At 43.0% G+C, this 40,723-nt stretch carries 37 protein-coding genes, 1 pseudogene and 2 riboswitches (1 of these 40 cut by a window edge); of the genes and pseudogenes, 25 read left to right on the top strand and 13 right to left on the bottom strand.

Going from position 1 to position 40,723, the window contains the following annotated elements:
• The 11 genes from carB to G587_RS0117450 all read left to right on the top strand — a co-directional run.
• On the top strand, positions 1 to 1,642 hold the 3' portion of the coding sequence (carB, locus tag G587_RS0117400; protein WP_026493278.1) for a carbamoyl-phosphate synthase large subunit. The gene continues 1,598 nt to the left of window position 1, outside the view; only the last 1,642 of its 3,240 coding nucleotides appear in the window; its start codon lies beyond the left edge, outside the window; its stop codon occupies positions 1,640 to 1,642.
• A 342-nt stretch (positions 1,643 to 1,984) separates the two neighbouring features.
• Positions 1,985 to 2,608, top strand: a complete 624-nt coding sequence (locus G587_RS0117405; RefSeq protein ID WP_026493279.1) for a GDSL-type esterase/lipase family protein — start codon at positions 1,985 to 1,987, stop codon at positions 2,606 to 2,608.
• Positions 2,609 to 2,779: 171 nt separating this feature from the next.
• Positions 2,780 to 3,853, top strand: a complete 1,074-nt coding sequence (locus G587_RS0117410) for an ABC transporter ATP-binding protein (protein ID WP_026493280.1) — start codon at positions 2,780 to 2,782, stop codon at positions 3,851 to 3,853.
• Complete coding sequence (locus G587_RS0117415; protein WP_026493281.1) at positions 3,846 to 4,658, top strand: ABC transporter permease; 813 nt, start codon at positions 3,846 to 3,848, stop codon at positions 4,656 to 4,658. Before G587_RS0117410 ends, G587_RS0117415 begins: the two co-directional genes overlap by 8 nt.
• On the top strand, positions 4,655 to 5,491 hold the full coding sequence (locus G587_RS26900; RefSeq protein ID WP_026493282.1) for an ABC transporter permease: 837 nt from the start codon (positions 4,655 to 4,657) through the stop codon (positions 5,489 to 5,491). The genes G587_RS0117415 and G587_RS26900 overlap by 4 nt, the downstream gene beginning before the upstream one ends.
• The gene (locus G587_RS26905; protein ID WP_026493283.1) at positions 5,488 to 6,546 is read left to right on the top strand and encodes an ABC transporter substrate-binding protein; all 1,059 of its coding nucleotides are present in this window, start codon (positions 5,488 to 5,490) and stop codon (positions 6,544 to 6,546) included. Before G587_RS26900 ends, G587_RS26905 begins: the two co-directional genes overlap by 4 nt.
• A 125-nt stretch (positions 6,547 to 6,671) precedes the next feature.
• Complete coding sequence (locus G587_RS25645; protein WP_155829604.1) at positions 6,672 to 6,848, top strand: hypothetical protein; 177 nt, start codon at positions 6,672 to 6,674, stop codon at positions 6,846 to 6,848.
• A gap of 115 nt (positions 6,849 to 6,963) precedes the next feature.
• Positions 6,964 to 7,136, top strand: a riboswitch (Lysine riboswitch).
• A gap of 91 nt (positions 7,137 to 7,227) precedes the next feature.
• Positions 7,228 to 8,112, top strand: a complete 885-nt coding sequence (dapA, locus tag G587_RS0117435; RefSeq protein ID WP_026493284.1) for a 4-hydroxy-tetrahydrodipicolinate synthase — start codon at positions 7,228 to 7,230, stop codon at positions 8,110 to 8,112.
• A gap of 100 nt (positions 8,113 to 8,212) precedes the next feature.
• Positions 8,213 to 8,968, top strand: a complete 756-nt coding sequence (gene dapB, locus G587_RS0117440; RefSeq protein ID WP_026493285.1) for a 4-hydroxy-tetrahydrodipicolinate reductase — start codon at positions 8,213 to 8,215, stop codon at positions 8,966 to 8,968.
• 59 nt (positions 8,969 to 9,027) lie between these two features.
• Positions 9,028 to 9,846 (top strand): phosphoribosylformimino-5-aminoimidazole carboxamide ribotide isomerase, encoded by an 819-nt coding sequence (gene hisA, locus G587_RS0117445; protein WP_026493286.1) that lies wholly within the window; start codon positions 9,028 to 9,030, stop codon positions 9,844 to 9,846.
• A gap of 147 nt (positions 9,847 to 9,993) precedes the next feature.
• On the top strand, positions 9,994 to 10,188 hold the full coding sequence (locus G587_RS0117450; RefSeq protein ID WP_026493287.1) for a hypothetical protein: 195 nt from the start codon (positions 9,994 to 9,996) through the stop codon (positions 10,186 to 10,188).
• Positions 10,189 to 10,276: 88 nt separating this feature from the next.
• Here G587_RS0117450 and G587_RS0117455 read toward each other — a convergent pair whose 3' ends face one another.
• On the bottom strand, positions 10,277 to 12,082 hold the full coding sequence (locus tag G587_RS0117455) for a methyl-accepting chemotaxis protein (RefSeq protein ID WP_081673605.1): 1,806 nt from the start codon (positions 12,080 to 12,082) through the stop codon (positions 10,277 to 10,279).
• A gap of 253 nt (positions 12,083 to 12,335) precedes the next feature.
• Entirely contained in the window at positions 12,336 to 12,536 is a 201-nt protein-coding gene (locus G587_RS0117460; protein ID WP_022761586.1) for a cold-shock protein, read from the bottom strand.
• 316 nt (positions 12,537 to 12,852) lie between these two features.
• Here G587_RS0117460 and G587_RS0117465 point away from each other — a divergent pair, with 316 nt between their 5' ends.
• Entirely contained in the window at positions 12,853 to 13,149 is a 297-nt protein-coding gene (locus G587_RS0117465) for a YerC/YecD family TrpR-related protein (protein ID WP_026493289.1), read from the top strand.
• A gap of 166 nt (positions 13,150 to 13,315) precedes the next feature.
• On the opposite strand, the gene G587_RS23405 is transcribed toward G587_RS0117465, so the two are convergent.
• Positions 13,316 to 13,732 (bottom strand): bactofilin family protein, encoded by a 417-nt coding sequence (locus G587_RS23405; RefSeq protein ID WP_051201125.1) that lies wholly within the window; start codon positions 13,730 to 13,732, stop codon positions 13,316 to 13,318.
• Positions 13,733 to 13,791: 59 nt separating this feature from the next.
• Complete coding sequence (locus G587_RS0117475; RefSeq protein WP_026493290.1) at positions 13,792 to 14,646, bottom strand: murein hydrolase activator EnvC family protein; 855 nt, start codon at positions 14,644 to 14,646, stop codon at positions 13,792 to 13,794.
• Positions 14,647 to 14,797: 151 nt separating this feature from the next.
• Between G587_RS0117475 and G587_RS0117485 the strand changes: the two genes are divergently transcribed.
• From G587_RS0117485 to G587_RS0117515, 7 genes are all read left to right on the top strand, one after another.
• Positions 14,798 to 15,787, top strand: coding sequence for a PD40 domain-containing protein (locus G587_RS0117485; RefSeq protein ID WP_026493291.1), 990 nt, complete (start codon positions 14,798 to 14,800; stop codon positions 15,785 to 15,787).
• 106 nt (positions 15,788 to 15,893) lie between these two features.
• The gene (locus G587_RS23410) at positions 15,894 to 17,594 is read left to right on the top strand and encodes a M3 family oligoendopeptidase (RefSeq protein WP_026666112.1); all 1,701 of its coding nucleotides are present in this window, start codon (positions 15,894 to 15,896) and stop codon (positions 17,592 to 17,594) included.
• Positions 17,595 to 17,710: 116 nt separating this feature from the next.
• Entirely contained in the window at positions 17,711 to 18,220 is a 510-nt protein-coding gene (locus tag G587_RS0117495; RefSeq protein WP_026493292.1) for an SEC-C metal-binding domain-containing protein, read from the top strand.
• A gap of 101 nt (positions 18,221 to 18,321) precedes the next feature.
• Complete coding sequence (locus tag G587_RS0117500) at positions 18,322 to 20,199, top strand: threonine--tRNA ligase (protein ID WP_026493293.1); 1,878 nt, start codon at positions 18,322 to 18,324, stop codon at positions 20,197 to 20,199.
• Positions 20,200 to 20,262: 63 nt separating this feature from the next.
• Positions 20,263 to 21,939: a glycosyltransferase family 39 protein gene (locus G587_RS0117505; protein ID WP_026493294.1), complete on the top strand. Its 1,677-nt coding sequence runs from the start codon at positions 20,263 to 20,265 to the stop codon at positions 21,937 to 21,939.
• Between the two features lie 19 nt (positions 21,940 to 21,958).
• Positions 21,959 to 22,678 carry a hypothetical protein gene (locus G587_RS0117510; RefSeq protein WP_155829605.1) on the top strand — a complete coding sequence of 240 codons (720 nt, stop codon included), beginning with the start codon at positions 21,959 to 21,961 and terminating at the stop codon, positions 22,676 to 22,678.
• Between the two features lie 478 nt (positions 22,679 to 23,156).
• Complete coding sequence (locus G587_RS0117515; protein WP_026493296.1) at positions 23,157 to 24,320, top strand: hypothetical protein; 1,164 nt, start codon at positions 23,157 to 23,159, stop codon at positions 24,318 to 24,320.
• Positions 24,321 to 24,998: 678 nt separating this feature from the next.
• On the opposite strand, the gene G587_RS0117520 is transcribed toward G587_RS0117515, so the two are convergent.
• The 3 genes from G587_RS0117520 to G587_RS0117530 all read right to left on the bottom strand — a co-directional run bounded on the left by G587_RS0117520 (position 24,999) and on the right by G587_RS0117530 (position 26,317).
• A complete protein-coding gene (locus tag G587_RS0117520) occupies positions 24,999 to 25,193 on the bottom strand; it encodes a FeoB-associated Cys-rich membrane protein (RefSeq protein ID WP_026493297.1) in 195 nt (64 codons plus the stop codon).
• 149 nt (positions 25,194 to 25,342) lie between these two features.
• A complete protein-coding gene (locus G587_RS23415) occupies positions 25,343 to 25,894 on the bottom strand; it encodes a flavodoxin family protein (protein WP_051201126.1) in 552 nt (183 codons plus the stop codon).
• A gap of 18 nt (positions 25,895 to 25,912) precedes the next feature.
• Positions 25,913 to 26,317: a hypothetical protein gene (locus G587_RS0117530; protein ID WP_026493298.1), complete on the bottom strand. Its 405-nt coding sequence runs from the start codon at positions 26,315 to 26,317 to the stop codon at positions 25,913 to 25,915.
• 236 nt (positions 26,318 to 26,553) lie between these two features.
• On the opposite strand from G587_RS0117530, the gene trkA reads away from it, so the two are divergent.
• Together trkA and G587_RS0117540 are read left to right on the top strand one after the other, a co-directional pair.
• Positions 26,554 to 27,915, top strand: coding sequence for a Trk system potassium transporter TrkA (trkA, locus tag G587_RS0117535; protein WP_026493299.1), 1,362 nt, complete (start codon positions 26,554 to 26,556; stop codon positions 27,913 to 27,915).
• A 27-nt stretch (positions 27,916 to 27,942) separates the two neighbouring features.
• Complete coding sequence (locus G587_RS0117540; protein ID WP_026493300.1) at positions 27,943 to 29,388, top strand: TrkH family potassium uptake protein; 1,446 nt, start codon at positions 27,943 to 27,945, stop codon at positions 29,386 to 29,388.
• A gap of 127 nt (positions 29,389 to 29,515) precedes the next feature.
• Here the strand turns inward: G587_RS0117540 and G587_RS0117545 are convergent, their stop codons facing one another.
• Complete coding sequence (locus tag G587_RS0117545; protein WP_026493301.1) at positions 29,516 to 31,084, bottom strand: alpha-amylase family glycosyl hydrolase; 1,569 nt, start codon at positions 31,082 to 31,084, stop codon at positions 29,516 to 29,518.
• A 124-nt stretch (positions 31,085 to 31,208) separates the two neighbouring features.
• Here G587_RS0117545 and G587_RS0117550 point away from each other — a divergent pair, with 124 nt between their 5' ends.
• The gene (locus G587_RS0117550; protein ID WP_207637483.1) at positions 31,209 to 32,069 is read left to right on the top strand and encodes a TraX family protein; all 861 of its coding nucleotides are present in this window, start codon (positions 31,209 to 31,211) and stop codon (positions 32,067 to 32,069) included.
• Between the two features lie 35 nt (positions 32,070 to 32,104).
• Here the strand turns inward: G587_RS0117550 and G587_RS0117555 are convergent, their stop codons facing one another.
• On the bottom strand, positions 32,105 to 32,344 hold the full coding sequence (locus G587_RS0117555; protein WP_196812610.1) for a hypothetical protein: 240 nt from the start codon (positions 32,342 to 32,344) through the stop codon (positions 32,105 to 32,107).
• Between the two features lie 195 nt (positions 32,345 to 32,539).
• On the opposite strand from G587_RS0117555, the gene G587_RS23420 reads away from it, so the two are divergent.
• On the top strand, positions 32,540 to 35,449 hold the full coding sequence (locus tag G587_RS23420; protein ID WP_051201127.1) for a hybrid sensor histidine kinase/response regulator: 2,910 nt from the start codon (positions 32,540 to 32,542) through the stop codon (positions 35,447 to 35,449).
• 130 nt (positions 35,450 to 35,579) lie between these two features.
• The gene (locus tag G587_RS0117565; RefSeq protein ID WP_026493304.1) at positions 35,580 to 36,911 is read left to right on the top strand and encodes a hypothetical protein; all 1,332 of its coding nucleotides are present in this window, start codon (positions 35,580 to 35,582) and stop codon (positions 36,909 to 36,911) included.
• 52 nt (positions 36,912 to 36,963) lie between these two features.
• On the opposite strand, the gene G587_RS0117570 is transcribed toward G587_RS0117565, so the two are convergent.
• The 4 genes from G587_RS0117570 to G587_RS25650 all read right to left on the bottom strand — a co-directional run bounded on the left by G587_RS0117570 (position 36,964) and on the right by G587_RS25650 (position 40,218).
• Positions 36,964 to 38,142: a phosphoribosylaminoimidazolecarboxamide formyltransferase gene (locus G587_RS0117570; protein WP_026493305.1), complete on the bottom strand. Its 1,179-nt coding sequence runs from the start codon at positions 38,140 to 38,142 to the stop codon at positions 36,964 to 36,966.
• Positions 38,143 to 38,159: 17 nt separating this feature from the next.
• A complete protein-coding gene (locus G587_RS0117575; protein WP_026493306.1) occupies positions 38,160 to 38,867 on the bottom strand; it encodes an IMP cyclohydrolase in 708 nt (235 codons plus the stop codon).
• Between the two features lie 56 nt (positions 38,868 to 38,923).
• Positions 38,924 to 39,008: riboswitch (ZMP/ZTP riboswitch) on the bottom strand.
• A gap of 656 nt (positions 39,009 to 39,664) precedes the next feature.
• On the bottom strand, positions 39,665 to 40,069 hold the full coding sequence (tnpA, locus tag G587_RS0117580; RefSeq protein WP_026493307.1) for an IS200/IS605 family transposase: 405 nt from the start codon (positions 40,067 to 40,069) through the stop codon (positions 39,665 to 39,667).
• 8 nt (positions 40,070 to 40,077) lie between these two features.
• On the bottom strand, positions 40,078 to 40,218 hold the full coding sequence (locus G587_RS25650) for a hypothetical protein (protein ID WP_155829606.1): 141 nt from the start codon (positions 40,216 to 40,218) through the stop codon (positions 40,078 to 40,080).
• 80 nt (positions 40,219 to 40,298) lie between these two features.
• On the opposite strand from G587_RS25650, the pseudogene G587_RS0117590 reads away from it, so the two are divergent.
• Positions 40,299 to 40,723, top strand: a pseudogene (locus tag G587_RS0117590) (RNA-guided endonuclease TnpB family protein); the annotation flags it as partial.

Consider the following 40,723-nt stretch of genomic DNA (forward strand, 5'->3'; position numbering starts at 1 on the left):
CGCTGCTTACTACTATTCAACCTATAAGGCAGATGCTAACCTTGAGAATCCCAAGGCTGACGGAGAAGCTGATGCTAAGAAGATAATGATCCTTGGCGGTGGTCCCAACAGAATAGGTCAGGGTATTGAGTTTGATTACTGCTGCGTACATGCAGCTCTTGCACTCAAAAAGCTTGGTTTTGAGACCATCATAGTAAACTGCAATCCCGAGACAGTTTCAACTGACTACGATACATCAGATACTCTGTACTTCGAGCCTCTGACCTTGGAGGATGTTCTTCAGATTTACAGAAAGGAAAAGCCCGTTGGAGTTATCGCACAGTTTGGCGGACAGACTCCTCTTAACCTTGCTGCAAAGCTTAAGGAAGAGGGCGTAAACATCCTTGGAACAACTCCTGAGGTTATCGATCTTGCTGAGGACAGAGACCAGTTCCGTATGATGATGGAGAAGCTTGGTATTCCCATGGCTGAGTCAGGAATGGCTTCTGATGTTGAAGGAGCTAAGGAGATAGCTGCAAGAATCGGCTACCCTGTAATGGTTCGTCCTTCTTTCGTCCTCGGCGGAAGAGGAATGGAGATCGTAAGGGATGAGGAGAGCATGGAAGGCTACATGAAGGCTGCTGTAGGTGTAACTCCTGACAGACCGATTTTGATAGACAGATTCCTTCACAATGCACTTGAGTGCGAAGCAGATGCAATAAGTGATGGTGAGAGAGCATTCGTTCCTGCGGTTATGGAGCATATCGAGCTTGCAGGTATTCACTCCGGTGATTCGGCATGTATTGTTCCATCAAAGCACATCTCAGAGAAGCACCTTAAGACTATCGAGGAATATACACGTAAAATCGCTGTAGAGATGAATGTCGTAGGACTTATGAACATGCAGTACGCTATCGAGGATGATACTGTATACGTCCTTGAAGCTAATCCCAGAGCATCCAGAACAGTACCGCTTGTATCAAAGGTCTGCGGAATTAAGATGGTACCTGTTGCGACAGATATTATTACTGCATCCCTCACAGGAAGACTGTCACCTGTACAGGAACTCATTGATGCAAAGAAGAATACAGAGCCTGAGTACTACGGTGTAAAAGAGGCTGTATTCCCCTTCAATATGTTCCCTGAGGTTGACCCTGTTCTCGGACCTGAAATGCGTTCTACAGGTGAGGTTTTAGGACTTGCAAAGACTCCCGGAGAAGCCTTCTTCAAGGCAGAGGAAGCAGCAAATGCAGCTCTTCCTTTACAGGGTGCGGTTCTCATTTCTCTTAACGATGAGGATAAGCCCCACGCAGCAGAGCTGGCAGAGGCTTTCGCAAAGGAGGGCTTCAAGATCTACGCTACAGGTAAGACCTATGAGACCATAACCGGTGCCTGCATAGATGCAACCAGGATCCTTAAAAACTATGAGGGCGGAAGACCCAACGTTGAGGATCTTATAAAGAACGGCGATGTACAGCTTGTAATCAACACTCCTATCGGAAAAGGAGCAAAGTACGACGACGCCTACCTTCGCCGCGCAGCCATAAAGGCCCGCATCCCTTACATAACCACTGTTGCCGCAGCCAGGGCAGCAGCTCAGGGTATAAGCGAAGTCAAGAAGGGCGGCTGTGGAAACATCAAGTCTCTTCAGGAATATGCTTAAAAGCAAATAAAGTCTAAAAAACAAAATATAATGGGCGACTGATAAAAGAGTTACCGAATCGAGTAGGCTGACTCCTACTCGATTTCGCACACGAACATTCCGCACTTCGTGCTCCATGTTCTTACAACCGGCAAATGAATTTGTATGCAAGCATCCATTCGCTTGCCGGTCTTGTGCAACACAAAAGTGATAGCTACATTTTATATGTGACTATCACTTTTGTGTATTTTACAGTTAAATGCTGATATTTCATAATAGAGATGTAAGAATTACAGAGCAGAAATATTAACGTAAAAACAAACAGATTTATATATTTAAACATTTTATTATGAGGTATGGATTATGGCAAATATACTTGCATTTGGGGATTCAAACACATGGGGACTTATCCCGGGCACCAAGGAGCGTTATCCCTGGGGAATAAGATGGACAAGTCTTGTTCAGGAGGAGCTCTCCGACGACAGAATTATTGAGAATGGCCTTTGTGGAAGGACCACGGTTTTCGAGGATCAGCTAAGACCCTTCAGGAAAGGCTCTGATATACTTCCTCTTTTGATTGAGAGTAATTACCCTCTTGATGCGGCGATCATCATGCTTGGAACAAATGACTGTAAGAAGATTTTTAATGCAAACTCCCACACCATAGGAAAGGGGCTGGAGCTCTGCCTTGATGAGTTGGAGAAATACATATCTCCCGATAAAATCCTGGTGGTATCACCCATTAAGCTTGGAAGCGAAGTATACATTCCTGAAAAGGATCCGGAATTTGACAAGGGTTCCATTGAGACCAGTAAAAATCTTAAGCGTGAATATGAGAAAATTGCAAAAAGAAGGGGTAACCAGTTCCTTGCAGCCTCTGATTTTGCAGACCCCAGTTCCGTTGATGATGAGCACATGGACGAGGAGGGACATAAGAATCTTTCAGTCGCCATTTTAAGTAAGCTTCAGGAGATGAAGAGTGCATAAATCCAGCAATTATCCTGCATATTTGTGATGGTTGCCACGCTTGTTAGGGGAGCGAAAAATAGATATAATGATATTGTTATATCAATAAGAATGTAGTATGTGGCAGGCTCTTTTATCACTATCTTTTTTCAGAAAAAGAGTTAATAAATAACAGGTAAAGAGAGAAAAATTATGCAGGATAAACTCATTGATCTTCAACACATCACAAAATCTTATGGTAGCTCAACAATACTCGATGATCTTAATTTGTACATCAGAGAGAATGAATTTGTCACACTTTTAGGACCTTCAGGCTGTGGAAAGACAACCACCCTGAGGATAATCGGTGGGTTCGAAAATCCTGACTCGGGATCCGTTATCTTTCAGGGGAAGGATATCACTTCCTTGTCTCCGAATAAGAGAGAAGTCAACACTGTATTCCAGAAGTATGCACTTTTCCCGCACATGACAATTGCGGAGAATATTGCTTTTGGACTAAAAATCCATAAAAAATCCACATCGTATATCAATGACAAAATTAAATATGCGCTAAAGCTTGTTAATATGGAGGGCTTTGGAGACAGAATGCCTGATTCTTTGTCCGGAGGTCAGCAGCAGCGAATTGCCATAGCAAGAGCTATTGTGAATGAGCCCAAGGTTCTTCTGTTGGATGAGCCTCTTGGAGCGCTGGATCTAAAGCTGAGGCAGGACATGCAGTACGAGCTGATAAGGCTTAAGAATGAGCTTGGCATAACCTTTGTATATGTTACCCATGATCAGGAGGAAGCCCTCACTATGTCTGACACCATCGTGGTCATGAATCAGGGCTATATTCAGCAGATCGGAACTCCGACAGATATATACAATGAACCTCAGAATACCTTTGTTGCGGACTTTATAGGCGATTCCAATATCCTTGAAGGCATCATGATAAGGGATAAGCTTGTAGAGATTCTTGGCGCCAAATTCGACTGCGTAGATACGGGCTTTGGAGATAACAACCCTGTGGACGTAGTTATAAGACCTGAGGACATAGACCTCATAGAGCCTGAAAAGGGAACCATAGAGGGCATCGTTACCGATGTTATCTTTAAAGGCGTCCATTACGAGATGTGCGTAATGGCAAGAGGCTTTGAATTTGTAGTTCACTCCACCGATTCCTTCAGTGTGGATTCAAGAGTTGGAATCCATGTGGATCCCTTTGACATTCAGATCATGCATAAGCCTGAGTCTGATGATGAGAAAGCTGTGGAAATATATGAATAATAAATACACCAGATATGTAGCAGCTCCTTATCTTATCTGGAGCGTGGGTTTTATAATCATTCCGCTTTGTCTTGTCCTGTACTATGCCTTTACCAATGCAGATGGGGCATTCACCATTGATAATGTGGCGGATATTATTTCCTATGTAAACATAAAGGCACTGCTTCTTTCCATTGCCTTTTCTTTGGCTTCGACCCTTTTGTGCCTGCTTATTGCCTATCCGCTGGCAGTGGTGCTTTCGTCTGTTATCAGTACCAACTCATCTATACTGTCCCTTTTGTTCATTCTTCCCATGTGGATGAATTCACTTCTTAGAACCTATGCGTGGCAGAACATCCTTGAGAGAAAAGGCGTTATAAACGGCTTCCTTACAGCTCTGAATCTGCCGCCTCTTTATATCATCAATAAGCCACCGGCTATACTTCTCGGTATGGTCTATGACTTTTTGCCCTTTATGATACTTCCTGTCTATAACTCAGTTTCGAGAATAGACAAGGATCTTATTAATGCTGCAAGGGATTTGGGAGCAGGCTATCGGGATATCTTTTTCCGTGTAATCTGGCCCCTCAGCCTTCCGGGAGTAATCTCCGGCATCACGATGGTATTCGTACCCAGTCTTACCACCTTCGTCATTTCGGATATTCTGGGAGGAGGAAAAATCCTTCTCATCGGTAATGTAATAGAGCAGCTCTTTACCCAGGATTCAGACTGGAACGCGGGAGCGGGACTGTCTGCGGTGCTTATGATCTTCATTGTTATCAGTATGGTGATCACCTCTAAGTATGACAAGGAGGACATAAGATGAAGAAAACTCTTGGACATATCTATCTGACACTTGTACTGATCTTCCTGTATGCTCCTATTGCCACACTCATGATCCTTTCCTTTAATTCCAGTAAATCCCGTGCCCGTTTTGGAGGATTTACCCTCGCGTGGTATCAGAGCCTTTTTGAAAATGAAGAAGTCATGAATGCCTTCAGGACAACAATAATACTGGCATTTTTATCTGCATTTATCGCAACAGTCCTGGGAACGGCTGCCTGCACAGGTATGGTAGCGATGAGAAAAAGGAGCAGAAACATAATTATGGGAATAACCAATATCCCCATGCTGAACGCCGACATCGTTACGGGTGTCAGCCTTATGCTTCTGTTTATAGCTGCAAGAGCGACCATGGGATTTACCACAGTCCTCTTTGCACATATCACCTTCAATATTCCCTATGTAATCCTGTCTGTAATGCCAAGGTACAGGGAGCTTAATGCAAGCGTTTACGAGGCTGCGCTGGATCTTGGAGCAAAGCCTTTATATGCTTTTTTCAAGGTTGTGCTTCCTGATCTTATGAGCGCGATCGTATCGGGATTTGTAATGAGCTTTACCATGTCACTTGATGACTTCATCATTACCCATTTCACTCAGGGACCCGGATTTGATACCCTTTCCACCAAGATATATTCCGAGATTAAAAAGGGTATAAATCCTGAAATGTATGCACTTTCTACGCTGATGTTCCTGACTATCCTTATTCTGCTGTTTCTGGTTAATTACAAGCCCTGGAGCAAGCAGTCTGTAGGAGAAATAAAGATCAGGACCAGAAAAGAGATCGTGGTAGGTTCCGGAAGGAGAGGTGCGGTATGAAAAGATTCGTTTCCCTTCTTTGTGTGCTTTCCTGCATGACTTCTCTTTATGGATGTGCGCTGAATAATGATGCAGGTAATTCTGATAATGTCGTATATATCTATAACTGGGGTGAATACATTGATCCGGAGGTCCTCACTATATTCACGGAGGAAACCGGTATCGAGGTGGTCTACGATGAGTTTGAGACCAACGAGATCATGTTTCCCAAGATCAAGGCCGGTGCTGTGAAATACGATCTGGTGTGCCCCTCTGATTATATGATCAAAAAGATGATAGATAATGATCTTCTTCAGGAAATCGATTTTAATAATGTGCCAAACTATGTGAATATCGGAGATGACTACTGGAAGCTGGCAGAGGACTATGATCCAGGGAACCGCTTCTCGATGCCATATGTATTTGGGACAATCGGTATTCTTTATAACAAGAATATGGTTAAGGAAAAGGTCGACTCCTGGGACATTCTCTGGGATCCCAAATACAAGGACGAGATTTTGATGCAGGATTCCGTCAGGGACGCTTTCATGGTGGCGGAAATGAAGCTTGGATATTCCATAAACACTACAGATGAAGATGAGCTCCAGGAGTCTAAGGAGCTCCTTCAGAAGCAAAAGGAACTGGTTCAGGCCTATGTGGTTGACCAGGTTCGTGACAAGATGATAGGAAACGAGGCGGCCCTTGGGGTAATCTATTCCGGAGAGGCTATTTTTACCCAGCGTGAAAACCCTGACCTTGAGTACGTAATCCCTAAAGAGGGAACGAATTTCTGGATGGATTCATGGGTTATTCCGAAAAATGCAAAGCATAAGGAAAATGCGGAGAAATTCCTGAATTTCCTGGCAAGAGCGGATATCGCATGTATGAATTTTGATTATATCACCTATTCAACACCCAATATGGCTGCGAGAGAACTGGTTGAGGACGAAGATATAAAAAATTCACCGATAGCCTTCCCGGATTTATCTAAATATCACCTGGAGATTTATGTCAGTCTCGGGGAAAAGGCAGATCGCCATTTAAGTGATCTTTGGAGAGAAGTAAAGTCATATTAAAAAGGCTGTAATTGTATATTGTAAACATGATTTATGGTATAATTATCTAAACGAATAGAGACGAAAAATGATTATCTATAAGAAGAGATGTTATTAAAAAAATTCTAATGCAGGAGGTAATTGACATGGCTATTATAGATAAGATTTTCGGGGAGCACACTGACGTGTACAAATCCCCTTCAGAGGACGAGCTGCAGATGGAACAGACCGGAACCAAGGAGAAGAAGCCGAAGGCTGAGATTTCCGAACAGGATACGGTTAAATTTACAGAGCATGACAGATTTTGGGAGGGAATGAGGTAAGCTCTATAAGTTATCATTAGTGAATAAGTCAGCCTGTCATAGACGGGATTTATGAATGTTATTTTTAACACGTTGACACTGTAGTGTGACAGTGCTATGATTCTTTCAAGATTTATATTAAGATAGAGGTTGCGTATTTTATCAGTACGGATTCTGATGCGACAGGCGCAGGTGAGGAGTTTGGAAAGGACAATACGCCGAAGGATGAGCTTTCCTGTAGGGCTTGTACCTGGGCATACAGTTAAGAGCTGTATGACTGTCATCGTAAGATGGGGAGCTATCGGGCTAATTTGATCAATGATGATTTTTAAAGCTAACTCTCCGTGCGATGAGTTAGCTTTAGTTTTGTGGGGTATAAAACAAAAAAGGAGACAGTTTTATGGCAGTTTTTAAGGGAGCAGGTGTTGCCATTGCGACACCATTTAATGAAGATGGATCAGTTAATTATGAGGAGTTCAAGAGACTGATTGATTTCCAGATCGACAATGGAACAGATGCCATTATTGTATGCGGAACCACCGGTGAGAGTGCTACCATGTCAGAAGAGGAGCACATGGAGGTTTCAAGATTCTGTATTGAATATGTAAATAAGAGAGTACCTGTAATTGCAGGTGCAGGTTCTAACTGCACCAAGACAGCAATTGACCTTTCTGTCGATGCAGCTAAGGCTGGTGCTGATGGAATTCTTTCAGTTACTCCTTACTATAACAAAGCTACTCAGGACGGACTTGTTCAGCACTTCACAGCTATTGCCAAGGCAGTGGATGTTCCGATCATTCTTTATAATGTTCCCAGCCGCACAGGCTGCAATATCCAGCCTGCTACAGCAGCCAAGCTTTGCAAGGAAGTTGACAATATCGTTGGTATCAAGGATGCTGCAGGTAACCTTGCTCAGACAGCTAAGATGATGCAGCTCGCTGACGGTGCCATCGACCTATACTCAGGTGAGGACGGACTTGTAGTTCCGATCATGTCACTTGGCGGAATCGGTGTTATCTCAGTTCTTTCAAACGTAGCACCTAAGGAAACTCATGAGATGTGCCAGAAGGCTCTTGACGGAGACTTCACAGGGGCAGCAGCTATCCAGCTCAAAGCACTTCCTCTTATCGATGCACTTTTCTCAGAGGTTAATCCTATCCCTGTTAAGGCAGCTCTGGAGATGATTGGCTTTAAGGCAGGCCCGCTTCGTCTTCCTCTTACAACAATGACTGAGGCTAACAGAGTGGTACTCGAGAAAGAGCTAAAGAAATTTCTTGGAAAGTAAAATATAAATGATCCTTATTCGGAAGGCTTGGGTAATTTAAGCCTTCTCCCTTTGGGAGAAGGTGTCAGAGAAGCTGACGGATGAGGGGAGAGGACTTGGTATGATTAAAGCTATTATGCACGGCTGCAATGGCCGTATGGGACACGTAATTGTAGACCTTGCATCCGGTGATGACAAGATCGAGATCGTAGCAGGAGTTGATGCTTACGGTGATAACACCTACAGCTTCCCTGTTTTCGATTCTATTGAGAAATGTGACGTAGCTGCTGATGTTGTAATTGATTTTTCCAATGCATCAGCTGTAGATAACCTTCTTGAAGTATGCGCTTCAAAGAATCTCCCGGTAGTTCTTTGCACAACAGGTCTTTCAGATGAGCAGCTTGCTAAGGTTAAGAGCACTTCTGAGAAGGTGGCAGTTCTTAAATCCGCCAACATGTCAGTAGGTATCAACATGCTTATGAAGGTGCTTAAGGAGATATCACCTGTACTCGATGCTGCAGGCTTTGATATCGAGATCGTTGAGAAGCACCACAATCAGAAGCTTGATGCTCCCAGCGGAACAGCGCTTGCTCTTGCTGACAGCGTAAATGATTCTCTTTCAGAAAAGTGTGAGTACGTATACGACAGAAGCACAAGACGTGAGAAGCGTCCCAAGAAGGAGATAGGTATCTCCGCAGTTCGCGGTGGCACAATTGTTGGTGACCACGACGTTATTTTTGCCGGAACAGATGAGGTTATAACTCTTTCACACAGAGCATATTCCAGATCCGTTTTTGCAAAGGGAGCCATCGAAGCAGCTAAGTTCCTTGCAGGGAAAGACGCGGGCCTTTATGATATGAGCAGTGTAATAGAATGATAAAAAACTGCCTTCTCCCTTTGGGAGAGGGTGTCAGCGAAGCTGACGGATGAGGGAATATGAGACTTAGACCCTGTATAGACATTCACAACGGACAGGTTAAACAGATAGTTGGCAGTAGCCTTAGAGACATGGGGGACTCCGCAACGGAGAACTTCGTGTCTACTCAGGACGCTGCTTTTTTTGCACGCATGTATAAGGAAAAGGGCCTTCACGGAGGGCATATCATAGTCCTTAATGCTGCTGACAGCCCTTATTATGAGGCATCGGTTAACCAGGCTCTGTCCGCACTTAGAGAGACTCCGGGATTCCTTCAGGTAGGAGGCGGAATCACAGCTGAAAATGCCTGGAAATTCCTTGACGCCGGTGCATCCCATGTCGTCGTAACAAGCTATGTATTTAAGGATGGCAGGGTGAATTATGACAATCTTCAAAAGCTCCTTAACGAAGTTGGTAAGGAACACCTGGTTCTTGATCTGTCCTGTAGGAAGGGCGTAGTTGTAGCAGGCGAAGGTGCCTTAAGCCATGATGCAGACAAATATTACATCGTTACCGACAGATGGCAGAAGATGACTGATGTGGAGGTGAATACGGATACTCTTGATGAATTATCCTCATACTGCGATGAATTTCTTGTTCATGCGGTGGACGTAGAGGGTAAGCAATCGGGAATTGAAGCAGAGCTTGCAACCCTTCTTGGTAGCTGGGCAAAGCTTCCTATCACCTATGCCGGCGGAGTTCACAGCTTTGATGATCTAAAGCTCATTAGAGAATGCGCTGACGGCAGACTTGATGTGACAGTTGGCAGCGCTCTGGAAATATTCGGAGGTGCCATGTCAATTGATGAGATAGCTGAGTACTGCCGCGTTCATGAGTGATTTTTATCTGAGAAATACAGAATAAAAGGGCTATTCTTTTTTTATATTTATTTAATTTATAATGTCGCCTTTTACCTTTATAATTCGTATATAGGTATATAGAGGTAAATAAAAACATCCAGTGTTTTTTATAAAGGAGGCAATTATATGGGTACTAATAAATTAAACGATGATGCTAATCTTGATGAATTAAAAGCAAAAGAGAAACTTGATGGACTTGCTTTAAATGATGATGAGCTTGATGATGTATCAGGTGGACAGATTGTTAATATGGCTAGGGGTATCAACGTGGTCAGAAATAGAAAACAGCAGATTTTGTCTACAAATGGAAAAAATCTATAATAATCAGAAGGACTGTCACCTATGACGGTCCTTTTTGTTGCAGTAAAAAACAGCCAGAGCGATGCTCTGGCTGTTTTGCACATCTGGTTTAAAGTGAGAATCTTGCAACGAAATCCTGAAGCTCCTGAGCGTTCTGTGCAAGTCTGTCGGAGGCCTCTGCAACCTCGTGGGTTGATGCGGTCTGCTGCTCGGATGCAGCGGATACGTTCTGGGTCTCATCAGCTACGCTGACACTCATTTCTTCAATCTTCTGGATGTTGTTAGCAATAGTAGTAGTTCCACCGGAGAGCTGATCTACGATCTCGCTCATGCGGGCACTCTGCTCGGATACGGAATGAACCTTGCTGACGATTTCATTGAAGGTGTTACCGGCTTCATTAACAACCTGGGAGCCTTCAATAACGCTCTGAGCACCTTCACGCATGGACTCAACGGCTTCTTCGGAACTTTTTGTAATGTCTTCAATAAGAACGGTGATATTGTTTGCAGCTTCGTTGGACTGATCTGCCAGCTTACTGATCTCACTTGCAACTACGGCGAAGCCTTTACCCATTTCACCGGCCCTTGCAGCCTCGATTGATGCATTCAGTGAGAGGAGGTTGGTCTGGCTTGCGATTTCTGCGATAGTATCAACGAAGGAATCAATATTCTTAAGCTTGTCGCCAAGACCTTCAACCATTGTAGCTGTATTTTCAACGGAATCCTTGATGGTTTCCATCATTGTGGTTGCGCGTGTCATGTCAGCTGCACCCTTGGTTGCTGCTTCATTTGTTGCGTTGATCATGTCACTGGAAGCAACGATTGCATGCTGGAATTCTTCCATGTTGCTTACAAATGCCTGAGTCTCATCACTTGCTCCTGAAACTGCTGTAATCTGACCACTGCAGGAATTAGCAACGTTTGTACAGGAGTTTGCAACCATTTCGCTTGCCTGTGCTGACTGTGAAGCACTTGCTGAAAGCTCTTCTGATGCGGAAGCAACATAAGCGGTTGTATCTGAAATCTTACCCATAAGTTCACGGATGTTATGGTGAAGGGTATCAAGGGCTTCGGCAATAAGACCAATCTCGTTCTTGCTCTTTGTAAGAGGACGAATCTTGCGCATGGATTCGTTGTCGCTGAAATCGCTGTTGGACATCTTTCCCATTTCTTCTGCGATGAGGATAATGGGCTTTGTGATTCTCTTACCAATGTAGTATGCTACGATAAGACCGATAACGCACATTACAACAAGTACGATAATAGATTTAAGGATACTGTTGTTAAGTGCCTTTGCTGCATGCTCTGAATACTCAGCTTCAAGTGCATCAATATGATCTACCCATACGCCTGTACCCATAACCCAGTCAAAAGGCTGGTAGTAAGCTGTGTAGTTGATCTTAGGAAGAGGCTCGGTTTCATTTGGCTTTGCAAACATAAGCTCTGTATATCCACCGCCGTCCTGCATACCATTTTTGATCATTTCCTGAATGAACTTGGTACCATTGGGGTCTACTGAATCCCATCTGGACTGTCCCTCAGTATCACGGCCAAGAAGAACTACGTTTATACCTGTAGAAGTATCTACCCAGAAATAGCCGGATCCATCGTTATATTTCAGGTCTCTTATGATGTCAGCAGCTTCCTTCATGGCTTCTTCTTTTGTCATAAGGCCTGCTTCGTATCTGGAATTCATGATAGCGCATACACTCATGGCTTCCTGAGTCTCATTCTTGAGTTCAGTCTTGATATCTTGAAGGAGTCTTTCTCTATACTGAGTTGTCTGTTCTTTAGTTGTAGCAATAGTGCTATTGATGGTGAAAAGTTCGACAATTAAACCTGTAAGAATTACAGCACCGCCGATGGCGATTAAAAGCGAATACAATAAAGACATATTTCTGGTAGGTCTGCCCATTTGTTATCCCTCCTCTGTGACGGATATGTTTTTTGATTGTACACATCTTAATATATCATTGAGGGATATGGAATAACAATTAATAGAGTATTAAAATTTAGTAAAGATAGTAGGACAGAAGAGGAGTAGTGCGCGACGCTCAAAAAACCCATCCGTTACCGGATGGGTTCGTTGATTAATCATTTGTACACTTGCTGATTCTATATATTAAGAATAAGGCACATTGTATTCTTGATTAAATGTTTGCCGTTAATCAAAGCTTGTTAACGTTAACGGCCTGAGGTCCTTTTTCACCCTGGATTACATCGTAATCAACTGCAGCGCCTTCGTCGAGAGACTTGAAGCCCTCCATGTTGAGTCCTGAATAATGTACGAATACATCATTGCCTGCCTCATCAGAAATGAAGCCGTAACCCTTCTGGTTGTTGAACCACTTAACTGTACCCTTGTTCATAGCTTACCTCCACTAAAAAATAAAAAATAGTTCTTATCGTCAAACGAGTACATCAATTGACGATATGTTGTATTAAAACAACATAATTAGGATATCACAATGAGTGTTAAAAGTAAAGGAATTATTAAAATATTCGCGAAAAAAATCACAATTTATCTAAGCTTTTACCGCATCCCTTTACTTTAATTGTTTAGTGTGTTAAAATATGAAAGCATGAAGTGAAATTGACGAAATATAGTACATATTATGTCTTGTTTTATTTTATTTCAAGCAAAACTTGGGGGCGTATTTATTCTTTCAAAACATGGAGGGTAACATGAACAAAAAAATTCGTACAGAAGCGGTGGATCATCTATTTGAGGCCATTCTGTCACTTAGCGATAAGGAAGAGTGTTATAGCTTTTTCGAGGATCTCTGCACAGTGAATGAACTTATGTCTCTGTCACAGAGATTTGAGGTTGCAGCAATGCTCAGGAAGCATAAGACCTATCTCGAGATAGCAGAGAAGACTGGAGCTTCTACAGCAACAATAAGCCGAGTTAACAGATCTCTCAATTACGGAGATGACGGATATGCACTTGTATTTTCTAAGATGAAGTCTGAAGAGAACTAAGAGGATTTTAAGTTTGGAGTTTTAAGCAAGCGTAGCAGGTGACTGCTACGTTTTATGTTGTTAACTGGGAGTATGGCAAGGAATTATAATAGATATATTGAAGTTATAAAAATATAATACCTGAATATAAAAATAGGACCGTCATTACTGACAGCCCTATTTTAATTTAGTTTGCAGAAGCTCTCTCTTTTGCCGTCTCAGCAGAAGTTTTCTCTGCTGTCATCTGGCATTGACCTTGGAAAACAGCGTTTTCATCAATTACCAGAGTCTTGGCTGATAAGTCACCAATGAGCTTGCCGGTGTCGCTGATCTCGACCTTTCCTGTGCTCGCAGTTACGTTTCCGTTGATCTCTCCTGCGAGGAAGAGGTTGGTAGCTGAAACAGCTCCGTTAATCTTGCCTTCCTGACCAACGATGAGAGAACCATTTACAGATACGTTACCGTTAATGGTGCCATCGACACGTGTGCTTTCCTTAGCGCTAAAGGGTCCATCCAGAATGGCCCCGGCTGCAATAAATGAAGTAATGGGTTCTGCAGCTACGTCCATTGAACCATCTGCCTTTGAGTTGTTAAATAGTGCCATTGTTAGCCTCCTTAAAAGAGGGATATTTAAATCCCTTTATCTATAATAATGGATTTCGATTATCCATTTATCTCAATAAGATCTTCAGGATTTATAAATACTCCGTCCTTTTGAAGCTGGAATCCCAACTTTGTATTATCACTTCCCACAACAAAGAGGGTTGCTCCTCTGACTACGGTATCGCCTTCGTGAACAAGACTTTCACCGCCGTTTCTGTAAATTGAAACATAGCCGTTGCCGTGATCGATTGTTACTGAATTGCCATATTTTAAATCGCCTGCTACGGAAGTAACAGTTCCTGATCCTGCGGATGTAATGGTTGAGCCCTCTTCAGCTGAGAGGATAAGAATGGGATTATAGGCTGATGTGTCAACAGGGGGTGTCTCAGTATTCTCATCGCCTTCGCCATCCTCGTTTTCTTCAGGTTTAACGGCATTGCCGTCAGCATCAATGAGGCCTTCAATCGCGATATCGCCGGAGTTCGGATCGTCATAGCTTGCCACCATGGAAGCTGTTCCCGAGATGGGAAGAAGTGATGGTACACTTAACTGTTCCGCCTCGGCAGCTGTAACCTGCTCGGCTTCTACCTTTTTATTAAGAGCCTGGCTTAAGTTTGTTACTTCAGTCTTAAGCTCAGCATTTTCTTTTGCCAATGCAATGTTCTCATCGGTTTTTTCACTGATCAACTGATCCTGCTGTGCAGAATATTTTTTTAATGAAGAAACTGTGATTGCTGAATGAATTTGAAAGCATAGTAATGCTACGAATACTGCAAAGATGGAAAACGCCAGCACCTGAGTAGCTACGTGCCCAAGATGAAAGCCGCCGCTGCTTCCGTCTGAATCCCCGGATATGATCATGATTGTGTAATGGCGTTTATGCCTGTGTTTTTTTGGTTTATTTAGATCTGCCATAAAAAACTCCCCGTTTAAAACTCACGGAATATAATACCATAAAACGTTATAGTAGGCAATTTCACAATGATGGACACCACAATTGTGATGAAGGATGGTATGATCATAGATGTTAAGAAAAATCCGAATCCTGTACCTGCTGAGGAATTAAATGATCTGTGATTATATTTTGAAGAAAAAAGAAAACAAGAATCGTATATGTGGACTCTTTGTGGCATGCATTTTGGTTTTGAATCTGCTATGTCCGATAAGTGGTCTTGCAGCATATAAGCCCGGTGGAATGATAGTGTTCCATTCATACTCTGACTACAACGCAGGAGATAGCCGCATTTTCCTGTATGACTTTAAGTCAGATACCCTCAAATGCTTAAGTGAAAACTGGAAGGATATAGTAAATCCCATGAACGCCTGCTTTAGAAATGATGGTAAGGCGTTAGTTTTCATGGGACAAAATAGAGACGGCGAGTGGGATATTTTCCAATATGAGCTTGGTGCTGATAAGCCGGTCAATATTACGGAGGGGAATGACCTTGATGACGAGGATCCAAAATACGATTCAAAGGGGAAATACATTATTTTCAAGCAGAGTAATCCATCAGGAAAAGGAACCCGAATTGTTCGATATAGCTGCAGGTCGGGGAAGACGAAGGTGATTCTCAAGGGCTCATCCGAAAAGTCCATGCCTTATTACAGCAAAAATGGAAAGAAGATTTATTACACAGAAGGCAAAGGCCGAAAGACATCTATTAAAGCGCTCGATGTCAAAAGTAAGGAAATCTCCATGCTTTACAGTAAGGACGGCGTGCAATCCTATTATCCCATCACCGGTGGCAATGGGAAATATCTCTATTTTTCAAGAGGCTACAGTAAGAAAAATCGCGTAGACCAGATCATCAGATACAATCTGAAAACCGGTAAAGCAAAATCCCTAAAGTGCAACAGCAGGCATTTCGACTGCTCTGATGCCTGCTATGTTTCTTCGAAATATATCATTATCAGCAGCACTAAGAGCGGCAAAGAAGGCGGGTACGACTTATATCTTGTTAATGTCAAAAGCGGCGGGATGACCAGCTTGTCAAACTTTAATAATCATATAAACACTCCCATGGAGGAGCTTGGATGTGATTATTTTGAAAGCTGATGGCATTTTTGGCGTTATTATTGTATGATTTTAAAAGCTTTTTACAAATGTAATTGTGTTCCATGAAAAGACATTTTTATCAGGCAAAAAAATAAAAGGAGACAGTATGAAAATGGTTAAATTTAGTGAGATCGAATACAAGCGTCCGGATATGGAGGCGCTTAAAAAGGCTTTGGAAGATGCTACTGCAAAAATCCGTGATGCCAGGAGTTATCAGGAAGTCAGAGACGCATACTATTCACTGCAGGAGTATGAGCAGGAAGTCGAGTCAATGTTTACTCTGGCTTATGTTCGCAATACCATCAATATGAGGGATGAGTTTTATGATGCAGAGGTTAAACTGCTACAGGAAGATTATGCAAAGATGATTCCTCAGTATAACGCTTATGAGAAGGCTCTTACAGAGTCACAGTTCAGACCTGAATTTGAGGCTGAATTTGGTGCTCAGCTCTTAAGAAAACTGGATGCTTCTTTGATGACAAGCGATGAGAAAATCATTTCTGAGACAATCCGCTGCGATCAGCTTAAGCAGGAATACAGCAAGACCGCTGCTGAGGCAGTGACTGACTTTAGAGGAGAGGAGTGCAATTTTTACGGACTCCTTAAGCACATGCAGAGCACAGACCGCGCAGAGCGCAAGGAGGCCTTCGAGGCATGGGCAGCACTTTATGAAAAGATCAGTCCCGAGCTCGAGGCCCAGTATGGAGAGCTTGTAAAGCTCCGTAATGAGATGGCTCTGAAAATGGGCTTCAAGAATTACGTCGATATGGCGTATATCGATAGAAACCGCTTTGATTACAAGCAGGAGGATGTGGCAAAATTCCGAGAGCAGGTAAGGGCGATAATCACACCTGCTGTTGCAAAGCTGCGCGAGGTACAGAAGGAAAAGCTCGGTGTGGATAAGCTTTACTACTATGACGAGGAGCTGAACTACCCTGATGGAAATGCTGCACCTATCGGAACTGCAAAGGAGCTCATAGACAAGGCACAGAAGATGTACAGAGAGATGAGCGCCGAGACAGGTGAGTTCTTTGACTTCATGAAGGAGTATGATCTCTTTGACTTAGAGACCAGACCCGGCAAGCACATGGGCGGTTACATGACAGCTATGCCTCTTTTCAAGGCACCCTTCATCTTCAGTAATTTCAATGGTACCTCTGCAGACGTTGATGTACTTACCCACGAGGCAGGGCATGCATTCCAGGGATATCTTTCTATGAGATCAATTGATGTGAACGCACTTCGCGCTTCAACAGCTGAGATCAACGAGATTCATTCCATGTCCATGGAACACTTCGCATACCCCTGGATGGAGCTGTTCTTTGGCGATAAAACTGAGAAATATATTACCTCACATCTTATGGGTGCACTTTCCGTAATTCCTTACCTGGTGAGTGTTGATGAGTTCCAGCATGAGGTTTATGCACATCCTGACTACACAGCAGCTGACTGGAAGAGAACATGGCATGAGATTGAGCAGAAATACATGCCCTGGCGCGATTATGATGGAAATGAATTCCTGGAGGCAGGTGGCTTCTGGATGCAGAAACAGCATATCTTCCTCTATCCTTTTTACTATATTGAATATGCTATGTCAGCGATCTGTGCATTCCAGTACTATGGCCGTATGAAGGAGGACAGACAGAAGGCATGGAATGATTACCTCAGTCTCTGCCGCGCAGGTGGAACCAAGGGCTATTTGGAGCTTCTGAAAATCGGTAATCTCCTTAGTCCTTTTGAAGACGGTACCGTTGAGAAGAGCACAGCTCATGTGATCGAGGAGCTTTCAAAGCGCTACACAGCATGAGAAAACCTGAGCTGAATTCTGCCGTTTACATTACTTCTGAAAAAGACTATAATATATAGGATTATCGCATGCAGGGGCATGTATATTTGAAATACTATATAAAGTGAGGTTACATTATGGCATTATTAGAACAGTGGCGCGGTATGGCTTATTCAGAAAAAGCTGATAAGGCACAGCTGCAGAAACTTTGGACAGATTATTTTCAGAAGGAAAAAGATATTTACGCAATCCTTCTTAAGAATCCTGATGAAGTAGTTAAGGGCACAGTTAAGGAACTGGCTGAAAAATATAGCGTTGATATCATGACAATGACAGGATTCCTTGATGGAATCAATGATTCACTTAAGGAGCAGAACCCTATCGATGATATGGAAGAGGATACAGAGGTTCAGCTCGGCTTCGATAAGGAGCTTCTTTACAAGAACATGGTAGCAGCAGGTGCTGACTGGCTTTATGGTCTTGAGGAGTGGAACGACATCTTCTCAGAGGAGAAGCAGAAGGAACTTTACAAGGAGCAGAAGGCTTCACAGACAGTTCGCAAGGAGAACAAGGTTTATCCTAACGATCCCTGTCCGTGTGGAAGTGGTAAGAAGTACAAGAAGTGCCACGGTAAAGGAAAGTTCTGATAGCTTATTAAGAGAGAAAACAGCCCTGTATAATATGTGCGGGGCTTTTTTCAATAAATAATTATGACTGTGCCCGGTTGGCACGGAAAAGGAGAAAAATCATGACAAAAGAAGAATTTAAAGAAGTGTATCGCCATTCATTGGCACACATCCTTGCAAAAGCCGTAATCGAGATTTACGGTAAGGAGACACAGTACGCAATTGGTCCGCAGGTGGCAGACGGTTGCTATTATGACTTCGTTTTGCCGGGGGCTGTGACAGAGGATGATTTCAAGACCATCGAGGATAAGATGCGCGAGATCATCAAGAGAAGAGAGGATTGGACAAGAAAAGAGGTTTCCAAGGAAGAAGCTCTCGAAATCTTTAAGGATCAGAAGTTTAAGACAGAGCTTATCAATGATCTTCCTGACGGAGAGACCATCACTACCTACAACACAGGTGATGATTTCATCGATCTTTGCCGTGGACCTCACGTTGAAAACTCTCAGGAGCTGATGAATGTTTCCTTTAAATTAAAGGCTGTATCAGGCGCTTACTGGAGAGGCGATGAGAAGAGAGATTCCATGACAAGAATTTATCTCTATGCATTCCCTACAAAGGATGAGCTTAAGGCTCACCTTAAGATGATCCAGGAAGCTTTAGAGCGCGACCACAAGAAGATCGGTGCTCAGCTTGATCTTTTCATGTTTGACGAGACAGCTCCCGGAATGCCTTACTGGCTTCCCAGAGGCTGGAGAATGTACCAGAAGCTCCTTAAGTTCTCAAGAGATATTCAGGAGAGACATGGTTATACAGAGATCGCAGCTCCTCTTATCGATAACAAGAAGCTGTGGCTTATCAGTGGACACTGGGCTCATTACATCAACAACATGTTCATCGTACCAGGAATCGCAGGTCATGTTCAGGCTGACACAACTATTCCTGATGTAGCAGAGAGCATGGATGAGGATGCAGCTAAGACTCCTGTTAAGATCGAGAGAGGCTCTGTTATCTACAACAGAGAGGCCCTTGATACAATGGGCGCTAAGCCTATGAACTGTCCTAACGCTATGATGACTTATAAGAGAACAGTTCACTCTTACAAAGAGCTTCCTATCCGTTACAGTGAGTACGATGTACTTCACAGAAAAGAGAAGTCAGGACAGATGAACGGTCTTTTCCGTGTTCAGGAGTTCAGACAGGACGATGACCATACATTCGTTATGGAGTCACAGATCCAGGATGAGATTGCAGATATCATCTCAATCGCAGACGAGATCTACAAGACATTCGGTGTTACATACAGAGCTGAGTTCTCAACCCGTCCCGATGATTTCATGGGTGATATCGAGGTTTGGAACAGAGCAGAGGCTGCTATTAAGAGCATTCTTGATAAGAAATATGGCGAAGGTGGCTATGAGATCAACGAGGGCGACGGCGCTTTCTATGGTCCTAAGATCGACCTTCAGATCAAGGACGCACTTGGAAGAGAGTGGCAGTGCGGTACAGTACAGCTTGACTACCAGCTTCCTCACAACTTTGGCCTTACATATCAGGCTCAGGACGGAAGCCTTGAGATGCCTGTTGTTATCCACAGAGCTATCTATGGCTCACTTGAGAGATTCATCGGTATCATCATCGAGAACTTCAAGGGTGCGTTCCCGTTCTGGCTCAGCCCTTATCAGGTAGGTATCGTTCCTATCCGTGTTGAGCACAACGAGTATGCTAAGAAGGTAGCTGACCTTCTCTTCGAGAACGGCATCGATGTTGAGGCTGATTACTCCGACAACAACATGAAGGAGAAGATCAAGAAGTTCAAGAACTACAAGGATCCTTATATCATCGTTCTTGGTGATAAGGAGGCAGCTGAGAACACTGTTTCAATCAATGTTCGTGGTTCTAACAAGCAGATTCAGAATGTACCTCTTGATAAGTTTGTTGAGATGTGCAAGAAGATGAATGCAGAGCACACACTTGAGCTTATTGATTCTGTAGAGTAAAAATATTAGCCTTCCCCCTACTTTAGGGGGAAGGTGTCAGCGAAGCTGACGGATGAGGGTTTGATGAACAACCTTAATAATTTAAATAATAAGTGGGGCATTGCTCAAAGAGTGATCGGAATAATTTTGTATCTGGTGTCTGCCGGAATGCTGGTATTTTCGACTTACCTTTGTTTTAGCCCCGATATATGGTACGACGAGCTCTACAGTATACAGTTTGCTTTAAAGAGCGTATCTGAGATGGTTAAGTTAACAGCGGCGGATGTTCACCCGCCGCTGTATTACGTTATCGTGCATTATCTGATAAGAGGATTTGGCTATATAGGAGGTGCCCTTGGTGTTACAATAGGGACAGATACTCTTGCGGGCAATATGCCTGTCATATACGCCAAGATGGCAAGTGTCATTCCGCTTGTGATCCTCTTTATATACGCGGTGACGATCATCAGGAAAAGGTACGGAACACTTATAGGCGGACTGTTTAGCTGCGCAATGATCGCTATGCCTCAGATGGCGGATTACTCTGTTGAGATCAGAATGTACAGCTGGGTAATGCTTTTTGTGACAGCCATGTGCATACATGCAGAGCCTTTCCTTGAAAATGATAAGGATAAGCAGATAAGAGGCTTAAAATGGAGCAAGGCTTTCCCTGTCTTCATATATGGACTTCTCGCCTGCTATACTCAGTACTATGCCGCTGTTGCGGTGGCTTTTGTGTATTTGTTCCTTATAGTATGGTCTGTAAGGAAAAACATCTATCAGCTTGGGATACTTTTGATAAGCGCCAATTTCACAGCGGTAGCTTATTTCCCCTGGATAGGCGTCGTGTTGTCACAGGCAAAGTCCGTATCTTCAAATTACTGGATACAGCCCCTTAGTCTTAGGAGCTTTGGCGGCATTATCAAGTACCTTATGAAGCCCGGATTTTTCAATGAAAAGCTGGCAACAATCCTTGCTGTAGTAATATTTATTCTGGTGGCATTCGCAGTGGTTATAAACATCAGGGATGCCTATATGTGGCTGTGCTTTATGCCGGTTATTGGAATTATTGCCTTCGGCTTTGCAGCTTCTATATTGCTAAGGCCCGTGTTCACATACAGATACATGATCCCCGGAATGGCAGCGCTGTGGCTTGGAGTTCTTATAGCATCGGGAAGGCTTCTGAATGTTTTTGGAAAAGATGCCGGAACAGAAGAGAAAAAGGCTAAGCCCTTTGAGAAAGCTCTCTTTGCAGGTGGGTTACTGCTCACTTCACTCGTAATCGTATTCTGTATCAGGGATTATTGGGCTTTCCGTGGAAATGAACTCTACAAACGTGTTAATATGGTAGAAACGGAGAAGTTCTGGAATTCAATAAATGCAGAAACTACCGGTAAAAAGACGATACTGGTCTGCAACTTCGATCAGGTATCCGCTATATCGCTGTACTATGCAAACGGCATGAGAGATGTAGTGGGAGAGCAGGGAGAAGAGCCTCCGGTAATGGTTTATCTCTACGGAGCCATGACGGATGAAGTTCTGGCAAACACATTCCCCGGGATACTGAGCGTAACGGAGCCCTGGGAGGTTTGGGAGCTTGTGGACAGCGGAAGCAGAGTCCTGTTCCTTGGAAGCTTTAACTCAAGAGAAGATATTATAAAGGAGTGGGAGGAATCACCCCGTCCCTTATCAAGTGAAAACAAGGGTAGCTATCTTCTTGAGAGATATTGGTTCGATGTGTTTGAAGTAACTAAGAAGTGACATCTATAAGGAGCGTATATTGCGAGTAAAAAGACTGTTATCCATAATTAGTGGGATTGTGATAATCGCCCTGGCTGGAACAGGGATAGATTCTCTTGCATCTTCAGGAGCAAGTGCCACCCTGAATGAGATTGTAAGCGGAGAGGAAAGCAATGCTACAGGAGAAACCGAGGGAGAAAGTGCTACCGGTGTAAGTGACGGAGATGCAGAAAATGCTGTTAGCACTATCAGGAGCCTTCCTGCAGCGCTAAGCTGTACCTTTATCCTGCCTGACGGCTTTCAGCCATCTGATACGCCGGGCGTTTATGTGAATGAGTTTTATCCTTTGGAGTCAGCTAATGTTACTTACAAGGTATCGAATATACCTCAGGAAAAAGAGCTGACCAATGCCCAGAAGGCAGCAGGGGAGAGTGCTGACGCAAGTGAGTATGAGATGCTCTATAATGAGCTTACGGCTGAGAAGTTTGAAGAACTTCAGAGAAACAGCTACGAGGCTTTGTATGGGGTGGATCCAAAGCTTGCTATGTGGGGCTTCGAGAAAAGAGAGTTTGACGGTTTTCCCGGTTATGTTATAAATACGGCACACACCCTTGAAAATACTCAGACAATCCGTCAGGTGACAGTGATTATCCTTTCGAGTAATAAGGTTTTCACTGTGGTCTATTCAAGAGCAGATGATGATGATTTTGAGGATGATATCAATCAGAGTCTTGAGACTATACATGTTATTAGAAAGTAACTCCCATTTCGGATCCCTCTTTCCAAATTGAAAAGATTGAGAAAGTAAGTGGTTCTTAAGAGAAGTTTTTAGGATATTTAAATCCCTCGGAATTCCGGGGGATTTTTTTATCTTATAGAAAATTACTTCTTTATTTCCCAAATAAGATAAAAACCATACAGGTGCATGCAGTCTGTCTGCATTTTTTCGCAAGCAATCGCTGTCAGGCTCTGCCTAAATTACGTCATGAAAATATTGAAAATATTAAATATTGCAAATCGCAATATAATTATGATTTGAGATTAAACTGTGAAAAAACTGTGTCCTTACTGGATTTTCAAGATAAACGTAATTATAAACATTCTATAAATTTTATTAAATGCCGTAATAGCACAGTTTAAGCGACTTGACAAATTTGGGGGGGTGATAGAATTGAAATTGTCACGAAGGAACGGTTACGTTAAACCGTAAATTTTAAACTTATGAAGGAGGGTCTCTTATGAAGGGATTAAAACAATTTGGAGCGATGGCACTTGCTGCTGCGCTTACCATCACATTGGTTGCACCAATTAGTGCAAGCGCCGCAATCTATATGGATCAAGATGGCGCAACTGGAAATAAAACCTATACAAACGAAGATACAAAAGAAAGCTTTACATCGTCGGCTGACTTAGAGTTTGGCGATGATATTGCTTCAGCGCTTGCTAAAACCCAGAAGGTTTATTACATTTCAACTAACGACTACGCAGATATTAAACTTAGTACAACAATTGATGTTGCAAAGTTTACTGGTTTTAAGAGTAATAAGAAGAAGGCTTTGAAGGTAAGAGTTGAGAAGACTGAAGAGGTAACGAAAGGCAGCAACGCATGGATAACTGATTCATATGCATATGCGAAGAAAGAAAATGGAACATGGAAATATTACTACAAGGATGTAAATAATGAATGGAAATCAACTGATGAAGATGGGCTTAAGAAACTTGGAGAAAATAGTGGAAAGTATACGATTAGACTTTATGCAAAGAAACCAGGAACCTATAAGATTAAGTACAACGCAGTTGATGCTAATGGAGCTACTATAGCTAAAAAGACAATTAAGGTTGTTGCAAGAGATGATAGCCGTGCTATTAAGTCAATTACATACGGCGGAAAGAATATCTTACCTGATACAGATGGAGATGGAAGAGATGATTATACAAACTACTATAGCGTAACTAAGCGTAGTGCTTATACTACTAAGAAAAAAGGTAAGCTGGTAATTACTGCGAATAAGGATTTTAAGATTAAGAAGATTGAGATTGGAACACCTGTTCTGGATACACGAAATCTTGAAACTACAAATCCTACAGGAACACAAACATATGGAAATAAGCCTATAGACCTCAACGGAAATGGCAGAACAGATGATATTGTTAAGGGTGTGGATGAAAGCTCTGTTTCTATGACCTGGAAGAAGGTTAAGAATAAGAAGACAATAAAGCTTAGTAAAGTTGAAGATAATGAAGCAGGAAATTATAACAAGAGCTGGAAAAGTGGAAAAACAGAGGTTCTTACGGAAAAGGGTAACTTTGCACCTACAACTATTCGTGTAACTGTTTATGACAAGAAGAATAAGACAACAAGTACAGAACTATATCCAATCTTTCTTCGTGTTAGAAAGTAAACGTAACATGAAGTAAATCAATAAGCTTTATATCAGGCTTTCTAATATGATTACATCCATCATAAAGAAAATTGTACAGACTCGTGACAAAGGTCTCTTACAGGCCTGATATAATAATACCCCCGGGACGGTTAATCGCCCCGGGGGTTCTTATGTGTGCAAGTTAAAAAGGTGGTGAAAGGAAAATCAAAATGAACAGATTCTTTATGCCAAGTGCGAATTGCAGGGAATTCCTGTGCGCTCTTTTTATTCAAGCGAAGCACCAAGCAGTTGAAAATTTCCCATTTAAGCAGAAAGCGCCCGGGCTCTCCTATAATGATGGAAACTCTGGGGGTTATGGTTCTGTCTTTAAATCTATCTCCTGAAAATAATTAGTATTGACGTAAGACTTTACGACCTGCAGATCATTTTTTTGACCTATGTTACGTCAGGAGGGGTTAAATCTCATAGATTGATTGAATTTTTCAATCTCTACAAATTGCAGATTCCATAAATTCACTATGAAATTCAGCCAGAATTCTTGTTTATAAGCATACAGGTGCATTGTGAACGTAATTGCGTTAATTTTTGCATATAATCTATACACCAGTAGCACAAAAACTAAACATACTGACGTAACTTACTTTTGCCCCGGAAATCATAAAATAAGGCGCACAGCATATTCTGTGCGCCTTTATCTTATTTCCGGAGCTTTGCCTGCTCTTCGTGGTACTTCTTGAATTTCTCAGCTGTCTGGCATGTACAGGAACCTCCGTGGCATGAAGATCCGTTGGGACACCCGATGCATCCACCTTGTTTCTTCTTTTTAATAATGTATCTGATATCAAAGATAATGATAGCAGCGATTATCAAAACTATTATTATGTTTGTCATTTAAATCACTTCCTTAAAAAACTATATTGAGAACTGTTCTCAATTCAAAGTAAGTATATTCTCATAACCTTTTCATGTCAAGAAGATTTGTTAGCGATTGCAAACAAAAAGACAGAAGTAGTCCGCATCAAAAATCCGGACAACAGAATTTATATTATATCCCTGATCCTGGAATAGCTTTCCTCTGAAGGAATTCTGTGAATCGCAGTATCGGTGAAAACGTTGGCCTTTAGCAGATCCTGCTTGTCGGGGTGCTTCTGGCCTTCGTCGAAGATTGCTATCATGCGGTCGATGAGATCGTCATCTACTTTACCGCGCATGGATTCATAACGATCACGGATGGGAGCAGGCATGCTGCCCTGGCAGAAGAATGAGCCAAGGAATACGTTGTCGTTGGGAAGCCAGACTTTCCCTATGGATTCCATGGAACGATAATAAGCAGGGTCATTGCCCATGCCACAGGTTCCGAAAAAAGCTATATTTTTTCCGTGAAGAGAAGTGATAAGATCTATGATCTCAAGAGAGCAGGTGCCTCTGTTAACCCAGTAACCTATGAAATAGGTCTCGGCATCATGCCTGCCGTTCCAGCTTCTGATATTGATCTCTTCCTTAGAGTCAGAAGGGAGGGCATAGAAAATCTCATCCGCTATTTTCTTTGTATTTCCAGTCTCACTGGCATAAACTACTAAATACTTGAGCATGAGTCCCTCGGGTAACAATCAGGACTTTTTCAGAAATGTATTACCGCACTTGGGACACCTGATTTCTATGCGGCCCTTTCCTCGGGGAACTCTGATTTTCTGGCTGCAATTAGGGCACTTATAGATGTGAAAAGCCTTATTCTGTGTCCAACTGTATTTAAAATTTCTGAAGAAGTCTAAAAATTTGTCGGTAATTTTTACATAAGCCTCGTTCTCGCGGTAACGGGCAGGTATATTCTTGGAAAACAGACGAAAATAGCTGTAAAATAACAGAATTACTGCAATGTAATATAAAAAGCCAAGCGGTGTCACGAATGACAATATAAGCAGGATTACTGCGACCGCAAGGCAACTCCTTGTAAGTCTGTCAGTTCCGTACGCTCCGTATCTTCCCTGAAAAAAACGATAGAGAAAATCTTTCATTAAGTAAGCTCCATGGTTCGGCTGTTTTCATGTGACAATAAGCTGAACTACAACAACAGTTAAATAGCTGACAAACCCCCTCAATATAAACAAAGTATAATTTTCAAGCGTTGAAAATGCAATTAATCGCATATAAATTTCTCTTAAAAAAGCATTAATGCCTTATTATGCAAACATCAACAAAAATAAAGAAAAGTGATATAATGTTTTGTACTAATTATATTGTGGAGGCATTTATGCAAATTATAATAGTGGGCTGCGGAAATGTTGGAGCAGCACTTACTGAGCAACTTTCAGGAGAGGGACATGATGTCACGGTAATCGAGGAAAAGCGTGACGTCATTCAGAGCGTTGTTAACAACTTTGATGTTATGGGAATTGTTGGTAACGGCGCAAGTTATCTTGTAATGAAGGACGCAGGTATTGAGTATGCTGATCTGATGATTGCGGTTACAGGTAATGATGAGCTGAACCTCCTGTGCTGCCTTATAGCAAGAAAGGCAGGTCATTGTAACACTATTGCCAGAGTTAAGAACCCTATTTATAAGAGGGAGATTAGCTTTATCAAAGAGGAACTTGGACTTTCACTTGTTGTTAATCCCGAGGAGCTCTCAGCAGCAGAAGCCGCAAGGCTTCTTAAATTCCCTGCAGCAACTAAGATAGAGACCTTTGCGAGAGGTCGTGCCGAGATAGTTCACATGACAGTGGGCGAGGGCACCAGAATCTGCGATAAGTCACTTAAGACTATTCAGTCTGAGATCAAGAGTAAAGTGCTTATTGCCGTTGTTTCCAGAGCAGATGAGGTTTTCATCCCCAATGGTGATTTCGTTCTGAGGGCAGGCGACGAGCTTACGATTGTAGGTGCTTCCAGGAGCATAGCCGAATTTTTCAGGAAAATCGGAATGCCTACAGCAAGAGTTCATTCCGCGATGATCATCGGTGGCGGTGCTACATCTTATTACCTGGCACAGCAGCTGATCTCATTCGGAATCGATGTGAAGATATTTGATAAGGATCTCGAGCGCTGCAAGATGCTCTCAGACCTTCTGCCTCAGGCGCTTATCATAAACGCCGATGGTACTGACAAGGACGCTCTTATGGAGGAGGGAATTGTCGGAACAGAGTCATTCGTAACCATGACTAACCTGGATGAAGAGAACATCATGCTCTCCATGTATGTGAAAAGTGTTAACCCCAAGGCCAAGCTCATAACCAAGGTTCACAGGGTTAATTACGGTGAGATAATCGATTCACTTCAGATAGGAAGTATTATTTATCCCAAAAATATTACTGCGCAGCGTATAGTTCAGTATGTACGCGGCATCAGCAATTCCATGGGAAGTAATAACATTGAAGCTTTGTATAAGATGAACGACGGAAAGGTTGAGGCGCTCGAATTTTTAGTCACGGAGAAAGCGTCTGTTATAGGAATTCCGTTGTCACAGCTTAAGCTTAAAAAGGGAATACTGGTAGCACTTATAAACCGCAAGGGAGAGATCATTTCTCCTACAGGACAGAGTGTTATTGAAGCCGGTGACACAGTTATTGTCATCACCAGCCATCTTGGGCTGCTTGATATCTCAGATATACTTGCATAAAAATATTTATTTCTTCAGGGAGTTGTTATGAACTATAAAATGATCCGTTTTCTGCTTTCAAGAGTACTGCAGATTACCGGAATACTAATGCTGTTGCCGCTTATAGTGGCACTCATTTATAAAGAATTTTTCTGTGCCAAAATGTTTTTGGTGATAATAGCAGGAAGCCTGATATTCGGTTCTATCGGCGCCTACTTCAAGCCTAAAAACGTGGCAATCTATGCGAGAGAGGGCTTCGTAGCGACGGCACTTACATGGATACTTATAAGTGCTGTGGGAGCTCTTCCATTTGTTTTGACAGGAGTTACGGACGACTATATCGATGCTCTTTTTGAGACTATCTCAGGACTTACTACCACAGGATCAACAATCCTTTCCAGCGTAGAGATGTATTACAGCGTGCAATTTTGGCGCACCTTCACACACTGGATCGGTGGAATGGGAGTGCTGGTATTCATTCTGGCGATCATGCCTATGTCCGGTGGCTACAGCATGCACCTTATGAGAGCAGAGAGCCCGGGCCCCTCAGTTGGTAAGTTTGTTCCCAAGGTAAGAGAGACTGCGAAAATCCTCTACCTTATCTACATCGGAATCACAGTAGCACAGGTGATTCTGCTGCTTCTCACAGGTCTTAACCTGTATGAGTCGCTTACCACAACCTTTGCAACTGTGGGTACAGGAGGCTTTGGTATCACCAATAACGGTGCCAACGATTTTTCAACAGCATCACAGATAGTCATTACTATCTTCATGATAATGTGTGGTATTAACTTTAGTGTGTACTACTACCTCATAACCATGAGACCCAAGGAGGCCTTCAAAAATGATGAGGTTAAGCTATATCTGGGACTTATGTTTGCATCCGCTACTCTGATCGCGCTGATGATCCACGCAGATGGAATCACAAAAACACCCTTTGAGTCCTTCCATCACTCACTTTTCACGGTGGCTTCAGTTATGACCACCACCGGTTTTGCCACACTGGATTTCGACAAGTGGCCGCAGCTATGTAAGACGCTTTTGGCGCTCCTGATGCTTACGGGAGCCTGCGCAGGTTCCACGGGTGGTGGATTTAAGCTGTCACGTCTCCTTATCCTTCTTAAGGCTATGAAAAATGAGCTGATTTACATCGTTCATCCCAAGTCAGTCAAGAAGGTTTACATGGATGATCACTCCATCGACTCGACAGTTGTTAAGTCGGTTTCAGCATATCTTAGCATGTATGTTGTGATTTTTATCGCTTCAATCCTGCTTATCTCAATTGATGAGTTTGATTATGAGACTAACTTCACAGCCGTTGCCGCAACACTCAATAACATCGGACCCGGTCTTGGAATGGTAGGTCCCACCGGTAACTTTGGTGCCTACTCAGATCTGTCCAAGCTCGTGCTGATGTTTGACATGCTTGCAGGAAGACTTGAGCTTCTTCCCATGCTTATATTGTTCTCACCCAGAACCTGGAGTAAGAGATAAATGAGTTTCTAAAAAGATAATCCCCGAGGTTGTCGCATGATAAATGCAACATTCTCGGGGATTTTGCTGTCTGCCTGAAAACATAACCTGACATGACAGCATTATATGAGCTTAGAAAAGGAGTTCTTTATTTGAAAACTGCAAATGACTGGGCTCCAAGTACAAGTTCACCACTTGTAAGCTCTGTAGTTCCGATTCCGTATATCATATCTCCTGCAATCACATCCATGATATTTCCTTCAAAATCTCCGGTCTTAACATGAACCTCAGAAGCACCGGGATTAACCGCAAGAAGGAGATCGCCTCGTCTGTATACAAGGATTCTCTCACCCTTTTTAGAGTATACCTTCTTAAAGCTGGCGTCTGCCTGAAGGTCTTCGTAGGTGTGGCGTAAGTCTATAAGGCTCTTAACTGTGTAATAGATTGAATCAGGATCATTTTTTGCTTCCGTTACACTTGGAGCATCTGCAGCGCTATCCATAGGGATATAGAGCTTATCAGCTTCAGCGTCTGAGAAACCGAAGTTCTTCTGATCCTTATCCCACTGCATGGGAGAGCGGGAGCCTGTTCTCTGATAGCCGCCTTCCTTGGTTCTGACATTCTCAAGGTACTTCATACCAATCTCATCACCGTAATAGAGGAAGGGTACGCCTGGCATTGTAAAGAAAAATGCGTAAGCAAGCTTTATCTCGCTTATATCAAGAGCCTTGGTAACTCTGGGAGTATCGTGGTTACAGGTAATAAAGCTGATATAGCCGTATTTTCTGGAACCCTCATATCTGGGAAGGTAATCTGAAAGGAATCTCTCCGGATCATCGCCGCCATCCTTCTTAAAGTAGCTGTGGTCACCACCCTCGGTCTCGCAGTCTCTTACCAGCACGTTGTAGCCGTTTCCGTGATGGTCGAGATAGAAGTCTGCGTGGAAGCCGTACTTAAGGGCACATTGGGGATTGCACCACTCTGAAATAAGCGCTGCATCAGGGTAATCCCTGTCCATCATTTTTCTGATATCAGTCCAGATCGCTCCGGTGGCACTTTTATCGTCATCATCCTCCTTAACAAGGGAGTCAGCCATATCCACACGGAAGCCATCGCAGCCCTTATCAAGCCAGAAGCGCATGATATCCTTGAGAGCTTCTCTGGTCTCTATACATGAAGGGTGGTCAGGTGTTAGCTGCCATTTTTCAGTCTTGTTAAGAACGCCGTAGTTCAGGGCAGGCTGGCACTTGAAGAAGTTCAGCATATAGCAGCCCTCACGCTCAGCCTCTCCGCCGATATAGGGGTGACCGCCTATTCCGCAAAATGCGCTGTCAGTCCAGATATAGCGGTCTGAAAACTCGTTTCTGTCCGCTTCGCAGCTTTTCTTAAACCACTCATGCTCCTCTGAGGTGTGACCGGGCACAAGGTCCAGAAGAATCTTGATGTCCTTCTTATGAGCCTCATCAAATAGGCGCACCAGATCGTCGTTTGTTCCGTATCTCTCTGCAACCTTCTTGTAATCACGAACATCGTAGCCCGCATCCTTGAAGGGAGAGTCGTAAATAGGATTAAGCCAAATGGCATTACATCCAAGTTCCTTTACATAATCAAGCTTTTCAATTATACCTTCGATATCACCGATACCATCCCCATTGGTATCATTGAAGGATTGTGGGTAAATCTCATAAAAAACTGCATCAGATAACCATGCCGGCATAAAACTGTCCTCCCATTGTGTCTTAAAAAATTTTGTTTTTGGAAACCGTTTTCCTATAGCATTATGGCACACTTTCTGTTCAGATAAAAGTATTTTTTGTGATATAATTTTTTTCATGAATACGTTGGAAAAGATACAGGACAGACTGGAAGATTTAAAATTCATAAATTCAGATACACTTAAATGCCTTGCGATAATCACGATGTTTATCGATCACATCGGAGCCGGGATTCTTCTATATCTCATACAAAACGGATACTATCCCTTCGGAATGGATTTTGAACATTCTGCGGCGCTTTATCATTGGATAAGGCATATAGGAAGACAGGCTTTTCCTATATACTGTTTTCTGATCGTTGAGGGAATGGAGCACACCAGAAGCGTTTCGAAGTACATGATAAATCTGGGGCTTTTTGGACTTATATCTGAGCCTGTTTTTGATATCGCGGTAAAAGTGAAAAAGGATGTTTTCTCGACAGATATCTTTTGGCTATATGCCCAGAATCAGGAGAGGCTCTTATCGTCATGTAACGTGTACTTCACTCTGTTAATCGGACTGGCTGTCATCTGGGTCATGAAGTATGTTGAGGATAACCTTTTTTCAGAGGATCCGTCATCACCCTTTGGATTTAGTGCCGATAATCCGTTTTACGTACTTCTCTATGCAGCTCCAGCTGTGGGCGGAGCATTACTTGCCTATAAGATTGGCTCGGATTACACCTGGTGGGGCGTGACACTGATCGCTGTCTTTTTCGTTTTCAGACGTATGAGGCTTATGGCCTGTCTTGCGGGATATCTGTTTTTTATGAACATGGGATCAGAAGCATGGAGCCTTCCGGCCTTCATACTTATCTTTTTCTATAATGGAAAGAGGGGAAGAATCAGTAAGAAATTCAAGTACGCCTTTTATGCGTTCTATCCGTTACACCTATTGCTGATATATTTGGTTAGATGTTATATATACACAAAATTGCAGGGACTATGACAGCCCCTGCAATTTTTATATTCATCAGAAATCATTTAATCGAAGCGTCCCACGGACAGGAAGATAGCGAATAGAACAAGGAGCACAAAAATGACGAAGATAAATTCGATTATCTTCGCGAAAAGGCTGAACTGCTTGAAGTCTCCGCTGAAGAACAGGAATCTTATCAGCACCAGGAAGAAGATCAGCTCTGCTATGACAATTATTGCGTCAAAGACGATTGACATAAGGGCTATTGAAGCCATAATCGGAATTCTAAACATTGTGTACTCCATAAAAAATTGTATACTTCTACAAATCCATTCTAACACCAAAGATATCACTAAGAAAATCCACATACCGCATATTTAAGCCATTTTTAATATCTTATTAATAGAATTATCATTGTTATTATGATAGACTAAAGTCGAATTATCATAAAGTTATGATGGTGTAGTATTGGACTTGTGTGCTGTTTTGGAGATGATCTTATGAAGAAAAAGGGAATGACTCTCACTATACAGCTTATCATGATCGTGTCCGCTATCCTTCTCATTGGCGATATGCTGATGGGAATTATTCTGATGAAACAATCCCAGACCTCTATTAAAACAATAATAAACGGGAGAATGCTTGATATCGCCAACACCGCAGCAGCAATCCTTGACGGAGATGTTATGGATAAGCTTACTGCTGAGGATGAGGGTACTGAGGCCTATGAGACAGAGAAGAATAAACTTAAGGCTTTTCAGGACAGCATTGATCTTAAATATATATATTGCATAAATGATTCCGGCAATAAGCAATTTACCTTTTCAATCGATCCCACTGAGGAGGATCCGGGAATATTCGGCGATGACATAGTTTATACGGATGCCCTTTATAAGGCAAGTCTTGGCACACCTTCGGTGGATGAGGAGCCCTATGAGGATTCGTGGGGAAGGTTCTACAGCGCTTACAGCCCTGTCTTTAATTCCAAGGGTGAAGTTGCGACTATAGTTGCGGTGGATTTTTCAGCTGAGTGGTATGAGGAGCAGATATCAAGGCTCGCAAGGACCATATTGTTCTTTGTAATTTCCTCAGTGATTCTGGGTGCCGTCTTGGTAGCCCTTGCCATGGGCGGAGTGAGAAAGCATATCCATGATATCAGCAGTGAGATTACGGATCTTGAAAAAGACGTTGATGATATCACAAGGGAAATTGCGGCCTCGGTTCAGGGGGACAGCGCCTTGTTTGACCAGGCTGAAAGCGCTCTCTCAGGGGAGAAGGTCGGAGAGAAGGAAAAGGAGCATCCTGATGATATTGAGTACGATATGAAGGAGATGGGAGAGAAGATTCACTCTGTGCACAGCAGTATAAGAGATTACCTTGACCATGCCCAGAGACGTGCCAACAACATGATAACAGCCCTGGCATCGGATTATAGAAGCGTTTACTATGTGAGCCTCGACAGGGATGAGGGAATATGCTTCAGATCCCATTCGAACTTAGAGTATGGTCTTAGTGAGGGAGAGCAGTTTGTTTTCACAGAGACCTTCCAAAACTATGCTCATGAATATGTTGCTGAAAAGTACAGGCAGGGCTTCCTTGATTTTATCGACCCTGATGTAATAAGGAAGAGTCTGGAAACAGAGCCTATTATCGCCTATAGATATCTTGTTGTAAGGAATGGAAAAGAGTCCTATGAGATGCTAAGGGTTGCAGGCGTAAGAAGGGCTGAGGACAGAGGTGATCACATCGTTCACTCCATAGGTGTCGGCTTTACTGACGTTGATGTGGAGATGAGAAAGGCACTGGATCAGAGTCAGGCACTAAGCGATGCCCTTGCTGCTGCGGAGCAGGCAAGTAAGGCGAAGACCGCATTTTTGTCCAGCATGAGCCATGAGATCAGAACGCCCATGAACGCCATCATCGGTCTCGACAGGATAGCCTTGAGCGATCCCGATATCTCTGAAAAAACGAAGGAATGTCTGGAGCAGATAGGAACCTCGGCTAACCATCTTTTAAAGATCATCAATGATATCCTTGACATGTCCAGGATCGAATCGGGACGTATGGTCATTAAGCATGAGGAGTTTTCATTTAAAAAGCTGCTTGGCCAGATCAATACCATTATAGGAAGTCAGTGCAGCGATAAGGGTCTTGTCTATAACAGCGAGATAAAGGGCGAGGTAGATACTTTCTACATAGGTGATGACATGAAGCTAAAGCAGGTCATCATCAATATCCTAGGAAACGCCGTAAAATTCACCGAGCGTGGTGGAACCATCAGCCTTATTGTTGAGCGCACAGCCCGCTTTGATGGAAAGGCTACCCTTCGTTTTACCATGACGGATAACGGCATAGGAATGGACGAGGAATACATTCCAAGGCTCTTTGAGGCCTTCAGCCAGGAGGATTCCTCCAGTACCAATAAGTATGGAAGTACAGGCCTCGGAATGGCTATTACGAAGAATCTCATAGAGATGATGAACGGCAAGATAGATGTTAAGAGTAAGAAGGGGGAAGGAACAGAGTTTACTGTAAGCGTCACTCTTATGGAGTCTGACAGAAAGGATACGACGGAGGATGAGGGAGAACTAAATACTCATGAACTGTCGGTGCTCATAGTTGACAGTGATGATATCGCCTGCGAGCATGCCCGCGTTGAACTGGAAAAGCTTGGAATAGAGGCTGAGGTAGCAAAGTCCGGCGAGGAAGCCGTGGAGATGGTAAGGGTTAAGAATGCAAGAAGAGAAGGGTATGACCTGCTTCTCGTAGATTGGAAAATGCCGGGGATGGACGGCATAGAGACGACCCGGAAAATCAGAGAGATTGTCGGGGATGATTCAGCAATCATCATTCTGACAGGGCAGCATTGGGATGAAATGCTTGATGGTGCTGAAAACTCAGGTGTAGACAGCTTTGTATTAAAGCCTCTTAATGCAACACTTGTGATAGAGCAATTTAAGGACGCGCTTGGTCAGAAGAGCATTAAGAGCTGTACCAAGGTGGAGAAGATATCCATTGAGGGAAGGCGGATCCTTCTGGCAGAGGATATTCTGGTAAATGCCAAGATCATGATGAAGGTCCTGACCATGAAGAGCATAGAGGTGGATCACGCAGAGAATGGAAAAATCGCTGTGGAGATGTTCGAATCCCATCCCGAGTGGTACTATGATGCAATTTTGATGGATATGAGAATGCCGGAGATGGACGGACTTACCGCCGCTTCTGCAATAAGAGCTCTGGACAGAACAGATGCTAAAAAGATTCCGATTATTGCACTTACCGCCAATGCCTTCGATGAGGATGTACAGCGAAGTCTGCAGGCCGGGTTAAATGCCCACCTTAGTAAGCCTGTGGAGCCTGATGTGGTATTTGATACGCTGGAGAGCCTTATCAGTGACGAGGATAGATAATTTTTTATGGAGCATGTTGGACATCTGTTGGACATGCGATTATAGAATGAAAACAAAGTTACGAGAAACTACAAATTACCAATATGAAATGGTGCAGTTAACATAGTAAGAAGAAAGGAAACCAGGTATTATGAAAAAGAAATTTATTGCAATGGTACTCGCAGGACTGACACTGACAACAGCACTTAGCGGATGTGGCAATTCAGCTAAAAGTACAGAGACTCAGCCTGCTGAGCAGCAGACCCAGGAAGCAGCTACTGAAGAAGCTCCTGCAGCGGAAGCTTCAACAGAAGATGTAAAGGAAGAAGCACCCGCAGAAGCAGATACACCTGCTGAAAGCGTCGGAGCTTATAATCCTGCTGAATTCAAGGTTGAGGATGTTTATGTGGCACCTGATCAGAAGTCCACTATAGACATCGAAGGGTGTGAGACCTTCACACAGATCGTTGATAAGCTTGCGGATGGTCAGGGCTATGCCAACGCTACTATCGGAGATGCTGATGTGCTTATGGTATCCACCGGAACCTACGAATGGGAGCCCGGAAAAAATGCAGCTATTGATGCTGAGATTTTCATATATAAGGATGAAGTTCCTACATACCTTGCTACAGTTTCAGCAGGCGGAACAGCGTATCCTCTGGCAGTAAAGGATGGAAATCTCTATGTTGGAGGCAACCATTTCATATCTAAGTACATCATAGATACAGGGGCTATGGTTGAGACAGAGGAAGCCTATGTATTGTATGACACTGACGGAAATGAAAGCTACTTCTATAAGACCTGCAACAGCCAGTTTGAGGACTATGATGCTGAGACAGCTAAGACCAGATTTGAGGAGCTTTTTGCAGAGACAGAGGGCGAAGAGGTTATAGAATTCCAGCCCGTAGGCGGTGCAGCTTCCGAGACAGATTCTGAGTCAGCTTCCAATACAGATTCGCTTCCAGCATATGAGTATCCGGGCCCTGAGCTTTTCTACAGCGTTTTATATAAATACATGGTGGATGAGCTTTCAAAGTCTTATCCTGAGTCACAGGTAAGCATTCCCTGTCCGATCATCATCAAAGAGGATGAATCCGATAAGGACGACATTAAGGTATACGGAAACTTCTGGATTTTCAATTATGATCTTAAGGGTGATATTCTTGAGAACACCTCCGGCGGTTCATATCCCGGATGCATTCACTTAAAGAGTACTGATGCAGGTTATGAAGTAACCTCCATGGATGTTTGTGAGGACGGCGAGAGCTTTGATGAGAGTGCCAAAAAAATCTTTGGTGATAACTACGACGCCTTCATGAAGGATGGCGAAGATGAGAAGCTTCGCGAAGAGACCAGAGCTCAGATCATTGCCAATTATGTAGCTGCCAACAATCTTGATATCAAGGCTTATCAGGACTTTGGATGGGATCCGGTAACACTTCCTGAAGAAAATATTGATTCATTCTACAGCACACTTGACTAAATAAAATATAAGACCGGCTTTCGTCTGAAAGCCGGTCTTTATTCGTTGAAAATTAGTGATGGAAGAATCTCATTCCTGTGAATGCCATAACCATATCGTGGTCGTTGGCAGCCTGGATTACATTGTCATCTCTTACTGAACCGCCGGGCTGAGCAACATATTTTACTCCGCTCTTGGCAGCTCTCTCGATGTTGTCGCCGAAGGGGAAGAATGCATCTGAACCAAGGGCAACATCTGTATTTCTGTCGAGCCATGCTCTCTTATCTGCATCTGTGAATGCAGCGGGCTTAACCTTGAAGAGGTTCTGCCATTTGCCATCTGCAAGAACATCCATGTAATCAACGCCGATGTAAAGGTCGATAGCGTTGTCTCTGTCTGCACGACGGATGTTATCAAGGAAAGGAAGCTCAAGTACCTGAGGAGCCTGTCTGAGGAACCAGTTGTCAGCCTTGGAGCCTGCAAGTCTTGTGCAGTGGATTCTTGACTGCTGGCCTGCGCCGATACCGATTGCCTGGCCGCCCTTTACATAGCAGACTGAGTTTGACTGTGTGTACTTAAGTGTAATAAGTGAGATAAGAAGGTCTTTCTTTGCTGCGTCGGGAAGATCCTTATTGTTTGTAACGATGTTCTGAAGCATTGCATCATCGATCACGATATCGTTGTGACCCTGCTCAAATGTGATGCCGAATACCTGCTTCTTCTCAAGGGCAGCAGGCTTGTAGGAAGGATCAATCTTGATTACAGCGTAGTTGCCGTTCTTCTTAGCCTTGAGGATTTCAAGAGCCTTCTCTGTGTAGTCGGGAGCGATGATTCCGTCTGAAACCTCTCTCTTTATAAGTCTTGCTGTATCCTCGTCACATGTATCTGAAAGTGAGATGAAATCACCAAAGGATGACATTCTGTCAGCGCCTCTTGCTCTTGCATAAGCAGAAGCCATGGGGGAGAGATCACCAAGATCATCAACCCAGTAGATCTTTTTCTCAATCTCTGTGAGCGGAAGACCGATAGCAGCACCTGCAGGTGATACGTGCTTGAAGGATGTAGCTGCAGGCATTCCTGTTGCTGCCTTGAGCTCTGATACAAGCTGCCAGCCGTTGAATGCATCAAGAAGGTTGATGTAGCCGGGCTTGCCGTTTAATACCTCGATAGGAAGATCACTTCCATCCTCCATGAATACTCTTGAAGGTTTCTGATTAGGGTTACAGCCATATTTAAGTGCTAATTCTTTCATAGTGATTCCTCCTGATATTACTTATTTTTATTTACAATACGTGTTTCATATTTACCTGTAGAAATCTCAATGTAACGTGTAAATAAGGAAACCTTATTGTCTTCGTTAAGGTTCTCCCAAACCATGTTGGTAAACTCATCGATGTCGCCTGAAATTTCAACCTCTGTAGGCTCGCCTTCGTAGCTGGGAAGGGGATTGCCATCACCCATGTATGTGTGGATGAAGTAGCCCTTGCCTGCTGCAGGCTTCTCGTATGTATAGGTAAATCTGAGGCATGATGAAGGATCGTTGTGATCGCTCTTAAGGATTGACATTGAGATGTCATATTTTCCGTCATCGATGTGCATAAGTCCTGAAATACGAGGTGTGTAGTTGGGAGCATCGGGCTCGAATTCTCTTGTTCTAAGAGACTCCTCGAAGGACTGTCCTGCCTCCATAAGCTCGTAGATAGTATCGGTCTGGTCACCGTTTGTAACGATTGTGTATTCGCCTCTTACGCGAACGGGAGCGTAGATGATAAGGCTGGGATCCTCAAGCTTAGCGGGATCGAAAGCTTCTGTGCGGATGCCTTCACCTTCCTCGACGAATACGCGGTTTCTGCTGTTCTCACTTCTTCCCATGATGAAGTAAGCTGTTACTGCATACTTTCCATCAGCGCTTGTGCCGATTACAATTCCGCGTCCCGGATATTCATTTGAGCTGAGCTCTTTTGCAAGATTTACCATAAAAACCTCCGAATTAAATGATTAATAGAAAAAGACCGCCTGAACAAACCATGTCACACGGCTGCCCAGGCGGTCGACAATTCAAAATGACATCGCACTCCCCTGTGGTTTCCCACTTATCCGCCAGTCGCGCGACACAATTACTGTAAACTAAAATGTTGAAAAATGCAATTGTGTTTTTGAACAAAGACCGGATAAATTACAAAATAGATCTTGGCCTGGCACAATTTTCAGTCAATATGGCTGAATCCATTCTTATAGGTTACCCTGCGGGTATAATGTAACGGTAGGTGTTGAGTCTATCCGCGAACAAGGTTATATACTGATTACCCTAATTGATTAGCTTTATGATAGGTGTTGAGTCTATTTACCAATAAGCTTCAAGACTGATTACCCTGTGTGAATAGGTTTAAGGCAGGGGGCAGTCAATATAATAAGTATTCGTGGTCAGACGTAACAGTACTTTTATATAGGGTAATCGATTTGTAGGAATATCCATGAACAGACGTAAGCCGCATTTTAACGTCATATCCTCTGTGCAATCTGTTTAATAATTTCTTCGCGAATTGACTGAACACCTACCGGTACGTGCTATCCGCAGGGTAACCTGTTCGGCTGTATTAATGAGGATGGACGTAAAGCTCGATAAAGGCTCAGGAACGCCATAAGATGCGCTCCTTGGATTTGGGAGTATACACACTTTTTTATGGAATATTTCATAAATAAAAACCTTTCGGTTTCGTAAACTCCTCCCACTGCCCTTGGGCGGTGGGAGGAGCCTTGTAAATTCGTAGCCATTAACCTTGGCTCTCGATATACTTTTGTATAGTGGCTGATGATACTTCGCCTATACTACAAGCAAAATATCCGTCAGACCAAAAGATTTTCTTCTTCCAATACTGTTTAGACAAAAAGTTTGGATATTTCTGCCAAAGATAGTATGTAGTCTGCTGTTTAATAAGTTTTACCATGTCGCAAACTCTGTCCGTAGTATCGTAACTGATAAGAAAATGTATATGGTCTTTATCGGTTTCCATAGCAATAATGCTGTAACCCTTAGAATTGCAGATATCGTATATCTTCTGCTTTACATCGTCAGCGATAGAATCTTTAAGCAGTTGCTTACGGTACTTTGTTACGAGGACTATATGTACTTTTAAACTATACTTGCGCCTGTTATGGCGATTATATCTGCTATCCATAGGCTGTTTTACGATAATGTCTCGATTTTTACGGAAACTCCATTATTGGTATCGTAATCATCCACTATGAGTATTCCATTATCAAGTTCGATTTCGTAACCTACGTCTTTCAGGGCTTGGATTATTATGTCTTTAACTTTGTTTTCCATGATAAAATTTCCTACAAATAATTGACTTTCACTAATATATATTATATTATTTGCTTAGTGAAGTTACAATGAGGTACACTATGGAACAGATGACAGTCACGGCTAAAATTCAGATATCCGTTAGTGCAGACAGTAAGGTTTTGCTTGATGAAACCATGTCTGTTTATTCTGATGCCTGTAATTTTGTGTCTGACTATGTGTTCCGTACTCACGACCTAAAACAGTTCTCACTTAACAAGGTTTTGTATTCTACACTCCGAGAAGAGTTTGGACTTAAATCTCAAATGGCTCAGTCTGTATTTAAGACTGTTATCGCAAGATATAAAACCATTCTCGAAAATCAGAAAGAGTGGATTCAGCCATCTTTTAAGAAGCCACAGTATGACCTTGTATGGAACAGAGATTATTCTCTTACGCAAAACTGCTTTTCAGTAAACACGCTGAATGGTCGTGTTAAGTTGCCTTATTTCGCTGAAGGGATGTCTAAATACTTCGACCACGATAT

It is taken from the genome of Butyrivibrio sp. XPD2002 (assembly GCF_000423945.1).
Classification (GTDB): Bacteria; Bacillota; Clostridia; order Lachnospirales; family Lachnospiraceae; genus Butyrivibrio.

Coding starts and splice junctions, on each gene's coding strand:
- G587_RS0117405 (WP_026493279.1), top strand. CDS start 1,985: ATGGCAAATATACTTGCATTTGGGGATTCAAACACATGGGGACTTATC.
- G587_RS0117410 (WP_026493280.1), top strand. CDS start 2,780: ATGCAGGATAAACTCATTGATCTTCAACACATCACAAAATCTTATGGT.
- G587_RS0117415 (WP_026493281.1), top strand. CDS start 3,846: ATGAATAATAAATACACCAGATATGTAGCAGCTCCTTATCTTATCTGG.
- G587_RS26900 (WP_026493282.1), top strand. CDS start 4,655: ATGAAGAAAACTCTTGGACATATCTATCTGACACTTGTACTGATCTTC.
- G587_RS26905 (WP_026493283.1), top strand. CDS start 5,488: ATGAAAAGATTCGTTTCCCTTCTTTGTGTGCTTTCCTGCATGACTTCT.
- G587_RS25645 (WP_155829604.1), top strand. CDS start 6,672: ATGGCTATTATAGATAAGATTTTCGGGGAGCACACTGACGTGTACAAA.
- dapA (WP_026493284.1), top strand. CDS start 7,228: ATGGCAGTTTTTAAGGGAGCAGGTGTTGCCATTGCGACACCATTTAAT.
- dapB (WP_026493285.1), top strand. CDS start 8,213: ATGATTAAAGCTATTATGCACGGCTGCAATGGCCGTATGGGACACGTA.
- hisA (WP_026493286.1), top strand. CDS start 9,028: ATGAGACTTAGACCCTGTATAGACATTCACAACGGACAGGTTAAACAG.
- G587_RS0117450 (WP_026493287.1), top strand. CDS start 9,994: ATGGGTACTAATAAATTAAACGATGATGCTAATCTTGATGAATTAAAA.
- G587_RS0117455 (WP_081673605.1), bottom strand. CDS start 12,082: ATGGGCAGACCTACCAGAAATATGTCTTTATTGTATTCGCTTTTAATC.
- G587_RS0117460 (WP_022761586.1), bottom strand. CDS start 12,536: ATGAACAAGGGTACAGTTAAGTGGTTCAACAACCAGAAGGGTTACGGC.
- G587_RS0117465 (WP_026493289.1), top strand. CDS start 12,853: ATGAACAAAAAAATTCGTACAGAAGCGGTGGATCATCTATTTGAGGCC.
- G587_RS23405 (WP_051201125.1), bottom strand. CDS start 13,732: ATGGCACTATTTAACAACTCAAAGGCAGATGGTTCAATGGACGTAGCT.
- G587_RS0117475 (WP_026493290.1), bottom strand. CDS start 14,646: ATGGCAGATCTAAATAAACCAAAAAAACACAGGCATAAACGCCATTAC.
- G587_RS0117485 (WP_026493291.1), top strand. CDS start 14,798: ATGATCTGTGATTATATTTTGAAGAAAAAAGAAAACAAGAATCGTATA.
- G587_RS23410 (WP_026666112.1), top strand. CDS start 15,894: ATGAAAATGGTTAAATTTAGTGAGATCGAATACAAGCGTCCGGATATG.
- G587_RS0117495 (WP_026493292.1), top strand. CDS start 17,711: ATGGCATTATTAGAACAGTGGCGCGGTATGGCTTATTCAGAAAAAGCT.
- G587_RS0117500 (WP_026493293.1), top strand. CDS start 18,322: ATGACAAAAGAAGAATTTAAAGAAGTGTATCGCCATTCATTGGCACAC.
- G587_RS0117505 (WP_026493294.1), top strand. CDS start 20,263: ATGAACAACCTTAATAATTTAAATAATAAGTGGGGCATTGCTCAAAGA.
- G587_RS0117515 (WP_026493296.1), top strand. CDS start 23,157: ATGAAGGGATTAAAACAATTTGGAGCGATGGCACTTGCTGCTGCGCTT.
- G587_RS0117520 (WP_026493297.1), bottom strand. CDS start 25,193: ATGACAAACATAATAATAGTTTTGATAATCGCTGCTATCATTATCTTT.
- G587_RS23415 (WP_051201126.1), bottom strand. CDS start 25,894: ATGCTCAAGTATTTAGTAGTTTATGCCAGTGAGACTGGAAATACAAAG.
- G587_RS0117530 (WP_026493298.1), bottom strand. CDS start 26,317: ATGAAAGATTTTCTCTATCGTTTTTTTCAGGGAAGATACGGAGCGTAC.
- trkA (WP_026493299.1), top strand. CDS start 26,554: ATGCAAATTATAATAGTGGGCTGCGGAAATGTTGGAGCAGCACTTACT.
- G587_RS0117540 (WP_026493300.1), top strand. CDS start 27,943: ATGAACTATAAAATGATCCGTTTTCTGCTTTCAAGAGTACTGCAGATT.
- G587_RS0117545 (WP_026493301.1), bottom strand. CDS start 31,084: ATGCCGGCATGGTTATCTGATGCAGTTTTTTATGAGATTTACCCACAA.
- G587_RS0117555 (WP_196812610.1), bottom strand. CDS start 32,344: ATGGAGTACACAATGTTTAGAATTCCGATTATGGCTTCAATAGCCCTT.
- G587_RS23420 (WP_051201127.1), top strand. CDS start 32,540: ATGAAGAAAAAGGGAATGACTCTCACTATACAGCTTATCATGATCGTG.
- G587_RS0117565 (WP_026493304.1), top strand. CDS start 35,580: ATGAAAAAGAAATTTATTGCAATGGTACTCGCAGGACTGACACTGACA.
- G587_RS0117570 (WP_026493305.1), bottom strand. CDS start 38,142: ATGAAAGAATTAGCACTTAAATATGGCTGTAACCCTAATCAGAAACCT.
- G587_RS0117575 (WP_026493306.1), bottom strand. CDS start 38,867: ATGGTAAATCTTGCAAAAGAGCTCAGCTCAAATGAATATCCGGGACGC.
- tnpA (WP_026493307.1), bottom strand. CDS start 40,069: ATGGATAGCAGATATAATCGCCATAACAGGCGCAAGTATAGTTTAAAA.
- G587_RS25650 (WP_155829606.1), bottom strand. CDS start 40,218: ATGGAAAACAAAGTTAAAGACATAATAATCCAAGCCCTGAAAGACGTA.